Origin of the sequence: Mesorhizobium sp. C372A, from assembly GCF_030323245.1 — a bacterium.
Lineage (GTDB): Bacteria > Pseudomonadota > Alphaproteobacteria > Rhizobiales > Rhizobiaceae > Mesorhizobium.
Map to the genome: position 1 here is coordinate 6398624 of NZ_CP100475.1, position 57671 is coordinate 6456294.

At 63.7% G+C, this 57671-nt stretch carries 47 protein-coding genes, 1 tRNA gene and 3 pseudogenes (1 of these 51 cut by a window edge); 22 read left to right on the forward strand and 29 right to left on the reverse strand.

Annotation, left to right across the window (positions count from 1 at the left end):
* Positions 1-159: 159 nt before the first annotated feature.
* Together NLY42_RS30875 and NLY42_RS30880 are read right to left on the reverse strand one after the other, a co-directional pair.
* Positions 160-1656: an FAD-linked oxidase C-terminal domain-containing protein gene (locus NLY42_RS30875; RefSeq protein WP_286488946.1), complete on the reverse strand. Its 1497-nt coding sequence runs from the start codon at positions 1654-1656 to the stop codon at positions 160-162.
* A gap of 259 nt (positions 1657-1915) precedes the next feature.
* A complete protein-coding gene (locus tag NLY42_RS30880; protein WP_023756342.1) occupies positions 1916-3238 on the reverse strand; it encodes a DUF3422 family protein in 1323 nt (440 codons plus the stop codon).
* A gap of 205 nt (positions 3239-3443) precedes the next feature.
* Here NLY42_RS30880 and NLY42_RS30885 point away from each other — a divergent pair, with 205 nt between their 5' ends.
* Genes NLY42_RS30885 through NLY42_RS30895 form a run of 3 tightly spaced genes read left to right on the forward strand, consistent with a single transcriptional unit; the run spans position 3444 to position 6213 of the window.
* Positions 3444-4241 (forward strand): FCD domain-containing protein, encoded by a 798-nt coding sequence (locus NLY42_RS30885; RefSeq protein ID WP_023695102.1) that lies wholly within the window; start codon positions 3444-3446, stop codon positions 4239-4241.
* A 12-nt stretch (positions 4242-4253) separates the two neighbouring features.
* Complete coding sequence (locus tag NLY42_RS30890) at positions 4254-5390, forward strand: alpha-hydroxy acid oxidase (protein ID WP_023681836.1); 1137 nt, start codon at positions 4254-4256, stop codon at positions 5388-5390.
* A 55-nt stretch (positions 5391-5445) separates the two neighbouring features.
* On the forward strand, positions 5446-6213 hold the full coding sequence (locus tag NLY42_RS30895) for a metallophosphoesterase family protein (protein ID WP_023681837.1): 768 nt from the start codon (positions 5446-5448) through the stop codon (positions 6211-6213).
* On the opposite strand, the gene NLY42_RS30900 is transcribed toward NLY42_RS30895, so the two are convergent.
* Positions 6210-6350 (reverse strand): hypothetical protein, encoded by a 141-nt coding sequence (locus NLY42_RS30900; RefSeq protein WP_006206855.1) that lies wholly within the window; start codon positions 6348-6350, stop codon positions 6210-6212. The genes NLY42_RS30895 and NLY42_RS30900 overlap by 4 nt on opposite strands.
* A gap of 371 nt (positions 6351-6721) precedes the next feature.
* Positions 6722-7420, reverse strand: coding sequence for a type 1 glutamine amidotransferase (locus tag NLY42_RS30905; protein ID WP_023681838.1), 699 nt, complete (start codon positions 7418-7420; stop codon positions 6722-6724).
* A gap of 86 nt (positions 7421-7506) precedes the next feature.
* Between NLY42_RS30905 and NLY42_RS30910 the strand changes: the two genes are divergently transcribed.
* The 4 genes from NLY42_RS30910 to NLY42_RS30925 all read left to right on the forward strand — a co-directional run bounded on the left by NLY42_RS30910 (position 7507) and on the right by NLY42_RS30925 (position 11562).
* Positions 7507-8154: a hypothetical protein gene (locus tag NLY42_RS30910; RefSeq protein WP_023681839.1), complete on the forward strand. Its 648-nt coding sequence runs from the start codon at positions 7507-7509 to the stop codon at positions 8152-8154.
* A 31-nt stretch (positions 8155-8185) separates the two neighbouring features.
* Positions 8186-8920, forward strand: a complete 735-nt coding sequence (locus NLY42_RS30915; protein WP_023681840.1) for a 16S rRNA (uracil(1498)-N(3))-methyltransferase — start codon at positions 8186-8188, stop codon at positions 8918-8920.
* Positions 8921-9033: 113 nt separating this feature from the next.
* The gene (locus NLY42_RS30920; protein WP_023681841.1) at positions 9034-10407 is read left to right on the forward strand and encodes a glutamate--cysteine ligase; all 1374 of its coding nucleotides are present in this window, start codon (positions 9034-9036) and stop codon (positions 10405-10407) included.
* Positions 10408-10497: 90 nt separating this feature from the next.
* Positions 10498-11562, forward strand: a complete 1065-nt coding sequence (locus NLY42_RS30925; protein WP_023753910.1) for a DUF937 domain-containing protein — start codon at positions 10498-10500, stop codon at positions 11560-11562.
* Between the two features lie 233 nt (positions 11563-11795).
* Here the strand turns inward: NLY42_RS30925 and NLY42_RS30930 are convergent, their stop codons facing one another.
* Positions 11796-12086, reverse strand: coding sequence for a DUF1127 domain-containing protein (locus NLY42_RS30930; RefSeq protein WP_023753909.1), 291 nt, complete (start codon positions 12084-12086; stop codon positions 11796-11798).
* Between the two features lie 178 nt (positions 12087-12264).
* Here NLY42_RS30930 and NLY42_RS30935 point away from each other — a divergent pair, with 178 nt between their 5' ends.
* Positions 12265-13221 carry a LysR substrate-binding domain-containing protein gene (locus NLY42_RS30935; protein WP_023695095.1) on the forward strand — a complete coding sequence of 319 codons (957 nt, stop codon included), beginning with the start codon at positions 12265-12267 and terminating at the stop codon, positions 13219-13221.
* 6 nt (positions 13222-13227) lie between these two features.
* Here NLY42_RS30935 and NLY42_RS30940 read toward each other — a convergent pair whose 3' ends face one another.
* A complete protein-coding gene (locus NLY42_RS30940; RefSeq protein WP_050591079.1) occupies positions 13228-15426 on the reverse strand; it encodes a bifunctional diguanylate cyclase/phosphodiesterase in 2199 nt (732 codons plus the stop codon).
* Between the two features lie 91 nt (positions 15427-15517).
* On the opposite strand from NLY42_RS30940, the gene xseA reads away from it, so the two are divergent.
* Positions 15518-17191 carry an exodeoxyribonuclease VII large subunit gene (xseA, locus tag NLY42_RS30945; protein WP_023715633.1) on the forward strand — a complete coding sequence of 558 codons (1674 nt, stop codon included), beginning with the start codon at positions 15518-15520 and terminating at the stop codon, positions 17189-17191.
* 8 nt (positions 17192-17199) lie between these two features.
* Positions 17200-18318 (forward strand): DmpA family aminopeptidase, encoded by a 1119-nt coding sequence (locus NLY42_RS30950; RefSeq protein WP_023715632.1) that lies wholly within the window; start codon positions 17200-17202, stop codon positions 18316-18318.
* Positions 18319-18351: 33 nt separating this feature from the next.
* On the opposite strand, the gene NLY42_RS30955 is transcribed toward NLY42_RS30950, so the two are convergent.
* The 7 genes from NLY42_RS30955 to NLY42_RS30985 form a co-directional block, all read right to left on the reverse strand.
* Positions 18352-18594 carry a DUF768 domain-containing protein gene (locus NLY42_RS30955; protein ID WP_023670565.1) on the reverse strand — a complete coding sequence of 81 codons (243 nt, stop codon included), beginning with the start codon at positions 18592-18594 and terminating at the stop codon, positions 18352-18354.
* Between the two features lie 621 nt (positions 18595-19215).
* Positions 19216-20109, reverse strand: coding sequence for a sugar phosphate isomerase/epimerase family protein (locus NLY42_RS30960; protein WP_023681847.1), 894 nt, complete (start codon positions 20107-20109; stop codon positions 19216-19218).
* A 66-nt stretch (positions 20110-20175) separates the two neighbouring features.
* Complete coding sequence (locus tag NLY42_RS30965) at positions 20176-21114, reverse strand: ABC transporter substrate-binding protein (RefSeq protein ID WP_023753907.1); 939 nt, start codon at positions 21112-21114, stop codon at positions 20176-20178.
* Positions 21115-21190: 76 nt separating this feature from the next.
* Positions 21191-22183 carry an ABC transporter permease subunit gene (locus NLY42_RS30970; RefSeq protein WP_023753906.1) on the reverse strand — a complete coding sequence of 331 codons (993 nt, stop codon included), beginning with the start codon at positions 22181-22183 and terminating at the stop codon, positions 21191-21193.
* The gene (locus NLY42_RS30975; protein ID WP_050591085.1) at positions 22180-23676 is read right to left on the reverse strand and encodes a sugar ABC transporter ATP-binding protein; all 1497 of its coding nucleotides are present in this window, start codon (positions 23674-23676) and stop codon (positions 22180-22182) included. The genes NLY42_RS30970 and NLY42_RS30975 overlap by 4 nt, the downstream gene beginning before the upstream one ends.
* Positions 23677-23720: 44 nt before the next feature.
* On the reverse strand, positions 23721-25100 hold the full coding sequence (locus NLY42_RS30980) for an FGGY-family carbohydrate kinase (RefSeq protein WP_023695088.1): 1380 nt from the start codon (positions 25098-25100) through the stop codon (positions 23721-23723).
* Positions 25097-25879 carry a DeoR/GlpR family DNA-binding transcription regulator gene (locus tag NLY42_RS30985; protein WP_023686810.1) on the reverse strand — a complete coding sequence of 261 codons (783 nt, stop codon included), beginning with the start codon at positions 25877-25879 and terminating at the stop codon, positions 25097-25099. Before NLY42_RS30985 ends, NLY42_RS30980 begins: the two co-directional genes overlap by 4 nt.
* Before the next feature lie 192 nt (positions 25880-26071).
* Between NLY42_RS30985 and NLY42_RS30990 the strand changes: the two genes are divergently transcribed.
* The 3 genes from NLY42_RS30990 to NLY42_RS31000 are packed head-to-tail and all read left to right on the forward strand — an operon-like array spanning position 26072 to position 29236.
* Positions 26072-27115 (forward strand): class II aldolase/adducin family protein, encoded by a 1044-nt coding sequence (locus NLY42_RS30990; RefSeq protein WP_023738259.1) that lies wholly within the window; start codon positions 26072-26074, stop codon positions 27113-27115.
* Positions 27099-28388, forward strand: a complete 1290-nt coding sequence (locus NLY42_RS30995) for an FGGY-family carbohydrate kinase (protein ID WP_031196702.1) — start codon at positions 27099-27101, stop codon at positions 28386-28388. The genes NLY42_RS30990 and NLY42_RS30995 overlap by 17 nt, the downstream gene beginning before the upstream one ends.
* Positions 28385-29236: a TIGR01459 family HAD-type hydrolase gene (locus NLY42_RS31000; protein ID WP_023753903.1), complete on the forward strand. Its 852-nt coding sequence runs from the start codon at positions 28385-28387 to the stop codon at positions 29234-29236. Before NLY42_RS30995 ends, NLY42_RS31000 begins: the two co-directional genes overlap by 4 nt.
* A gap of 74 nt (positions 29237-29310) precedes the next feature.
* On the opposite strand, the gene NLY42_RS31005 is transcribed toward NLY42_RS31000, so the two are convergent.
* From NLY42_RS31005 to NLY42_RS31020, 4 genes are read right to left on the reverse strand one after another with little or no spacing between them, the layout of a single operon-like run.
* Positions 29311-30492 carry a hypothetical protein gene (locus NLY42_RS31005; RefSeq protein ID WP_031196700.1) on the reverse strand — a complete coding sequence of 394 codons (1182 nt, stop codon included), beginning with the start codon at positions 30490-30492 and terminating at the stop codon, positions 29311-29313.
* Positions 30493-30513: 21 nt separating this feature from the next.
* Positions 30514-31524, reverse strand: coding sequence for a succinylglutamate desuccinylase/aspartoacylase family protein (locus NLY42_RS31010; protein WP_023753901.1), 1011 nt, complete (start codon positions 31522-31524; stop codon positions 30514-30516).
* 2 nt (positions 31525-31526) lie between these two features.
* Positions 31527-31871 carry a RidA family protein gene (locus NLY42_RS31015; RefSeq protein WP_023753900.1) on the reverse strand — a complete coding sequence of 115 codons (345 nt, stop codon included), beginning with the start codon at positions 31869-31871 and terminating at the stop codon, positions 31527-31529.
* A gap of 38 nt (positions 31872-31909) precedes the next feature.
* The gene (locus tag NLY42_RS31020) at positions 31910-33235 is read right to left on the reverse strand and encodes an alanine racemase (RefSeq protein ID WP_031244433.1); all 1326 of its coding nucleotides are present in this window, start codon (positions 33233-33235) and stop codon (positions 31910-31912) included.
* A gap of 68 nt (positions 33236-33303) precedes the next feature.
* On the opposite strand from NLY42_RS31020, the gene NLY42_RS31025 reads away from it, so the two are divergent.
* Entirely contained in the window at positions 33304-34245 is a 942-nt protein-coding gene (locus NLY42_RS31025) for an amidohydrolase family protein (RefSeq protein WP_023753898.1), read from the forward strand.
* Here NLY42_RS31025 and NLY42_RS31030 read toward each other — a convergent pair.
* From NLY42_RS31030 to NLY42_RS31045, 4 genes are read right to left on the reverse strand one after another with little or no spacing between them, the layout of a single operon-like run.
* Complete coding sequence (locus NLY42_RS31030; protein WP_023748645.1) at positions 34219-35190, reverse strand: ABC transporter permease; 972 nt, start codon at positions 35188-35190, stop codon at positions 34219-34221. The genes NLY42_RS31025 and NLY42_RS31030 overlap by 27 nt on opposite strands.
* Positions 35187-36152: an ABC transporter permease gene (locus tag NLY42_RS31035; protein ID WP_023753897.1), complete on the reverse strand. Its 966-nt coding sequence runs from the start codon at positions 36150-36152 to the stop codon at positions 35187-35189. Before NLY42_RS31035 ends, NLY42_RS31030 begins: the two co-directional genes overlap by 4 nt.
* Positions 36149-37648: a sugar ABC transporter ATP-binding protein gene (locus tag NLY42_RS31040; RefSeq protein WP_196813807.1), complete on the reverse strand. Its 1500-nt coding sequence runs from the start codon at positions 37646-37648 to the stop codon at positions 36149-36151. The genes NLY42_RS31035 and NLY42_RS31040 overlap by 4 nt, the downstream gene beginning before the upstream one ends.
* Before the next feature lie 27 nt (positions 37649-37675).
* Positions 37676-38728, reverse strand: a complete 1053-nt coding sequence (locus NLY42_RS31045) for an ABC transporter substrate-binding protein (RefSeq protein ID WP_023723360.1) — start codon at positions 38726-38728, stop codon at positions 37676-37678.
* Positions 38729-39053: 325 nt separating this feature from the next.
* On the opposite strand from NLY42_RS31045, the gene NLY42_RS31050 reads away from it, so the two are divergent.
* The 6 genes and pseudogenes from NLY42_RS31050 to NLY42_RS32055 form a co-directional block, all read left to right on the forward strand.
* The gene (locus NLY42_RS31050; protein ID WP_245261323.1) at positions 39054-39764 is read left to right on the forward strand and encodes an IclR family transcriptional regulator; all 711 of its coding nucleotides are present in this window, start codon (positions 39054-39056) and stop codon (positions 39762-39764) included.
* Positions 39765-40011: 247 nt separating this feature from the next.
* On the forward strand, positions 40012-40293 hold the full coding sequence (locus tag NLY42_RS31055) for a hypothetical protein (RefSeq protein ID WP_023686798.1): 282 nt from the start codon (positions 40012-40014) through the stop codon (positions 40291-40293).
* Positions 40294-41191: 898 nt separating this feature from the next.
* A complete protein-coding gene (locus tag NLY42_RS31060) occupies positions 41192-41569 on the forward strand; it encodes a hypothetical protein (RefSeq protein WP_502882127.1) in 378 nt (125 codons plus the stop codon).
* A 68-nt stretch (positions 41570-41637) separates the two neighbouring features.
* A pseudogene (locus tag NLY42_RS31065) lies at positions 41638-41751 on the forward strand (SDR family NAD(P)-dependent oxidoreductase); the annotation flags it as partial.
* A gap of 81 nt (positions 41752-41832) precedes the next feature.
* Positions 41833-41913, forward strand: a pseudogene (locus NLY42_RS31880) (alcohol dehydrogenase catalytic domain-containing protein); the annotation flags it as partial.
* A gap of 4 nt (positions 41914-41917) precedes the next feature.
* Positions 41918-42051: pseudogene (locus tag NLY42_RS32055) on the forward strand (glutathione-dependent formaldehyde dehydrogenase); the annotation flags it as partial.
* A gap of 467 nt (positions 42052-42518) precedes the next feature.
* Here NLY42_RS32055 and NLY42_RS31075 read toward each other — a convergent pair.
* Both NLY42_RS31075 and NLY42_RS31080 read right to left on the reverse strand, forming a co-directional pair.
* A tRNA-His gene (locus tag NLY42_RS31075) sits at positions 42519-42595 on the reverse strand.
* 346 nt (positions 42596-42941) lie between these two features.
* A complete protein-coding gene (locus NLY42_RS31080) occupies positions 42942-43400 on the reverse strand; it encodes a phasin (protein ID WP_023669330.1) in 459 nt (152 codons plus the stop codon).
* A gap of 324 nt (positions 43401-43724) precedes the next feature.
* On the opposite strand from NLY42_RS31080, the gene NLY42_RS31085 reads away from it, so the two are divergent.
* Entirely contained in the window at positions 43725-47729 is a 4005-nt protein-coding gene (locus tag NLY42_RS31085) for a PAS domain S-box protein (protein ID WP_023753892.1), read from the forward strand.
* 264 nt (positions 47730-47993) lie between these two features.
* Here the strand turns inward: NLY42_RS31085 and NLY42_RS31090 are convergent, their stop codons facing one another.
* Positions 47994-49958, reverse strand: a complete 1965-nt coding sequence (locus NLY42_RS31090; protein WP_023753891.1) for an acetoacetate--CoA ligase — start codon at positions 49956-49958, stop codon at positions 47994-47996.
* 367 nt (positions 49959-50325) lie between these two features.
* Between NLY42_RS31090 and NLY42_RS31095 the strand changes: the two genes are divergently transcribed.
* On the forward strand, positions 50326-52179 hold the full coding sequence (locus tag NLY42_RS31095; RefSeq protein ID WP_023753890.1) for an AsmA family protein: 1854 nt from the start codon (positions 50326-50328) through the stop codon (positions 52177-52179).
* 42 nt (positions 52180-52221) lie between these two features.
* On the opposite strand, the gene NLY42_RS31100 is transcribed toward NLY42_RS31095, so the two are convergent.
* The 5 genes from NLY42_RS31100 to NLY42_RS31120 form a co-directional block, all read right to left on the reverse strand.
* Complete coding sequence (locus NLY42_RS31100) at positions 52222-53040, reverse strand: ABC transporter permease (RefSeq protein WP_023669326.1); 819 nt, start codon at positions 53038-53040, stop codon at positions 52222-52224.
* Positions 53037-54002, reverse strand: a complete 966-nt coding sequence (locus tag NLY42_RS31105; protein ID WP_031196135.1) for an ABC transporter permease subunit — start codon at positions 54000-54002, stop codon at positions 53037-53039. Before NLY42_RS31105 ends, NLY42_RS31100 begins: the two co-directional genes overlap by 4 nt.
* Positions 54003-54011: 9 nt before the next feature.
* Positions 54012-55151, reverse strand: coding sequence for an ABC transporter ATP-binding protein (locus tag NLY42_RS31110; RefSeq protein ID WP_023697298.1), 1140 nt, complete (start codon positions 55149-55151; stop codon positions 54012-54014).
* An 83-nt stretch (positions 55152-55234) separates the two neighbouring features.
* Complete coding sequence (locus NLY42_RS31115; protein ID WP_023753889.1) at positions 55235-56332, reverse strand: polyamine ABC transporter substrate-binding protein; 1098 nt, start codon at positions 56330-56332, stop codon at positions 55235-55237.
* Positions 56333-56757: 425 nt separating this feature from the next.
* Positions 56758-57671: the 3' portion of a DMT family transporter gene (locus tag NLY42_RS31120; RefSeq protein WP_023729069.1), read on the reverse strand. 40 nt of this gene lie beyond the right edge of the window; the window shows 914 of its 954 coding nt (coding positions 41-954); the start codon falls outside the window, past its right edge; it ends in the stop codon at positions 56758-56760.

Consider the following 57671-nt stretch of genomic DNA (forward strand, 5'->3'; position numbering starts at 1 on the left):
CTTGGGGGGAGATTAGCAGCTTTGGCGACCGCGCTTCTCTAGCAACGTCGAAGATTGGCGAAGGCAGAGATGACTGGTGATCTCCCCCCTTGTGGGGGAGATGTCCGGCAGGACAGAGGGGGGCGCGAAGGATCGCCGACGTGAGACATTCCGCCCCCATCAAAACCTCGGAATGTCCGGAAACGCCAGCTGGCCGCGATGCACGTGCATGCGCCCAAGCTCCGCGCAGCGGCGCAGTTGTGGAAACACCTTGCCGGGGTTGAGCAAATGATTGGGGTCGAAGGCGCATTTGACGCGCATTTGCTGATCGAGGTCGATCTGGTCGAACATTTCAGGCATCAAGTCGCGCTTCTCGACGCCGACGCCGTGCTCGCCGGTCAAGACGCCGCCGACCTTGACGCAGAGCCGCAAGATGTCGGCGCCAAAACTTTCCGCCTTGTCGAGTTCGCCCGGCACGTTGGCGTCGTAGAGGATCAGCGGATGCAGATTGCCGTCGCCGGCGTGGAAGACATTGGCGACGCCAAGGCCGTATTTCTCCGACAGTTCGCGCATGCCGGCGAGCACACGCGGCAATTCCTTGCGCGGGATGGTGCCATCCATGCAGTAATAGTCGGGCGAGATGCGGCCGACCGCCGGGAAGGCCGCCTTGCGGCCGGCCCAGAAACTCAGCCGCTCCTGTTCGGATTGCGAGATGCGACAGGTGGTGGAGCCGTTCCTATAGGCGATCGCTTCGACGAGACCGATCAGGTGATCGACCTCGACGCCCGGCCCGTCGAGTTCGACGATCAGCAGCGCCTCGACATCAAGGGGGTAGCCGGCATGGACGAAATCTTCCGCGGCATGGATCGCCGGCCGGTCCATCATCTCCATGCCGCCAGGGATAATGCCGGCGCCGATGATGTCGGCGACGCATTGGCCGCCCTGCTCGCTGGTCGGAAAGCCGATCAGCAGAGCGCGGGCCGTCTCCGGCTTTTTCAGGATGCGCACGGTGACCTCGGTGACGACGCCGAGCAGGCCTTCGGACCCCGTCATGACGCCGAGGAGATCATAGCCTTCCGAGTCCAGATGATTGCCGCCCAGGCGCACCACCTCGCCGTTCATCAGCACCATCTCGATGCCGAGCACATTGTTGGCGGTCAGGCCGTATTTCAGGCAGTGCACGCCGCCGGAATTTTCCGCGACATTGCCGCCGATCGAGCACGCGATCTGGGAGGATGGGTCAGGGGCGTAGTAAAAGCCCTCCTGCTCGACGGCAATGGTGATGCCAAGATTGGTAACGCCTGGCTGAGCGACGACGATGCGGTCGGGATAGTCGATGGCAAGGATGCGGTTGAAGCGGCTCATGACCAGCAGCACGGCATCCTCGAGCGGCAGCGCGCCGCCCGACAACGAGGTTCCGGAGCCGCGCGGCACGACACGGATGTTGCGGTCGTTGCAGTATTTCAGCACCCGCGACACCTGCGCCACCGTTTCCGGCAGCACCACGACCAGCGGCAATTGCCGGTAGGCGGTGAGACCGTCGCTTTCGAAGGCGCGCATTTCGTTGGTGGCGTCGACGACGCCCTCGCCCGGCACGATGATGCGCATATCGGCGACGATCTCCGCCCGCCTTCGCATCGTGGCGTCGTCTGGCTTGGGCATGACAAGGCCGGACATCGGCGGCGTCCTCCACTTGGCTGGTAAAAATCTTTTACCAGTTACATTCGGATGTTGCAAACACCGCGTCGGGCAAAGAGCGTACTGCCAGCCTTCCGCAGCGGCAATCTGCCGCTATTCACCCTCCCCCTTGTGGGGAGGGTCGCGAACGCAGTGAGCGGGGTGGGGGTCCGCGCGACGAAAGCTCTTTACGAGCACCCCCACCCCGATCCGCTATGCGGATCGACCCTCCCCACAAGGGGGAGGGTAAAGTGCGCTCCTACTCCCCCGGATGTTTCGCCGGCTCGGAGTGCATCCGCCTCACTCGCCGCACCCCCCACCAGACCAGCACGATGGCGACCGGCACCGAGGCGGCGGTGACGACTTCGGGCGCAATGGCATGGCCGAAGATCGATGCGCCCTTGGCGAGATAGGAGATCAGGCCGACGACATAGTAGGACACTGCTGCCACCGACAGGCCTTCCACCGTCTGCTGCAACCGCAGTTGCAGCCGGGCGCGGTTGTTCATCGACGCCAGCAGATCGCGGTTCTGCTTCTCGACCTCGACATCGACCCACGTGCGCAGCAGCGTGGTGGCGCGGGTCAGTTTTCGCGACAGGTTGGCCTGGCGCTCCTCGACCGAACGGCAGGTGCGCATGGCGGGTGCCACCCGCCGCTGCAGGAAGCCGCCCCAAGTGTCGTAGCCGGGCACGGCTTCTTCGTCCAGCGCTTCCAGCCGCTCGACAACGATGCCGTCATAGGCGCGGCTGGCGCCGAAGCGATAGAGGCTGGAGGCGGCATCAGCCTCGAGTTCAGCGGCAAGCTCGGTCAGGTCGGCGAGCAGCGTCTGGCTGTCGCGGGTTTCAGCGACCTTCATTTCCAGCGTGGTCTGCGCCAGCCGGTCCTCGATGCGGCGGGCGCGGCCCGACAGGGTCAGCGCCAGCGGCAGGCCGAGCATGGCAAGCGTGCGATACGTCTCGACGTCGATCAGCCGCTGCGACAGCGCGCCGGTCCGCGCCGGCGTCAGGCCGCGATCAAGCACCAGGATGCGGGTCAGGCCGTCGCCGTCCTGGCGGAAATCGGTGACTATGGCCGCATTGCCGCGCTCGACCAGCGAATAGCAGAGGCTCGTCGGGTCGAAGGCCGCAATCAGCTTCTCGCTTACCGGCGTCCATTTGCGGATCTCCAGCCTTATACCTGAGATCACCGTTCCCGGCGGCGAGAAGCCGTTGCCGAAAGGAGAATCCTCCTGCGCCCTGCTGCTTTCGGCCAGCGGCCCTTCCCACAGATAGGTCGAAAATTCCGTATGCCGCTCCCAGCGCAGCGTGCCCTTGCCCCACTTCATGGCGTGGTGGCGGGCATGACGGTCGGGCGCCGCGATGCCGAGGCGCCGCGACAGTTCGGAGAGCACGGCCATGTCGACGCCGGAGCCGCCCTCGGTCATGAAGGCGAGTTGCACAAGCACGCGCGGCTTCTCGATCAGCGGATGCGGCCGGGCATGGACCTCGCCAAGCGCGCCAGGCCGTCCCTCATGCGCGGGAAAGCCCATCACGCTGCCCTGGGCGCGCGGCTGGAATTCGAGGTTGGACGTCTCGTCCGACACGGTGGTCCCCCTGTTCTCGACCCTTCGTGTGATGGCGTCCTCTAAAGGCAATCCATGAGGCGCGTAAACACCAAAGTCTAGCATCGTAGGTCCTGCCGGCGCGACGCGCAGACCGACCCGATTGGGCAAATTGGATAAATAATTTGACCAGTTGGCGACGCTGGCTTTATCTTGCGCGACGCCGGTTCAATTTCCCAGGCCCCCGTTGAGCGATATTTTCTCCAGGATCGAGCATTCGCGCACCGCCGACGAGGTGGTGCAGCAGATCGAAAGCCTGATCCTTGAAGGCGTGCTGCGCACCGGCGACCGGCTGCCGGGCGAGCGCGAGCTGGCGCGCCAGTTCGACGTGTCGCGGCCGATCCTGCGCGATGCGCTGAAGGCGCTGGAAGGGCGCGGGCTGCTGATCACCAAGGCCGGCGGCGGCACCCATGTCGCCGACGTCATCGGCCAGTTGTTCACCAAGCCGGTGACCGACCTTATCTCGATGCACCGCAAGGCGGTGACCGACTATCTGGAATACCGCCGCGAGATCGAAGGTGTTGCGGCCGAATATGCGGCGCGGCGCGCGACAGCGGACGACATTGCGCTGCTCGACCGCATCATGGCGCGCATGGACGAGGCGCACCGCACCGGCGATTTCGACGACGAGGCGGAAATCGACGTCGAGTTCCACCATGCTGTGTGCGAATGCGCGCACAACATCATCCTCTTGCACACGCTGCGCTCCTGCTACCGGCTGCTGTCTGAAGGCGTGTTCCAGAACCGGCTTCTGGTGTTCAGCGTGCCCGGAGCGCGCGAGGCGCTGCTGGCCCAGCACGGCGCGATCTACAAAGCCGTGAAGGCCGGCGATCCCTCAGCTGCCCGCCAGGCGGCGATGGACCATATCTCCTATGTCGAGCGCTCGATGCTCGAGGCCGAACGCAGCGGCGACTGGCAGCGCGTGTCGCGGCTCAGGCTTAAGCAGCGCTCCGACGCCGACGACGGCTTCAAGACGACTGGCTAACGAGGAACCACCATGAGCGACATCCTCACCATTGCCGATCTCAAGGACCTGGCGCGCCGGCGGGTGCCGAAGATGTTCTTCGACTATGCCGATTCCGGCGCCTGGACCGAAAGCACCTACCGCGCCAACGAAGAGGACTTCCAGAAGATAAAATTCCGTCAGCGCGTACTGGTCGACATGAGCAACCGCTCGCTGGAATCGACCATGATCGGCGAGAAAGTGGCGATGCCGGTGGCGCTTGCCCCAACTGGAATGACCGGCATGCAGCATGCCGATGGCGAGATGCTGGCCGCGCAGGCGGCAGAGGAATTCGGCGTGCCGTTCACGCTGTCGACGATGAGCATCTGCTCGATCGAGGATGTCGCGTCGGTGACCAAGAAGCCGTTCTGGTTCCAGCTCTACGTGCTTCGCGACAAGGATTTCGTGCTCGACCTGATCGACAGGGCGAAGGCTGCAAAATGCTCGGCGCTGGTGTTGACGCTCGACCTGCAGATCTTGGGGCAGCGCCACAAGGATGTCCGCAACGGGCTGTCGGCGCCGCCCAAGATGACGCTGGCCAACATTGCCAACATCGCCATGCGGCCACGCTGGCTGATGGGCATTGCCGGCACCAAGCGCCGCACCTTCCGCAACATTGTCGGCCATGCCAAGGGCGTCGGCGACGTCGCTTCGCTGGCATCGTGGACGACGGAGCAGTTCGACCCGCATCTGTCGTGGAAGGATGTCGCCTGGATCAAGGAACGTTGGGGCGGCAAGCTGATCCTGAAAGGCATTCTCGACAAGGAGGACGCGCTGATGGCGGTCGAGACCGGCGCCGACGCCATCATCGTTTCCAACCATGGCGGGCGCCAGCTCGACGGCGCATCGTCGTCAATCATGGCGCTGGAAGAGATCGCCGATGCCGTCGGCGACAGGATCGAGGTGCATATGGACGGCGGCATCCGCTCGGGCCAGGACGTGCTGAAGGCGCTTTGCCTCGGCGCCAAGGGCACCTATATCGGCCGCCCGTTCCTGTACGGATTGGGCGCCATGGGCAAGCAAGGCGTGACCCTGGCGCTGGACATCATCCGCAAGGAGATGGACATCACGCTGGCACTGTGCGGCAAGCGGCTGGTGACCGACATGGGCAAGGACCAGTTGCGGCGCTAGGGTCTTGTTCACCGATTAGACCCTAGCCTCGCTGGATCACGGAGACGAAGCCGCCTTGACCGAGACCGGCATCCACTACCTCGACGCGCGCGCACCCGATGGCATGCGCCTCTATGCGATCGGCGACGTGCATGGCCGGCTCGATCTGCTCGCCGCCATGCATCGCCGCATCGAGAGCGAACTCGAATACAAGCCGACCAGCGATTGGCGCGTCATCCACCTCGGCGACTATGTCGACCGCGGACCAGAGTCCAAGGGCGTCATAGACTTCCTGATCGAGGCACAGAAACGCGATCCGCGGCATCTGATGCTCGCCGGCAACCACGATATCGGCTTCCTCGACTTTCTCGACGAGCCTGACCCGGAAGGGCTGTTCATCCGTTATGGCGGCGTGCAGACGGCACAATCCTATGGTGTCGACTTAGCGGGACACGCAAGCTGGTTCGGCAAGGCCGAGGCGTTACGGCGGGGACACCAGGCACTGGTCAATGCTGTACCGCAAGCCCATGTCGACTTCCTGCGGTCGCTGCAATTGTCACTGATATCAGGTGATTTCTTCTTATGCCATGCCGGCGTCAGGCCTGACGTGCCGCTGGCGAGCCAGAGCCCGCAGGATCTGGTCTGGATCCGCGACGTCTTCCACAACCATCCAGGGCTTTACCCGAAGGTGATCGTGCACGGCCACACACCGGTGCCGCAGGCGGAGGTGATGCCGAACCGCGTCAATGTCGACACACTCGCCTGGCAGTCAGGCATGCTCAGCGCGCTCGCCGTGGACGGCGCGGACAAGCGTATCCTGACTGTGCAGGGAAAAGCGTTTTAGCGAAGCGCGGCGGTGACGCCGTAGCCGTCGACGGCCTGATGGTTGTTGGCTGCATCGGCGGAATAAATGCCGAGACCGCACAAAACGATGGCAGACAGCATGACAAAGGACAGAAGCGCTGCTTTCACGGACGTCATCTCTAGTTGAGCTTCCTGCATCTGGGCACGAGGCGGTTACCAATGGGTTGAAACCGAGAATTCGTCTCAAAGTTTCGACGATTTCGCGTTTGTAGGTCGATTCTGTATCGGCGGTGTGTCGCGCGGATCACACAGAAGGTTCATCGCGGTTGCATTGCCGTTGCATAGCGCGCGCCTTGTAGGATAGCGTTCGGCCACAAACCAAGGACGAAAGAAGTTGTCCCCGGCAGATTCCCCGCCGCGTGCCAATTATGCAACGGATAGAGCGGTTCGCCGCTACGGCGAACCGCTCTATCTTTTTATCTGACGCAATTCCGGACGGAAAACCGCTTCACACTTTTCCTGGAATTGCTGACTGCGCGCGGCCAGTCTCAGATCGTCGCCACCCAGGCGCGGGCAATGGCCAAGCCCGCGGCGTCGGCCTCGGGGCCGTTGCGTGCCATTTCGCTGTCGAGGCGATCCTGCCAGTCGGGATGGCGATCGGCAATCAGCGGCGCGAAGGATGTGCTCCAGTCCCTCACCATCGGCTGGTCGGCCTCGAAATGGAACTGGAAGCCGTAGACGGCGCGGCCGATACGGAACGCCTGGTTCTCGGCAATTTCGCTGCCGGCAAGCCGCACCGCATTTGACGGCAGCGCGAAAGTGTCGTCGTGCCATTCGAAGATGGGGAAATCCTGGGGAAGTGCGCCAAGCACCGGATCGGTTCTGGCGTCCGGCGTCAGCGATACCTTGTGCCAGCCGAATTCCGAGGCGCCGCCGATCTGGTTCTCACCGCCGAAAGAGCGGGCAACCAACTGGCTGCCCAGGCAGATACCGAGAACCGAGCGATCCTTGGCGGCGAAATCGCGGGTCAGTTCGAGCAGCACCGGGAAATACGGGTAGTCATCGTCGGCCAGCGCATTCTGGCCGCCGCCCAGCATCACCATGGCATCGTGTCCGGTCGCGTCGTCCGGCAGCGCATCGCCCTTGTAGGGCCGGCGCAGGTCGAGATCGGCGCCGGCTTCGGCGAGCGCGGCACCAACCTGGCCAAGGCCGGTGTTGTCGTAGTTCTGGACCACCAGCACCCGCATCGCAAAACCCTGCTGACATGAAATGACGCGACGAGCGATATCATGTCGCCAGCATTGCAGCCAAGATGCGTATTCGGGAGAGAGCTATGCCACTGCAGAACCGGGTCGATCCGTTCGGCGCCATCCATGCCATATCCGAGCGCGGCCTGTTCACCGGCAATCGCGGCATCATCCACGATCCTGAGACCAAGACGCTGCTGAAAAAGCGTTGGGCCTTGCCGGCCTGGATCATCTGCGTCCGCCAATTCCGCAATGTGCGGCGCGAGCCGATGGGCAGGAATCGGCCGGGCGGCAGGGCCGGCTGGACCGAGTTGTTCTTCCTCGACGAGGTGACGGCGCTGGCCGCCGGGCACCGTCCCTGTTTCTATTGCCGGCGTGAGCGAGCCACGGATTTTGTCGGGCGTTTCGGCAAAGTCTTCGGTGTAAACGAACCGCGCGCGCCAATGGTGGACAAGCGGCTGCACAAGGAGCGGCTGGCTTCCGGCGGCAAGCCACCTGATGTCACCATGGGAGAGCTTGCCGAATTGCCGGACGGAGCGATGATCGCGGATGGCGGCTCGGCCTATGCGCTGCGCGGCGGCAACGCGCTGCCCTGGTCGTTCGCAGGCTATGGCGATGCGGCGGCCTTCGACAGCCTTGCCGGCCGGTCGCTGCGCCTGCTCACACCGGCCACGACCGTTTCGGTGCTGCGGCACGGTTTTGAACCGGTGTGGCATCGTTCCGCCGAGACTTGACGCCAGGCACCGCCTCGCCCATTCCTCGGCGATGCGCGCCAATTACAAGATGCAGCGGCTGTTCGTGCCGGACGACCTCGCGGCAGGCATCGAATTCGATGCCGGCCAGCAGCAGAGCCATTACCTCATGCATGTGCTGCGGCTCGGCGAAGGCGCCGAGATTCTGGTCTTCAACGGCCGCGACGGCGAGTGGTCGGCGGCGATCGCTTCGAAGTCGAAGAAGGCGGTGCGGCTGAGAGTGCTCAGCCAACAGCGGCCGCAACCGCCTTTGCCCGATCTAGTTTATTGCTTCGCGCCGCTGAAGCAGGGGCGGCTCGACTATCTCGTGCAGAAGGCGGTGGAGATGGGCGCCGGCATCCTGCAGCCGGTGATCACCCAGCACACGCAATTGGCAAAACCCTCCATCGACCGGCTGCGCGCCAATGTCGTCGAGGCGGCCGAGCAATGCGGCATACTGGCGGTGCCGGAAGTGCGAGAAGCCGAGAAATTCGAGCGTCTGCTCTCCGGCTGGGACAAGGAGCGGCGACTGATCTTCTGCGACGAGGACGCCTCGACCAACAACCCGCTGCCGGCATTGCAGGCGGTGCCGGAGAAGAAGCTGGCGCTGCTGGTCGGACCGGAAGGCGGCTTTTCCGACGACGAACGCAAGATGCTGCGGGCGCTCCCCTTCGTCACTGCCATCCCGCTCGGACCGCGCATCCTGCGCGCTGACACAGCAGCTGTAGCGGCGCTTGCGGTGATGCAGGCGACGGTCGGAGACTGGTAAGAAGCGTAAAGATCAATTCCTGTGACCTGTGGCTCAGGATTTTTCGCTTGATCGGCTGCTGACATTTCGTCCATTTAGCGCCGGCGGGCTCCGAGAGCCGCAGAGGGGGCCCCATGGCGCGCGACACAACCGATTTCCGGCCAATCGAAGACATCGACGAACTGGTCGAGCATCTGGCCGAAGGCAACAAGCCGCGCGACAAGTGGCGCATCGGGACCGAGCACGAGAAGTTCCCCTTCTATGTCGACGGCAACGCGCCGGTGCCTTATGGCGGCGAGCGCGGCATCCGCGCCATCCTCGAAGGCATGCAGCAAAAGCTCGGCTGGGACCCGATCATCGATGACGGCCGCATCATCGGCCTGGTCGAGCCGACCGGCCAGGGCGCGATCTCGCTCGAGCCGGGCGGCCAGTTCGAGCTGTCGGGCGCGCCGCTGGAAACGATCCACCAGACCTGTCGCGAGGGCAATGCGCATCTGGCGCAGGTACGCGAGATCGCCGAGCCGATGGGCATCCGCTTTCTCGGCCTCGGCGGCAGCCCGAAATGGTCGCTGGCCGAGACGCCGAAAATGCCGAAATCGCGCTACGAAATCATGACCCGCTACATGCCCAAGGTCGGCACCAAGGGTCTCGACATGATGTATCGCACCTGCACCATCCAGGTGAACCTCGACTTCGAAAGCGAAGCCGACATGCGCCGCAAGATGCAGGTGTCGCTGAAGCTGCAGCCACTGTCGACGGCGCTGTTTGCCAACTCGCCCTTCACCGACAGCCGGCCGAACGGACTGCAGAGCTGGCGCGGCGACATCTGGCGCGACACCGACAACCAGCGCTCGGGCCTGCTCGAATTCTGCTTCTCGCCCGAGTTCGGCTTTGCCGACTATGTCGAATGGGCGCTCGACGTGCCGATGTATTTCGTCATCCGCGACGGCCACTATCACGACATGACGCACATCACCTTCCGCCAGTTCATGGCCGGCGTTGCCCGCAATGAAGTACCGGACGGACTGCCCACCATGGGCGACTGGGCGAACCATCTGTCGACCCTGTTCCCTGACGTCAGGCTGAAGCGCTTCCTCGAAATGCGCGGCGCCGATGGCGGGCCGTGGCGCCGCATCTGCGCGCTGCCGGCCTTCTGGGTCGGGCTGCTCTATGACGAGGCCGCGCTCGACGCCGCCGAGGCGCTGACTTCGAGCTGGACCTATGAAGAAACGCTGGCGATGCGCAATGCGGTGCCGGAACAAGGCATTTCCGCGCCGTTCCGCAACACGACGCTGCGTGAGATCGGCCGCGATGTAATGACGATTTCGCGCCTTGGGCTGAAAAATCGCGGCAGGAAGAACCGCGACGGCTATGACGAGACCTCGTTCCTCAACACGCTGGACGAAGTCGTGGCGCGCGGTACCACCAGTGCCGAGGAAATGCTGTCGGCCTACCACACGCGCTGGGGCGGCTCGATCGAGCCGGTGTTCATGGAATATGCGTATTAGCGTCGCGCCTTGAGCAGCGGCAAAAGCCGCTTCAATCGAACATCGAAACGAACTAGGTTCTCCCTCGAGGATTTCCCGGAGGAGAAACCGATGCCTACCTTGTTCGACATATTGGCGCAGGCGCAGAACGGCAACGGCATGCAGGCGCTTGCCCAGCAGTACGGGCTTTCCATGCAGCAGACGCAGGCGGCTGTCGCCGCTCTGCTGCCGGCCTTCTCGCAAGGGCTGCAACGCAACACCGCCGATCCCTATGGGCTAGGCGCCTTCATGACGGCGATGGCGAGCGGCCAGCACGCCAAATACTTCGAGGACGCGACCAGGGCTTTCTCACCGCAAGGCGTCAATGAGGGCAATGGCATTCTGGGTCATCTGTTCGGCTCGAAGGAGCTGTCGCGCGCGGTGGCCAGCCAGGCCGCGCAGGCGACCGGCGTCAGCCAGCAGATCCTGCAGCAGATGCTGCCGGCCATCGCTTCGATGGTGATGGGCGGATTGTTCAAGCAGACGACAAACCAGTTGACCGGGGGTCAGATGCAGGCCGCCGGTGGCTTCGGCGGCGGCGGCAGCAATCCGCTCGGCGAGATCATCGAACAGATGATGCGGCAGGCGGGCGGCGGGGCACAGCCTGCGCCGCAGCCAGCACCCAATCCTTACGGTGAGAACCCGCTGGGCAAAGTGCTGCAGGACATGTTCGGCGGCGGCGCCCAACAGCCGCAAAGCCAGCCGCAACAGGCGCCCAACCCATATGGCGACAATCCGCTGGGCAAGGTGCTGCAGGATATGTTCGGCGGTGGCGCGGCACAGCAACCGCAGGGCCGGCCGCAGCAGCCAACACAGCCGCAACAGACGCAGAGCCCTTACGGCGACAACCCGCTGGGCAAGATTTTTGAAGAGATGATGCGGCAAGGCGGTGGTGGCGGCTTCGGCCTGCCCGGTGGGCAGCCGGCGCCGCAGCAGCCGCAAGCACCCCAGCCGCGACAGGCACCGCAGGAGCGCCAGGCGCCGCAACCGCAGGCCAATCCGAGCGGCAGGCCACGCAATCCGTTCGACGATATTTTCGGCAAGATGTTCGAGACCGGCGCCCAGCAGCGCGACGACTATCAGAAGGGCGTGGAAACGATCTTCGACCAGTTCAAGCGGGACATGGACCGGCGGTAGTTGGCGGTAGTTGGGCGCTGACCTTCGCGGCTTCGGAGCAAGGAACGAAGCGACGCGGCGCAGACCGCACGATGACGACGGAGCTTTAAAAGAAAAGCCCGGTCCTGGAGGAGGACCGGGCCAGTGTGCAGGCTGGCCGGCGGGGAACCGGCAGGGAGTGGGGAGCCTGCTATACTCGTTGGTCGTAGCGAGCCTGAGAAAGGTTCACGGCAACCGAAACAATGCGCCCGATATCACGCTATCTGGCGGGCGAGATCTTCGATTGTATCGGCGCGATCGCTCGCAATCGCACGCAGCTTCACGGTCGGATCGGCGCCGAACGGCACATCGATGGCGACATGGAGATCCGCGCGCGTCAGGCCGATATCGGCGAGTTCGGCGTCCGACATCTCGCCGAGGCGATAGAAGGCCCGGCGATTTTTCCAGGCCTGGTAGGCATTGAGAAGGGTGTTGGCCACGCGCGTCGCAACGGCCGGACGCGAGGTGATGCGCGAGGTCGCGGTGGCGAAATCAAACGTGGTCATGTCGGTCTCCTTCAGACTCGAACTGGACAAGACCAGGCGATCGGCGCTGGGGACAGCGGCCGTTCCGGTCTCGATTCACATGCCTTCATGTGGACAATGTGAATTTGCCACGCACCGATTGATTAATCCAACGAATGTTTCTAATCTTTAGCATCAACGCTACTGATGGATTGGACCGATGAAAGCGCCACTCGATCTCGACCAGTTGCAGACCTTCATCTCGATTGCCGATACCGGCAGCTTTACCCGCGCGGCCGAGGAAGTGCTGCGCACGCAATCGGCGGTGTCGATGCAGATGCGCCGGCTGGAAGAGCGGATCGGCAAGCCGCTGTTCGAAAAGGACGGCCGCACCAACAGGCTGACCGAGGAAGGCGACAAGCTGCTCTCCTACGCGCGCCGCCTGCTCTATCTCAACCGCGAAACGCTGGCCGCCTTCGATGACCAGCGGCTCGAAGGCACCATCCGCATCGGCACCCCCGACGACTATGCCGACCGGTTCCTGCCCGAAATCATGGCACGCTTCACACGGTCAAACCCGCGCGTCGAACTGACCGTCATCTGCGAGCCTACGCCAGGCTTGGTCGAGCATATCAAGCGCGGCAATCTCGATCTTGCGCTGGTGACGCACAACGATACGCGCGGCCAGTCGGAAGTGGTGCGGCGCGAGCCGCTGCTATGGGTGACCTCGGCCAACCATGCCACGCACGAACAGGAAGTGCTGCCGATGGCCTTCGGCCGGCCGAACTGCATCTGGCGGCGCGCCGCCGTCGATGTGCTCGACCGGCAAAACCGCGACTATCGAATCCTGTTCACCAGCTTCTCGGCCACCGTCATCACCGCCGCGGTGCTGTCGGGGCTGGCGATCTCGGTGCTGCCGGAATGCGCGCTGCGGCCCGGCATGCGAGTGCTGGGCGAAGCCGACGGTTTTGGCGCCCTGCCCGACTGCCGCATCGGCATCATGCGCGGCCAGACCTCGCGTCCCGAAATCGTCGACGCTCTGGCCCGACACATCTCGGAAAGCCTCGACAATATTTCCGTGCCGCTCGGCGAAGAAACGGGAAGCTTCGATTTCGCCTCGCTCGCCTTCGCCAAGATGAAGCGGAGCAAGCCGAACCAGATCCTGCCTGGCTGGTAGGAACGATCAGGCCGACGCTGCCGCCTCCGTCGTTGCGTTGGCCGACGACAGGCCGGGCAGCGCCACCAATTGCGCCGGCTCCAGCGGCGGCGACAAGAGGTAGCCCTGCAGCTGCTGGCAGCCCATGGCGACCAGCAGCGCCTTTTGCACCTCGGTCTCTACGCCCTCGGCGGTGACCTCGACCTTGAGCGCGCCGGCGAGATCGATCAGCGCCTTGACGATGGCGCCCGAATTGCCGTCGCCGTCGAGAAGCCGCACGAAGGAGCGGTCGATCTTGAGCTTGTCGATGGCATGGCGGCGCAGATAGCTCAGCGACGAATAGCCGGTGCCGAAATCGTCGAGCACAATGCCGACGCCCGACTGGCGCAAGGCTGCCAGAGCCGCTCTGGTGGTGTCGTTGTTTTCCAGGAGAACGTTTTCGGTGATTTCGAGCTGCAGGCGCTTCGGCGCCAGTCCGGTTTCGGCGAGGATCGAGGCAACCTCTTCGGCAAAGCCGGCGTCGCGCAATTGCAGCGGCGAGACATTGACGGCGAGCCACGGCAGTTTGGTCTTCACGGCGAAGCGGCAGGCTTCCAGCAGGGCCCATGCGCCGAGCTGCCCGATCATGCCGCGTTCCTCGGCGATGGCGATGAACTGCGCCGCCGGCAGTGCGCCATGGACCTCATGCGCCCAGCGGATCAGCGCCTCGGCGCCGACAATGGTCTTGCCGTCGCTGGCAAAGACCGGCTGGTAGGCGAGCTTGATACCGGTGCCGCCATTCAGCGCGCTGCGCAGCTCGCTCTCGACCTTGCGCTTGCGCAGCAAAAGGTCGTCCATGTCGCCGGCGAAGACCTGGTAGCGGCCACGGCCGTTCTTCTTGGCTTCGTAGAGCGCGATGTCGGCCTTGCGCAGCAGATCGTCTGCGTCGGCATCAGGGCCTGTCGACAAGGCTATGCCGATGCTGGCGCTGATAAAGACCTGATCGTCCATCAGCTTGAACGGCTCCTGCAGTTTCTGCAGCACCCTCTCGGAAATATCCTCGGCGTTCCTTACGTCGCGGACATCGATCAGGATCACCGCGAATTCGTCGCCACCCAGTCTTGCCACCGTGTCGACGTCGCGAACCGTATGCTGAAGCCTGGCCGCCGTCTGGCGCACGAGTTCGTCGCCTGCCGGGTGACCAAGCGTGTCGTTGACATGCTTGAAGCGATCTAGATCGAGATAAAGCAGCGCGACCTTGCTTTCATTGCCGGAGGTAAGCAAGGCACGCCGCAGCCTGTCCTCGAACAGTGCCCGGTTGGGCAGGCCGGTGAGCGTGTCGTGAAAGGCGAGATATTGCGCCTGGGCCTGGCTGGTCTGCAGCGCCGATGACGCACGGCGCAGACGCCGGAGCAGAAAGGCGAGCACGCTCGCCGCAACCAGCGCGGCCAGAGCCAGGGCCGGGCTGGCCTTGCCCACCAGCGTCAGGCCGGGCCGTTCCTGGTCCCAGGCAATATAGCCGAGGATGACACCCTGTTTGTCGATAAGCGGAATGGCAGCCGAGCCAAGCGGCTGAGCCATCGGCAGGAGATGCGCCCCCGCCAGCAGATATTTCTGCGCGATCTTGCCGATCACCGCGTCGTTGATGAACACTATGGAGACATGCAGATATTCGCTGCCGGATGCCTGGGTGACGCGATCCGAACTCGGCACCAGAGGCATGACGCTGAGTATGGCAGGCTGACCGCCAAGCGAGACCAGATCGTCGGCAACGAATTTTGCGCCGGCCTGGCTTGCGTCCTTGCTCATCATCTGGCGCAACCTGGCGATGGTCGGCCGCAAAGCGGGTTCGTCCTCGCCAAAGACGGCAGGCGACACGACCTTGCCTTCGCGCATGGCGTGGACCGGCCGGTTGGCGTTGTCCAGCACATAGACCCGGTTGTGGCCGTAATACGAGTACATCCAGACGCTGAAATTCTCGGCCATCCAGGTCTGGTTGCCGGCCTTGGCGTTTATAACGGAATCATCCCAGACGGCGACGCTTTCCTGCTCGCGCTTTACCGCGGCGATCTGGTCCTGCAGGCCGTTGGCAAGGAAAACCTTCTCCCGCTCGAGCGAGACCCGGTCGGCCTGCATGGTGGCGTAAAGGCCGAAGCCGACAACGATGGCCAGTGCAAAAACGGCAAGCGTCAGCACCGTCAGGGTGACCTGGAACGTCAACGGGCTGCGTTGTTTGCGGGCGCTCATGCGTCCTCCTTGGCCCAGAGTCAATCAGGCCAGGCTTAAGATCAAGTTATGGAATCTTGACGCGGAGCGACAACAGCCGCTCAATCGGCCGATGAGCGACGCAGAATCCGAATCACGAACCAATGCCACCGAATACACGGTGAGCGAGATTTCCGGCGCGCTGAAGCGCACGGTCGAGGATGTCTTCGGCCATGTGCGGGTGCGCGGCGAAATTTCCGGCTATCGCGGGCCGCACTCTTCCGGCCATGCCTATTTCACCCTGAAGGACGACCGCGCGCGGCTCGATGCCGTGGTCTGGAAAGGCACGATGAGCCGGCTGAAATTCCGTCCCGAAGAGGGGATGGAGGTGATCGCCACCGGCAAACTCACCACCTATCCCGGCAAATCCAACTACCAGATCGTCATCGACAATCTAGAACCCGCCGGCGCCGGGGCGCTGATGGCGCTTTTGGAAGAGCGCAAGCGGCGACTGCAGGCCGAAGGACTTTTCGATGCCGGCCGCAAGCGGCGGCTGCCGTTCATGCCGCGCACCATCGGCGTCGTCACCTCGCCGACCGGATCGGTGATCCGTGACATCATCCATCGCATCAAGGACCGCTTTCCTCTGCATGTGCTGGTCTGGCCGGTAAGAGTCCAGGGCGAGACGGCGGGGGCGGAAGTGACGGCCGCCGTCAACGGCTTCAACGCGCTGGCCTGGGATGGCGCGATTGCCCAGCCCGACCTTCTGATCGTGGCGCGCGGCGGCGGCAGCCTCGAGGACCTCTGGGGGTTCAACGATGAAGGGCTGGCGCGCGCCGTCGCCGCCTCGCGCATTCCGGTGATTTCGGCCGTCGGGCACGAGACCGACTGGACCTTGATCGACCTCGTCGCCGACATGCGCGCACCGACGCCGACAGGTGCGGCGGAGATCGCGGTGCCGGTGAAAGCGGACCTCGAAGCGACACTAGCCAGTCTTGGCGCACGTCTCAAAGCAGCCACCTTGCGCAATTTCGAACGCAAGCGGCAGGCCTCGCGTGCGGCGGCCCGGGCACTGCCCTCACCCGACCAGTTGCTGGCGCTGCCGCGACGGCGGCTGGACGAGGCGGCCAGCCGGCTTAGCCGGGGGCTGATGGTCTCCACCGAAAGAAAGCGAGCTCGGTTCTTCGCCGTGAAGCTCACTCCGGCAACGCTGTCGCGGCGGATTGCCGAGGCGCGACGAACCAACGACCGCAACCTTTTGCGCGCCCAGGGGGCGCTGCGCGCATTGGCGAGAGCCCGGCGCGCGGAACTCAATCGCGCAGCGGATCAACTGCCAAAATGCGCAAAAGCATCCCTGCAACGGCACAGGCAGCAACTGGCTTTGCTGCAAGGCCGCATTACGATCGAGCCAACGGCACGGCGGCAAACCGTGCAGAGGGATCTGCTGACAGCTTTGACGAGACGCGGCACGCAAGCGGTACTGCTCAGGCTGGAGCGACTGCGCGGCCGCATTGTCCAATCCGAGAGGCTGATGGCAACGCTGTCGCACAAGGCTGTGCTGGCCCGCGGCTTCGCGCTGGTCAAGGATGCCGACGGCGCGGTGATCAAACTGGCAGTTGATGTGACGCCGGGCGCTGGCCTGCAGCTGGAGTTCGCCGACGGCATCGTAAATGCGGTCGCGACCGGCGACGCCGAGCGGGTGCAGGCCGTTGCCAAACCAGCGGCCACGCCGCCCGCCAGCAAACCCGCCGCAAAGCCGGCGGCCAGCAAACCGAAAGAACCGGGCAATCAGGGCTCGCTTTTTTAGAGGACCGCATGACCGGACATGACCCGCATCTTCAAACGCCGGCGGGCAAGCCGCGCGCCCGTGCTTTCGGCATTGCCTTCGAGGGCACGCCGGGCGGCTTCAACGCCATCACCGATGTGCCCGGCGTATCGGTCGGCTATGCGACGCTGATTTCCGGCGAGGGTCTGCTCGAGGTTGGCACGGGGCCGGTGCGCACCGGCGTCACCGCCATCCTGCCGCGGCCGTTGGCTGAGCTCGCCACGCCGGTGTTTGCCGGTGTCTTCAGCCAGAACGGCAATGGCGAGTTGACGGGGTCGCACATTATCGAGGAAGTCGGCGCCTTCAACCTGCCGGTCACGATCACCAACACGCATTCCTGCGGCGTTACCCGCGACGGCACGCTGCGTTGGATGCAACGCGTGCTGCCGCCGGCGCTCGACAGCGGCTGGGGCCTGCCGGTTGCGGCGGAGACCTATGATGGTTTCCTCAACGACATCAACGGTCATCACGTCGGCTTCGAAGATGTCGAAGCCGCGCTCGACGGTGCCGCCGGTGGAGCGATCGAGGAAGGCAGTGTCGGCGGCGGCACCGGCATGATTGCCTTTGGCTTCAAGGCCGGCTCGGGCACGGCATCGCGCATCGTCGAGTGGCAGGGCATCAGGCATACGGTCGGCGTATTCGTGCAGGCGAATTTCGGCAAGCGGCGCAATTTCACACTGCGCGGCGCCCGCGTCGGGCCTGATCTGGTAGAGCCGGCGATGCGCGAAGGCACGCCGCGTGCCGAAAAGGGCTCGATCATCGCCATCGTCGCCACCGATGCGCCATTTCTGCCGCACCAGATGAAGCGGCTGGCAAAGCGCGTGCCGCTCGGCATCGCCATGACAGGCGGCTTCGGCTACCACAGTTCGGGCGACATTTTTCTGGCCTTCACCACCGCCAATCCGCAAGCAGCACTTGCACCATCGGGACGAACCGCAAACGTCGCTTACATCCCGGACGTCGATATCGATCCGTTCTTCGATGCGGTGGCGCAAGGCGTAGAGGAGGCGATTCTCAATGCAATGGTCGCCAATGAGGATATGAGCGGACGCGACGGCAATTTCGTGCCGGCGCTGCCGAAGGCCTGGCTGAAAGATCGATTTGGATAGAGGACAAGGCCTGGCGGCGCCAGGCCTGTTGCGTCACGGCTTGGCCGCGTTGCTCTGGTCGGCCTCGGCCGCCTCTTCGAGCCGCGATGCGATCAGTTCCTGGATGTCGCCGACTTCTTCCTGGATATCTTCCAGCGGAATGCCGACCTCAGCGGCCTTGGCCGCGCACTCCTTGGCGAGGGTCTCGGCCTGCTTCTCGATCTTTACCGGCGAGTGCTGGCAGTGGACCTTTTCACCGATCCATCCGCGCAAGAACTCGATCGCATGTTCACTCATACTGCTTTTCCCTGGCGGCTATGCCGGTTGGTAACCGTAAACGTCCGCACCCGGTAAAGGATGCATGCTGCCATTCGAACCGAGTCGGCTTCGCCCGGCAAGTTGATCTTGTCGGAGGTCCGAAGAGCCGAATGAAGGGAAGGGTTCAATGAGCACGTTCTGATTGTTTGATAGAGTGGTACGTTGGCCGGGATCGGCTTCGGCTCTATGCTGTTGTTCTTACGATCTTTTCCTGCTGTCGACGGCCGATTTGTATCACAATAGGGATCACAACGCGTAACACATTTTCTGCTGCTTCGTGGTACACAGCCACAGCTACACGGTCGAAGCCGCCGCTATATAGTGACATCATTATGCGATGTCGACTCTATCAGCCATCCTGCTTCCTTCCGCCGCGCTGTGTCAAACGTCATCCCCGTCCAGTATGGAGATCGGATGGCCCCGGAGGGCGTATGAAGATGTTGATTTTATTGCGTTTCGTGAGCCAAAATCAGAAAGCTCTCGTCAGCGTCACCCCGCTCGACTGCCTCCGCCACACTCAGCGCCTCCGACGTCGATTCCTTGCACGTAACGCGCGGGCCGGATGAACGACAACATTGGCGCTTTGGCAGCGCGCTCCTGCTAAGGACGATGTCTCGATGCGACAAGCTCTGCCTTGCGCTGCGCCGTCTCCAGCCCGATTGAGATGAAGGCGCGCGCATGCCGGGCCAGTTCCATATTGTCGGCCCACAGATTGCGCCAGATCGCGGTCTTCCGTGAGAGGTTCTCGTCGACGATCTTCGACGAGAAGGATTCAAAGCTGAGGTCGTCCCTATAGCCGATTGCGGTCAGCGCATCGAAGATGGCGGCAAAGTCGATATTGCCGGTGCCGAGGAAACCGCGATGGCTCTCGCCGATATGGACATAGCCGATCTTGTCAGCGGCATGGCGGATAGCCAGTCCGACATCGGCCTCCTCGATGTTCATGTGGAAGGTATCGAGATGCAGGAAGATGTTGTCGGAGCCGGTGTCCGCGATGAAGGCCAGGCCTTGTGAAGCGGTGTTGAGCAGATTGCTTTCGAAGCGGTTGACGATCTCCAGATTGAGCGTGACGCCGGCGGCCTTGGCCGTCTCCGCAACCTTCGCAAGTGTCCCCGCGCTGCGGTTCCACTGATCGCGCGTCGGCGCCTGCGTCTGCAAGCCGTGGCTGGTGCTGAGGATGCCGCCAATCTTCTGGCCGCCGAGATCGCGGGTGAGCGCGATCGTCTCGTTGAGGATCTCGACGCCGCGCGCGGCAACCGCCTTGTCGGCACTCGAAATGTCGCCGTCGGCCGGCAGGCCGATGCTGATCGCGACGCCGAGCTTGAGGTCGGCGATGCGCCTGGCCAACCCGCCAACGTCGACATTGGCCGGGTCAAGATAGGAGAACTCGATCAGGTCGAAGCCGGCCTCTCTGGTGTTGGCCAGCGTGCGTTCGAGGTCGCCTTGCGCCGAGCTCGCCGACCAGACGAAGGAATGAATACCGATGCGCGACATGATCGTCTCCCGTTTCTGGAATTGAGATGCGGCCGGGTTGCCCCGGCCGCATCGGCCTTGGGAGGCTTAGCGGGCTGCGGTCCAGCCCTTGTAGTCTTTCAGGTTCTCGGCCGTGATCAGCTTCGGGTCGAGCAGCACGGTCGGCTCCGCCGGCTTCTTGCCGGCAAGCAGCTCAGCCGCCATCGTCAGCGACTGGCCAGCCATCACGTAGGGATCCTGCGAAGCCGAGGCCTTGATCAACGAGGTGCCGGAAGCGAGTTCCTTCTCGATATCGGGAGCGCCATCCACTGCGGTGAAGATGAACTCCGAGCGATTGAGCTGCTTGGCCGCAAGCTGGGCGCCGATCGCCGTCGGATCGTTGATGGCAAACACCGCATCGATCTTGTCGAAGCGGGTGAGCAGCGACTGGAAGACCTTCAGGCCGCCGTCGCGCGAGCCTTCGGCATTCTGGTCGTCGGAGAGGATCTTGATGTCGGGGTGTTTTGCAAGGACGTCCTTGCAGCCCTTCACCCGCTCCAGGATCGACGACGACGCCGGGCCGTTGAGGATAACGTAGTCGCCCTTGCCGCCGGTGTGGTCGACCAGATACTGGCAGGCCTCTTCGCCGGCCTTGACGTTGTTGGTCATGACGGTGACGTCGGCGCCTGGCGCCGAAACGTCGAAGGCGGCAACGACGATGCCCGCTGCTTGCGCCTTCTTCACCGCCGGGCCGATCGCCTTGGCGTCGACCGCATTGAGCATGATGACGTCGACGCCGGCGGCGATGAAGGAATCGACCTGAGAGACCTGCTTGTTGAGGTCGTAGTCGGCCGACACTGACGTCACCTCGACCTTCGGGTTGATCTTCTTGGCCGCGTCCTCGATGCCCTTGATGGTGGCGACGAAGAAGGGGTTGCCGAGCAGGCCGACCGAGATGCCGACCTTGTTGAGGTCCTTGGCCGATGCGGGCGCGATGGCGGCAGCCGCGAGTGCGACGCCGCAGAGCAGTTTAGCGATGGTCTTCATTGCTTTCCTCCAATTGCCCCGCGCCTCTCACGGTGCGTTACACAAACCGGTCGTTTACGCCGGCGACCAAGGTCAATCACGTTCTCGCTCCTGCCTGGAGCCTGTAGCGGTCGAGGGCGACTGCCACGATGATGACCAATCCCTTGATGATGTACTGCCAGATGTCCGAGACACCGGCCAAGATAAGCCCATTGGAGAGCACCGCTATGATCAGGCCGCCGATCAGCGTGCCCCAGATCGAGCCGACGCCGCCGACGAAGCTGGTGCCGCCGAGAATGACCGCGGCGATGGCATCCAACTCGTAGGACTGGCCGAGTTGCAGCCCGTTGGCCGCATAAAGCCGGGCCGCTGACATGGCGCCGCCAAGGCCGGCCAGCAGGCCGGAAACGCCATAGACAAAGAGCAGCACCAGCGGCACCTTGATGCCGGTCAGCCGCGCCGCTTCGGCATTGCCGCCGACGGCATAGATCCAGGTGCCGAGCACGGTGCGCTTGAGCACCAGCCAGGACAGCACCACGACCGACAAGGCGATGATGACCAGCCAGGGAACGCCGAACAGCGTACCGTTGCCGATGAAGTCGAACGGCAGGTCCGAGTTGAACACCGTGGTGTCCTGGCCGAGCAGGCGGGCGACGCCGCGCACAGCGGTCAGCGACCCCAGCGTGACGATGAAGGGCGGCAGTCTGATATAGGCGATCAGCAGCCCGTTGATGACGCCGAAGCCGAGGCCGACGAGAATGGCCGCCGGCACGCCCAGCAGTCCCCAATCAGGCACCAGCGACACCATCACCGCCACCATCGCCGAGGCGGCAAGTATCGAGCCAACGGACAGGTCGATCCCGCCGGTCAGGATGACGAAGGTCATGCCCGCTGCCAGCACGATGTTGATCGACGATTGCTGCATGACGATCAGCAAATTGGTCTGGGTGAAGAAGCGCGCGTTCATCAACTGAAAGCCGACCGCCAGCAGGATCAGGATCGGCAGCATTCCAAGGGCGGCGAAGGCGGTGCGCAACCGCCGGCTCCTGCGGACAACCTGGCCACTGATCTCGGTCGCCTTGTCGGTCATCCCTTGGCCGCTCCCGTTGCAAGTTCCATGATTGCTTCCTGGCGCAGCGGCTGGTCTTTGGACGCCGTAACCTCGCCGGCAATCGTGCCGTCGCGCATTACCAGCACGCGGTCGGCAACGCCGATCACCTCCGGCAGTTCGCTGGAGATCACCAGGATGGCGATGCCCTTTTTGGCGAGATTGTCGATCAGCCGGTAGATTTCCGACTTCGCTCCGACATCGACGCCGCGCGTCGGTTCATCCAGGATGACCACTTGCGGCTCGGTCTCGAGCAGGCGGGCAAGCAACACTTTCTGCTGGTTGCCGCCCGACAGCGAACCGGCATTGGCCTGCACCGACCTGGTGCGGATGGAGAGATCCGAAACGGCAGTGGCAGCACGTCTCTCGGCGGCTTTGAAATCGCGCAAGCCGCCGGGCCGCGCATCCCTGGCCAGCACGCCCATGCTGATGTTGTCGGAGATCGACATGTCGAGAAAGAGGCCGAGCTCCTTGCGGTCCTCGGTGAGATAGGCGATGCCGGCATTCAGTGCCTCGCTTGGCGAGCCGATGGTTACGGGCTTGCCGTCGAGTTCCAGCGTGCCGGCGATGCGTCTGTCGGCACCGAAGATCAGTCGCGCGAGTTCGGTGCGGCCCGAGCCGACAAGGCCAGCCAGAGCCAGCACCTCGCCCTTGTACAGTTCGAAGGAGCAGTTCTTCAGGAGATTGCCGTCCGCCATGCCGCGCACCGACAAGGCGACCGCGCGCTTGTTGTCCGGCGGGCGATGATCCTTCCTGTAAAAAGCGGACAGGTCGCGGCCAACCATCATCGAGACGAGGCGCGAGGCGTTCAGCTCGGCACGCTCGAGTGTGCCGACATAGCCGCTGTCGCGCAGCACGCTGACACGGTCGGCCAACTGGTAGACCTCTTCCATGCGGTGGCTGATGTAGATGATGGCGATGCCTTGCGACTTCAGCGTCGCGATGACCTCGAAGAGACGGTCGGTCTCGCGCGAGGTCAGCGAGGTGGTTGGCTCGTCCATGACGATGATGCGCGCGCTGGTCGAAAGCGCGCGGGCGATTTCGACCAGCTGACGCTCGCCGAGCGACAGGCTGGAAACCTGAGCCCGTGCGGAGAAGGACACGCCGAGACGCTTGATGATCTCATTGCTGCGCCGGTAGCATTGGTCGCGGTCGACGATGCCGAAACGCCTCGGCTCATTGCCGAGGAAGATGTTCTGCGCGACCGTCAGGTTGGGCGCCAGCGACAGTTCCTGATAGATAACCGCAATGCCGTGAGCCCGCGCCTTGATCGGGTCGCCGGTGGCGACCGGCACGCCGTCGATCAGTATCTCGCCGCCGGCATCAGGCCGATAGGCGCCGGACAGCACCTTCATCAAAGTCGACTTGCCAGCACCGTTTTCACCCATCAGCGCATGGACTTCGCCGGCATGGACGGTCAGCGACACGTCCTGCAAGGCGCGGACTGGCCCGAACGTCTTCGAGATGTGCCGCATTTCCAGCACTGGCTGGCGCGTGACTTCGGCCTGAGCAGCGACAATCACCGTGCGCCTCCCGCTGCCGCGCGGGGGATGCCCTGCTCGCCGATGAGGCCACGCCATGTGTCGCGATATCGGGCAAGTCCGGTGAAGCTTGCGGCACGCACGGGCTCCGGCACTTCCGCGGCAAATTCGCGGCCGACGGTCTCGAAGGCCAGCGCCGCCGCCCCGGTGGCGCTGCCCTCCAGTGTGGCCCCTTGCAGGAAGGCCTGGCTGGGACGCAGTTGCGCCACTAGCCCGGCGAGCAGGCCGCCAGCGTTCAGTCCGCCATCGACGATCACGGTGTTGTCCGAATGGATCTGGTCGAGGCAGAGGTCGACCATCAGCGCGACGTAGAGCAGCGCCACGGCTGCGCGTTCCTCGGCGCTTGGCATGCGGCCGACCAATTTGCCGGCGCGGCCGGGCATTGGGCCGCCCGGCGCGAAGCTCGGCAGCGCCATGCTGCCGGCGTTGATCACCCGCTGCACTGTCGCCGGCGCGATCGCGCCTTGCCAGCCGTCGCTGATCGTGGCGAATTCGCGCCCGCCCATAAAGCGGATGGTCGGCACAGGGCCGCCGTCGACATCGACATTGACCAGCATGTCGCGCTGGCCATCGAGCGCGTCGAGCAGGCAATCCGGATTAAGCACGACCACCCAGGTGCCGGTCGAGACGACGGTGACCGGGCCAAGCTCCTGCCGGCGATAGGCATGGAGCGCGGCATTGCTGTCATGGACACCATTGTGGATGGCGATCCGCCGCTTCGTATCGCCGAGGCGTTGCTCGCCGACAACCGAGCCCGCCCGCTCGAAAGCGGGCATCCGGTCGCGCCAGCCCTCAATGTCGACCAGCGAACTGAAGTCGCGCTTGCGCGGCGCCCATAAATGCGAGTGGCAGCCGAGATAGGACACTTCCGAGACCGCCCGGCCGCCAAACCGCCAGCTCCAGTATTGTGGATAGCCGAGGATCGATTTCGCGGCCGTGAATGCACCGGGTTGCACCGCCTGTAGCCACAGCATGTGGCGACCGTAGTTGAAGCCGAGCGGCAATCGCGGCGAGAAGGTCTCGGTGAAATCCGGAACGAGGCGATCAATTTGCGCGGCAATATCAGCCGGCGGCTCTTGCTCGTAATCGAGTATCGGATGCGTCAGCGCCGCCTCGTCGACCAGGGCAAAGGTGCAGCCATGGCCCGACACCATCACGCCCTCTACGCCATGGATGTCGGCGGCCTCGCTTACGGCGCGAACCGCCCAATCGTGAAGTGCTGCCTCATCAAGCACGCTGAAGCCATCTTTGCGCATCCAGTTCGGCCGGGTCCGGCGCTCGTCGACGATGCGCCCGTCCTGAGCGAAGACGAACAGCTTCGAATTGGTCTTGCCGAAATCGAGGACGGCCATCTTCACTGGATGGCTCCCGAAGCCGAGGCGACGCGCACCATGACGCCCGCGTCTTCCAGCATGCGCGCGTCGACGTCGGACAGGCCGTCATCGGTCACCAGCGTGCCGATGCGCGACAAGGGCAGCGCGATGTTACGGGCGTGGATCGACAGTTTGCGGCTGTCGGCCAGCACCACGATCTGGTCGGCACACAGGCTGAGATCGGCGATGGAGCGGACCAGCAGCGGGTGCGATTCCAGCACGCCCTCCTGGCCAAGGCCTTGCGCGCCGAGAAAGAACTTCGATGCGTAGAACGGCTCCGCCTGGGTCGGTGAATGGATGATGCCCGGCTCACGATGCAGATCGCCGCCGGCAACGGTCAGGCTGCAATGGCCGTGGTCGCTCAGATAGGCCGCGAGCGGCATCGAATTGGTATAGAGACGGATGCTGCGCTCAGCCAGCTTGACCCCAAGGTGGAAGCAGGTCGAACCGCCATGCACGATGACCGCATCGCCGTCGCGCACCATCGTGGCCGCGAGAGCGGCGATCTGCCGCTTGGCCTCGACCGCGAGGTCGCGGTTCTCGTCATAGGGTCTGGCATAGGCAACACCCGCCTGTGAAGCGCCGTCGAGCGCCGAGATGCCGCCATAGACCTTCCGTGCTTCACCGGCCTCGTCGATCTTGTCGATGTCGCGCCGCACCGTCGCCGCCGACACGCCGAGCTGCTCCTGCAGTTCGCGCACCGACGCGAAGGGACGATCCCGCAGCAACTCGACGATCTGACGCTGGCGGCCGGAGTCGCTCAATCGTTTTCCTCCCGGAAGCCGTTTTTGCCACGGCATTTGACGTAACTTACTCAACATCTTTCCGATTGCAAGAACTTTTGATGACATTAGATCACTATTGACGTAAGTCGCTCGCATCTGCGATACACATCAACATCCCACGACGGGTATCCGAAGCTGCGAGGCTGGCGGGGCTGATAGAGGAAATGCGCCATGGCGACCTATGCGGATGCGCAGGAAATGGCTGCCTTGCGGGCGCTTTCGGCCAGCATCGGGCGCAGCCCAAACCTGACCCAGGCCGCCGGCGGCAACACCTCGCTGAAAGCCGGCGACACGCTGTGGATCAAGGCTTCCGGCACATGGCTGAAGGATGCGCTCTCCGAAGATATCATGGTGCCGGTGGCCATGGCGCCGCTGCTCAGGGCTGTCGAACAGCGCGACAGCGCCGCCGACCAGCCGCAGATCTTCGCCATCGAGACGCTCAACGCCCGGCGCCTGCGCCCTTCGATTGAAACCACCGTTCACGCGCTGATGCCGCAGCGCGTCGTCCTGCATGTCCATTGCGTCGAAACCATTTCGCTGGCGGTACAGGCCAATTGCGAGGTGGAAGCCGCCAGACGCCTTGATGGTCTCAAATGGGCGTATGTTCCTTATTTCCGGCCAGGCCTGCCGCTTGCCCAGGGTATTGCCGAGCGGCTTCAGGCTGGGGTCGACGTGCTGATCCTTGCCAATCACGGGCTGGTCGTCGCGGCCGATACCGTCGCCGAGGCCGAAGTGCTGCTGCGCCGCGTCACGCTGCTTCTGGCGCGGCCGGCGCGCCAAGTGGCGGAACCGGATGTTGCGGGATTGGCGGCGCTGGCCGGGAAAACCGGTTACAGGCTGCCGGCGGAAATCGAGGCGCACGCGGTCGCCATCGATCCCGAAAGCCGCCGCATGGCGTCCGGGGGCAGCCTCTACCCCGATCACGTCATCTTTCTGGGTCGGGGGTCGGTGGTGGCAAAGCCCGGTGAGGATGTGCCGCGCGTCATCGAGCGGTGCGGTGCAAACCCCGTGGCGATCCTGTTTCCCGGGCTGGGCGTGCTGATGCGCGGCGATGCCAGTGCGGGCGCCGACGCCATGCAACGCTGCCTTGCCGACGTGACGGCACGCATCGACATTGCAGCGCGGCTGAACTACCTCACCGCCGCGGAGAACGATGAACTGGTCAACTGGGACGCCGAGAAGTATCGCCAGAAACTCAATGCCGCCAGCCGCTGACACGCCGCTTGCCATAGGCATCGACATCGGCACGTCCGGCGCGCGCGCGGTCGCCATGCGTCCAGATTTTTCCATTGCCGCGCGTTCCGCCGTTTCGCTCGAGTTGTTTGGCCGGAATGCCCGCGACCCTGCAGTGTGGTGGTCAGCGGTCGGCGCAGCGCTGGCGGAACTGCTTTCGGGCATCGACCGAACAGCGGTCCGGTCGATCGCTGTTGACGGCACTTCAGGTACGTTGCTGCCGGTCGACGGCGCCGGGCGGCCGCTGGCCGAGCCGCTGATGTACAACGATACGGTCGCCGACAACGCCATTCTGGTCGCGATCGCTCGCGAAGCCCCAGCGACCAGTGCCGCACTTGGGGCGACGTCCGGTCTCGCCAAGGCGCTCTGGTTCCAGCGCACGCCCGGTGTTGCCGCGGTGCTGCATCAGGCGGACTGGATCGCGGGACAATTCTCCGGTCGCTTCGATGTCAGCGACGAGAACAATGCCTTGAAAACCGGTTACGACATCACGGCCCGCTGCTGGCCGGACTGGATTGCGGCCACCGAAATGCGCATGGAGTTGCTGCCCGGTATCGCCAGGCCGGGCGATGTCGTCGGCAAGCTCACCGCGGATGCCGCGGATATGTTCGGCTTACCGCGCGAAATCGCCGTCGTCGCCGGAACGACCGATGGCTGCGCCTCGTTCCTGGCGACAGGTGCCGCGGCAATAGGCGACGGCGTCACCGCGCTGGGGTCGTCGTTGACCGTCAAGATCCTGTCCGACCGGCCTATCTCGGCGCCACGCTTCGGCATCTACAGCCATCGGCTTGGAGATGTCTGGCTGGCGGGCGGCGCATCGAACTCCGGCGGCAAGGTGCTGACACAGCATTTCCCTCTGGCGCGCATCGTCGAGCTGAGCATGGCGATCGACCCGATGACCGAGACCGGCCTCGACTACTATCCTCTTGCCACTGCAGGCGAACGCTTTCCGATCGCCGATCCGGCACTGCCGCCGCGTCTTGTGCCGCGACCGGTGGAGGACGCCGACTATCTGAAAGCCATGTTGGAGGGTATCGCCGCGATCGAGGCGCTCGGCTATGACAGGCTCGCCGAGCTCGGCGCTCCGCAGCTGACGTCGGTCAGAAGCGTCGGCGGCGGTGCGGCGAATGCCGCCTGGACGGCGATCCGGCAGCGCAGACTTGGTGTTGATTTCCTGCCGGCACTTTCGGACGAAGCCGCCGCCGGCACAGCGCGGCTGGCGCTGACGGGCGCAAGCGCGGCGGGGCTTCTATGAGCGCGAAAACAGTCGAACACCTCAACGGCGTCAACCAGCTGGCCGAGCGCTATGATGTTTTCCTGCTCGATCAGTTCGGCGTGCTGCATGACGGCACCAGCCCCTATCCAGGGGCGGTGGAAGCACTGTCGGCGCTGAAGCGCGCCGGCAAGACCATTGTGCTGATCTCGAACTCCGGCAAGCGGGCGGGGCCCAACGAGAGCCGGCTGCTAAAGCTCGGCTTCGAACCGGGAAGCTGGGACCATTTTGTTTCTTCCGGCGAGGTCGCGTGGGAGTTCTTCCACGACATGGCGGTATCCGGAAAGCTACTGCCAAACACGAAATGCCTGTTGATAAGCCGCGACGATGACCGCTCGGCGATCGAAGGTCTGCCGTTCGCATTGACCAAGGACGGTGACGATGCCGGGCTGGTGCTGATTTCGGCCAGCGAGGGCGACCGCTACGATCTTGAGCACTATCGCCGGCTTCTTGCGCCGGCTGCGGTGCGGCAGGTGCCATGCTTTTGCACCAACCCTGACAAGATCATGCTAACGGCAGTGGGGCCGCGCTTCGGCGCCGGCCGGCTGGCGGATCTCTACGAGGACCTCGGTGGTAGCGTCACGCGTATCGGCAAGCCTTACCCCACTATATTCGGCGCTGCGCTAGCGGTGGCAGGCAATCCAGACCGCAGCACTGTGGTCTGCGTCGGCGACAGCGTCGAACACGACATCGCCGGCGGACTTGCTGCCGGCGTGGCCACGGTGCTGGTTCTGTCAGGAATATTGGCGGACACACCTGACCTGTTCGACCTATTAGACACGATGGACGCCTACCCGGATTACACCATGGATGGCTTCAGGTTTCGCTGATTTGATTAACCCGGCAGCGCTCGCGCCCGAATCCGGCCTCAACGCCTCGTGGCCACGAGCATTGGCCGGCTGGCTCAAGACTGCCGAACAGCGCGGATCCAGTCGAGCCGCGCGGCTGGAATGAGGCCGTAATTGTAGAAATTGACGCCGTCCACACCGGGCGCCAGCGCCGGCTTCACCTTGGCCGCGAGGATGTCGGGGCGGGCCATTTCCGGATAGAACAGCCGGTAGCCGGCGCCGAGGAATTTGTCCGCGCCCAGTGCCACACGGCCGGCCGCCATCAGGCTGGCGACATCGCCGGCCTGCATGTCGTAGGCGCACAGGATCGCCCCGTCGCAGACCTTGCCCAGCGCTGCCAGATCGCAACCGCCAAGCCAGCCGTCTTTCAGATCGATAATGACGACCCGCGTCGTGGGATCGGCTACCTCGCGCAGTTCGGCGACCAGGCTGGTCACTGGCTCGAATCGCCACAAGAGATAGGCATGGAGCTCCGGCCACGGCGCAAAGGCGTCGAGGCCGCAGGCGGGGAAATCGGGAAAGCGCCGCTCAGGCACCGCACGCTCGCAGGTCTCGACGATCCATTGCCTGGTGAGCTTACGCGCCGCCTCGGCATCGATGCCGGCTTTTGCCGCACGGGCGACGCAGGACGGACAGAAGCACAGAGACAAAAGAAAATCGTCTTCCGGCGTCAGCCCGACACCGTCCTTCTCGTGATGGTATTCATGGGCAAAGCCCATGAAGGACGGGCTTTCAAGTTCTATCCGGTCCGGCCGATAGCTGTGCGAGATGTCGGCGATCAGCGCGCGGACATAGGCGCGCGCATCGGGATGGGACGGGCAGAGATTGTAGTAGTTGGCGTCGCCGAAGGCGTTGCGGGTGACGGCCTGCGGATGCAGCATGCCCAGGCGGGTGTTGTGCAGGCAGACCGTCCAGCACGAAACGCCTAGCCCGCCCGCGTCGCGACGGCGGATGAGCTGACCGAGCACATCGCCGCCCTCGGTGATCACGTCAGCCACCTTGGGTTGGATGGCTAGACTTCCCCAGCGCGCAGCGGTCGGCTTGAAATAGATGGTGCCGTCCTCAGGGAAATAGGCCTTGCGGCGCGGACTGCGCGGCTGCAGGAAGCGCCCGGCATGATAGGATGTCGCCAGGCTGATCATGTTGAGCCCGGCGCGCCCGACAAGATCACGTTCGACCGTCTCCAGGCCGAGATCCTGGATGTCCCAGGGATAGGTCCACATGGACAGTTGCTGCATGGAATATCCTCTGCCTTTGGCTCAGCCGTCGACCGGCTCTGCGACCTGCATTAGGCAGTCGCCCGCCTCACACATCGTGTGCAGCCGGCGCGACAGCACCAAGCCGCTTTCGGCGAAATGCAGGGCCTCCTCGGCAACATCGAGCCGCTCGAGATCGTGGTACCAGCCGGCCAATTGTCCTGAAGTGACACTGTCGCCGAGCCTGGCGGCGGGCTCGAACCAGCCGCGGCGGGTGGCATAGAGGCCCTGGCTGTGCCTGGACAGGGACAGCAGCCTTGTCGGCGCTGAAGGCTTTTCGCCAGCGCCAAGAACCGGCGCGCCGACCACACCCATTGCTATCATCAGACGGTCGAGTGCGCGGGCCGTGATCGCCATCGAATCGACCGTTGCGGTGCCACCGCCGCCGAACTCACCGCTGACGCCGACGGCGCCGGCGCGGCGCGCTGCGCCCATCGAGGTTGGCGAGGCCTGGCCGTTATCAGCGATAAAGCCGTAGGGCATGCCGAGCTTGCGCATCAGCTCGACGCCACGCCGGTGGCGCTCGGGATCGGCGTTGCGTTCGACCAGCGCGGTCGGCAGATGCTCCATCGACGTGCCGCCCGAATGGATATCGAAGACGACGTCGTGACGGGGGAACAGCTCCGTCTCAAGGAAATTGGCGAGCCGGCTTGTCGGCGTTCCCGAGGGATCGCCGGGAAAGGCTCGGTTGAGATTGCCGCCGTCGAGCGGCGAGCAGCGCTTGGCGGCCATCACCGCAGGGGCGTTGGCCATCGGCATGATGGTGATGCGGCCCTTGATGCGCTTCGGATCGAGCCGGCGCACCAGTTTTGCCAGCGACAGCTCGCCCTCATATTCGTCGCCGTGATTGCCGGCCATCAAAAGCAGTGTGGGGCCGTCGCCGTTGCGGATTAGGCAGATCGGCACCTTGACCTGAAAGTAGGGCGAGCGATCGATCGAGAACGGAATGCTTAGATGGCTGAGCGTCTTGCCGTCGCGGTCGAAATCGAGCGTGTGGGCGAGGCCGGTGTGCATGGTCAGACCGCCGCGACCGCGGTGATTTCGATGCGCAGATCAGGGTCGGCAAGGCGCGCCTCGACGCAGGCCCGCGCCGGCAGGCGGGCAGGATCGATCCAGGCATCGTAGATGCTGTTCATGGCCTCGAAATCACCGATCTGCGGCAGGAAGATGCTGACCGCCACCAGCTTCGACTTGCTGCTGCCGGCCTCGACCAGCAGCGCCTCGACTTTGGCCAGCACGTCGCTGGTCTGGCCTTCGATGCCGGCCTTGCGATCGTTGGCCACCTGGCCGGCTATGTGAACGAGGCCGCCATAGACGACTGCCTGCGACATGCGCGAGCCGGACTGAAAATACTTGATCATATCGGATCCTTTCGAGGTTCTCTTTTTGGGGGATCTGGTCAGCCGAACCAGGTGGGGAAAGCGTGGCGGACGTGGCCGGTCGCGTCGACGCCGAAGATCACGCGATAACGGTCGAGGCAGGTGCAGGGATGCGAGATGCCGAATTCGACGACGTCGCCGACGGCCACGTCGTCGCTGGGTGCAATCGACAGGAAGGAATGCTGGTCGTTGAGCTTGACCACCTCGGCGCGCGCCGCCGGCATCGGCAGCGGCTTGCAGGCACGAAAGACGGTGAGCGGCGTTGGAAAGCCCTGGTCGAACGACACGTCGCGCATGCCCATGCCGCAGATGACAAGGCCCGGCTCCGGACGCGACAGCACTTCGGCCCAAAGGCGTAGCGCAGGGCGAAAGGAATGCCGCGCCGAAGCGCTGATGCCGCCTATGGCAAAACCCTTGCGGGTATCGAGGGCGCCGAGCGAACGGTCATAGGTGCCGTGGTCGTGGAAGAAGATGGCGCCGCTGCGCAGCACCAGCGTTGCGTTGCCGTCGCTGGAAACGAGGGGTGCAAGCGCCGCGACCACCTGGTCGAAGAAGGCGGAGCCGCCGGCTGTGACGATCAGCGGTGCGTCGCCGCCGACGCGGGCACGCAGCCGCAGGAACATGTCGGCGGTCATTGCCAGCAGGCCGGATATCACCTCATCGGTGCGACCGGGCTCGGGTTGCGCCGCCGCCCCTTCATAGGTCGCAACGCCGGCGATCAGCAGCCGCCCGCCGGCAGCCGTGATCGCATCGGCGATGGCCTCGGCTTGCGCGGTGGTGCGGGCGCCCGCCCTGCCCGCACCAAGTTCGACCAGCACATGCAAAGGCGGCAGTGCCGCATTGGCGCGCCAAGCCTCGGAAAGCGCGTTCACGGCGTCGACCGAGTCGGCAAAGACATAGAGCTCGGCATCCGGCCAGGCACCAGCAAGCACGGCCAGCCGGTTGGCGCCGCCGGCTCCGCCAACCTCATTGGCGATGATCAGCCGTGTCAAGCCGGCCTTCAGCATCACTGTCGCTTGCCTGATGTCGGCGACCGTCGTGCCCCATGCGCCGGCCTCGACCAGCGACCGGGCAAGGTCGGGCGCCATCGGCGTCTTGGCATGCGGAGCGATCTCAACATTGTGTTCGCGCGCATAGCGCAGGAACAGGTCGCGATTGGCGGAGAAGGCCGCCTCGTCGAGGGTCAGCACCGGAAGCGCCATGCGTCCATCCGCGGGATGCCAGCGCTCGGCCGCGACAAGGCTGCTGTCAAGCCCGGTTGTGCCGGGAGGCACGCCGCGGATGCGGTCGTCGAGCCGAAAATTTTCGTGCACCGAAAGGGCTGGAACCGGTGAGTTTTCAGTCATCCGATGCTAACCCTTTCACCGTCGCAACGAAGCCAGATCGATCGCCGGTCACAGCCTGAGAGAGATACGTGCCAGAACCTTACGCCGGACCGATCATCGACGCCCATCATCATCTTTGGGATCTCAGCCTGGGACGGCATCCCTGGCTCGCCGCCACGGCCGGCGAGCGCGGCGGCCTGGGCGAGCTTGGCCCCTTGCGGCGGAACTATCTGCCTGGGGATTATGCGCGCGATGCCATAGGGCATAAAGTCCTCGCCACCATCCATGTCGAAGCCGGCTGGGCGAGTGGCGACTGCATCGGAGAAACGCGCTGGCTTGAAACACTCGACAAATCGCGCGGCGTCGCCGCTCGCTATGTCGTTCACGTGCCGCTCGCCGATCGCCAGGCGCCGGCGCTGATCGAAGCGCAAGCCGCGTTCGAGCGTGTCGTCGGCGTGCGCGACATATTGAGCTGGGATCCCGACCCTGCCCGCCGTTTTGCGACCCGTGACGGCATCATGGAGGAGCCGGCCTGGCGTGCCGGGCTTGCCTTGCTTGGCCAGCATCGGCTGGCCTTCGACCTGATGGTGTTTCCGCGCCAGCTCGCCGGCGCGGCTCGCCTTGCGGCTGCCTTCCCCGATCAGCAATTCGTGCTCAACCATTGCGGCAGTCCGATCGACCGCGACGCCGACGGCATGCAGAGATGGCGCGACGGGCTGCGGCTTCTGTCGCAATGCGACAACGTCGCCATCAAAATATCGGATCTGGTCGCCTACGATCATGACTGGACGCTCGACAGCCTGAAGCCCGTCGTCCTGCATTGCATCGATTGTTTCGGCACCGGTCGCGCCATGTTCGGCAGCGACTTTCCGGTCGCCGGCCTGCATGCCTCGTTCGATGACATATATGACGGCTTCAAAACCATCACAGCGGACTTTTCCGCCGACGAGCAGACGGCGCTGTTCTTCGGCAACGCAAGGCGCATCTATCGGCTCGACGATGTGTCATCGGCGCGCCTGCTCCCGGCCTGAGAGCAGCAGCAGGCCGAGGATCAGCGAGCCGAACAGGATGCTGCGCCAGCCGGGCGATGCGTTGACGACGGTGATCAGCGCGGTGATGGTGACCAGCAGGATGGCGCCGGGGATGGTGCCGGCATAGGTGCCAAGCCCGCCGAGGATCGAGGTGCCTCCGAGGACCACAGCGGCAATCGAGGCGAGCAGATAGGGATCGCCGATGCCGACATAGCCCTGTCCGTTCATGCCCAACACGAGCACGCCGGCAAGTCCCGAGCAGAAGCCGCTGATGCCGTAGACCGCAAGCGTCGTGGACGTGACCGGAACACCGGACAATGCCGCGGCAAGTGGGTTGGCGCCCATGGCGAAAATCCGGGCGCCGAGCGATGTCGCATGCATCGTGGTCAGCACGATCACCGAGACGACCACCCACAACAATACGCCAGCGGGAATGCCGGCCGGCCGGCCATTGCCGAGCCAGTGGACCAGCGGGTTCTCGGCGGTCACGGCGCTGCCGCCGGCGATGATGATCAACAGACCCTGCAAGAATGTCGCCATGGCCAATGTCATGATCATCGGGTGGACGCGCAGCAAAGCGACGCCGAGCCCGTTGACCAGGCCGATTGCCGTGGTCAGCACCAGAACGGCAAGAATGGCGGTGATGCCGGTCGGATCCACCTGCCACGACAGCAGCGGCAGGCTGACGGCGCTGACCGTGACGATGGCCGCGACGGAAAGGTCGATGCCGCCGGCGATCACCACAAAAGTCTGGCCCGCGGCAACCAGGCCGATGACGGCGCCGAGCTCCACCAGATAGCGCAGATGGCCATAAGCGCCGAAGCCGCGCGAAACGAAGCTCGCCACGATCCAGACCGCGGCAACGATGGCAACGGTGAGAAACGGCCGGCTGCGCAGGACCGTCAGGGCGCGTTTGCCGCCCGCGCTGTCATTCCATGCTGTCATTGCTGTGCCTTGCGGAATTGCGGGATGGCGACCGCGCCGATGATGATCAGGCCCTGGGCCACATATTGTGCGACCGGCGTGAAGCCGAGGAAGAACATGACGCTGATCATCAGGCTGAGCAGCAGGCTGCCGGCAAGCGCGCCGCGCATCGTGCCCTGGCCGCCGAGGAAGCCGATGCCGCCGAGCACCGCAGCGGCAATCGAGTTCAGGGTAAAGGCGGCGCCGATGACCGGGTCGCCCGAACCGGTCTGTGCGGCGACGAACAAGCCGCCGCCAGTGGAGAGCAGACCGCTGATCGCATAGGCCGCAATGCGCGCGCCGTCGACCGGCACGCCGGAGCGATAGGCGCCGACCGGATTCTCGCCGGCGGCATAGAGGCTCAAGCCAAGCGGCGTGGCGAGATAGAGCTTCCACAGGAGAATGATGACCACCAGCAGCACGAATGCCGCCGGTGTGTTGCCGGCAAGCAGGTCGGACAGCCACGCCGGGATTGCGCCGCCGGGCCGCGGCAGGGTCAGCAGTGCGGCGCCGCCGATGATGAACGACCCGGCAAGCGTCACCACGATCGCCGGCAGGCGAAGCCGTACCACGATGAAGCCGGTCGCCGCCCCGATGCCGAGGCCCGTCAGCGCCACTGCGGCAGTGCCCCCGGCGACGCCCAGCGGCCCGGCCATCGTCGTCGCGGCGATGACCGCGCCCAAGCTGACCGTCGCGCCGATGGCTAGGCTGATGCCGCCGGTGAGCATCAGGATCGCCTGCGCCATGGCGACCAGCGCCAATGGAAACCAGCTCTGCGTGAATTTGGCGAAGCCGGACGCCGTGAACAGGCCCGGAAAGAGGACGCCATAGGCGATGAGAAACACCAGGACGACGGCAAACAGGCTGCGCACGCCGACATTGCGACGCATCTGCACCGGCCAGTAGAGCGCATCGGTCTGCCGGGCGGAGGAAGATCCTTTCATGCCGCAACCTTCCGCTGTTCGGCGCCCATCGCCGCGGAGACGATGGCTTCCTCGCTCAGCGCTCCACGCGCCAGCATGGCGACGATGCGGCCTTCGCGGACGATGGCTACACGGTCGCAAAGGTGCACGAGTTCGGGCGTGTCGGAACTGAGCAGCACGACCGCCTTGCCGGCGGCGGCGAAATTGCGAAGCATCATGTAGATCTCACGTTTTGTTTCGACGTCGACGCCGCGCGTCGGATCGTTGAGCAGAAGCACCAGCGGGTCGTGCGGCATCCATTTCGCCAGCGCCACCTTCTGCTGGTTGCCGCCCGATAGAGCCTGCGCCGCCCGCCCGAGGTGACCCTTGATGCCGAGTTGGGCGGCAAGGCTTTTGGCCGTCTCGCGCTCTGCGCGGCGGCTGCGCAGCTTCAGCGCCGGCAGCCTGGCAAAGGCGGGCAGCATCATGTTGGTGATGATGGGATGGATCAGGTGCAGGCCCTCGCGCTTGCGATCCGCGGGCACATAGGCCAGCCCCAGCGCGTTGGCTTTCGGCACGCCGCCGGGCAGGCCGGAGGCGCCGTTGACGGTCGCCGACGCCGTCCGTGCCGGAATGGCGCCGTAGAGACCGAGCAGCAGATCTTCCTGCCCTTGCCCGACCAGGCCGCCAATGCCAAGCACTTCGCCCGTTTTGATATCCAGATCGACGTCGCGCATCAGGCCGGCCGAAAGATTTCGGACAGAGATAGCGTCGGCAGGCAAACTGGAAGGCTGCCATTGCGGAAAAAGATCACCGGGATCGCGGCCGACCATCAGCCGAACCAACCCGGCGGCGTCGGTGCCTTCCAGGGTGCGGTCGGCCGTGCAGGTGCCGTCCTTCAGAACGGTGACGTGCTGGCACAGCGCCATGACTTCGTTCAGTCGGTGCGAGATGTAGAGAATGGCGATGCCTTCGCCGCGCAACCGCTGCAGCAGATCGGTGAGGATTTTGGTTTCGGTTGCCGATAGCGACGATGTCGGTTCGTCGAGAATGAGCACGCGCGGCCGGCGGTAGAGCGCCTTGGCGATCTCCACCATTTGGCGGCGGCCGAGCGACAGATGCCCGACCGGCGTCGACAGCGGCTCGTGCAGCCCGACAAGTTCGCATGCGGTCCTCGCCCGCGCAGCGAGTTCGCGGTAGTCAATCAGGCCGAACCGTTTGGGATAGGCGCCGAGACCAATATTTTCGGCGATGGAAAGACTGGCCGTCAGGCTGAGTTCCTGCTGGACGACGGCGATGCCGGCCTGCCGCGCAACAGCCGGCGTCATGCGTGAGACCGCGCGTCCATCGACCTCGATCGTCCCGCCATCCGGTCTCAAGGCGCCGGACAAAAGGTTGATCAAGGTCGACTTTCCGGCGCCGTTCTCGCCGAGCAGCGCATGCACGCGGCCCGGCTGGAGAGCGATTGAAACGTCGCGCAGGACGGGGTTGCCGAAGAAGGACTTCGACACACCCCGCGCCGCGAGCAGCGGAGCCATGGTTGTCAACGCTACAACCCTTCAGGCTTATTTCTGAGCCAGCAGCTTCTTGAACAGCTCCTCATCGTAAGGAGAAAAGATGTAGCCGTCAGCCGGGAAGTCCTTGGCCCGGGCGAGGTATTCGTCGATGTTGGAATTGTCGATTACCGGCAGCGGAATCTTGACGAAAGCCGGCACATCCTTGCCTTCCAGCGCCTGGACGGCAGTGTAGGTGGCGAAGGCGCCGAGCCAGTTCGGCTGCATCGTCGCCCAGCTCTTCAAGCCCTTTTCTTTCCAGAGTTCCAAAAACTGCCGGGCGTTCTCACCGGTGATCGGCACCTGTTCACGGCCCTGCTTGTCGAGGGCCAGCACGGCGCCTGCCGACAGAGCGCCGCCGAGCGACAGGATGCCGTCGATCTCGGGGTTGGCGAAGAGGAGGCTGGTGACGGCTTCCTGTGCCGGCGCGACGTTGTAGGGCGTGTTGGTCTCGGCAAGCACCGTCACGTCGGGATGGGCCTTGAGCTCAGCGTCGGCGCCTTTGCGCCTATCATCGCTGACCGAAACCCCGGCCGGGCCGTTGAGGATGAGAATCTTGCCCTTGCCGCCGATAGCGTCGATCAGGAACTTGGCCGCCTGGTCGCCCCACTGCGAAGAATCGGTATTGACCTTGGCGGTGACCTTGTCGGTATCGACGAGGCTGTCGAAGTTGATGATGGCGATGCCCTTGGCGCAGGCATCGGCCAGAACGCGTGCAGGTGCGGTCGACGAACCGGCGATCAGGATGATGGCGTCGACATCGGAATCGATCATCGACTGGATCTGCTGGATCTGGACGTTGGCATCGCCCTGAGCGTCGGTGACGACGAGCTTGTCGACCAGTCCCTGCTTCTTCAGGGTCTCGACTTCGGCTTCGATCGTGCCTTGGGTCTGCTTCATCCAGGTCGGCACGGAATAGATGTTGGCCCAGCCGATCGTGTACGGCGCCTTGCGGTCGCCCTTGATGCAGTTGGCGGCGGCATTGGCTGCCGAGCCGGCGCCAAAGCTCAGCACGAGACCGAGGCAAAGCGCGCTGGCGGATGCGAAAAACGGTGATTTCATCATGACTGTTCCCTTCAGAGGTTGTGGCCTCGACGTGCAGAACAAGGGCGAGGAAACCCGTCGGTCGCCGGATCTTGGAAACCGTGTGTCGCCTCGGGATTTGTCTGCGTCAGGCTCGTTAGTTTGTCTGGTATTTCAGACAATGTGTCTGTATATCGGACAAACTGGATGCTAGTCCGAGCCTTGACATCTTTCAAGCGCCCTGAGACGAGAACCGAAATGATTTTGGCGGAGGGTCATGAGCGAGGGCACTAACGATGCGATCGGGAAGGAAGCCGGCGCGGAGCCGCGCAACGGCGAACGACGACGCGGCATTGACCGCGTCATCATGCTGCTCGAGGCGTTGCTGCGGCACCGCGCGCCAATGCGCGTCGGCGACATCGCCAAAATGATCGGCGCGCCGCGTTCGACCACCTACGAGATCGTCAACAGCCTGCTCGACGCCGAAATGCTCGAAAACGTCGGCGGTGAAGGTTACGTCTATTTCGGACGCGCCATGCATCTGTTCGGCTGGGCCTACTCACATCACAATGCCCATTACCGTCGCATCATCGAGACCTTGGATAAGTTGGCCGCCGAGACAGGCGAGACGGTCCAGCTATGCGGCCTGCGTGGCAACAAATACGTCGTTCTTGACTGCCGAGATTCCCCAGGCCCGTTCCGGATCTCAAGCGATGTTGGGGTTGAGGTGCCGATCCCATGGACGGCATCCGGACGGCTGCTCCTCGGCCATATGAACGAGCAAGAGTTGAGGGATTTCATCCCATCTGGCGACTACAGGCTTCCCGACGGCCGCATCATTGCACCAGCCGAATTCTTTGCCGATGTTGCCTTGGCCCACCGGCAGGGTTTCAGCGAGACCACAGCCTTGGCCGACCGTTTCACCTGGTGCATGGCGGCCCCCATCCGTGACGGCCACGGCGCCATCAAAAGGACCTTGTGTTTGGTGTTACCCGTCGACACGCCGGAGCCACGGCGCGACGAACTGCTTGCGTTGCTGCGCGAGCGCGCCCGTGGACTGTCTCTGGCGGGAGGCTGACGATCAGCCGTCGTGCCCTCAGGTTGAAGCCTCTTAAAGGCACATGGATTCCGCTCTTCCCCATGGGTTCCATTTAGGTTCCGGACCTTAGTCCCACAGTCGGTGGATAAGGTCCGAACCAGGGAACACGCAACCGGAAGCCACATTAGGAGAAGACCGTCGATCAAAGTCCCTTCATCGCCGGTTGAGGATCCCGCCGCTCTTACTGTCGAGAGCGCGGCGGGATCCTTACGCGCGGAGCGAGCACATGAGATTTGTCGAAATTTTCACAGATGTGCTTACTGCCCTGCTTCTCGCTTTATTCGTGTGCGGGATATTCGCTGTTTTCGGAGGCCATCTGGTTCCTCCACGCTACGCAAAGATGGTGTTGCTGCCGGACCTCGATAAGATGACGACTGCATCATCTACACCCAGCTTGCCTGATTCCATCGACTTGCAAGTTCAAAAGCGCCCAGAGGTGCAAAGGTCTGCCGGCGTGACACAGCGCGCAGTCGGTCTGGAGCCGCCAGTGCCATCCAGCAAGCGGTAAGAATCAGCGGAGGTTTTGTGGCTCCCCAGCTATCAGAGAGCGCCGGCGATTATTGACAGACCCGGCTCTTGAAATTGGCTGAAATCGCCGCTCCACATTTCCGCATCTGTTTGAATTGTGTTTATCAACTAGTGCGAACGCTATGGCGAAGCAGGTTGAGTTGGCGGCGTTCCTGGCTGATCCCCGCCAGTGCTTGATCGCGGCGTGGGATCCTTGTCGAGCTTGGGATTTCGGTCCACCGGTTCGCCATTCACATCATCGGCCTTGGAGTTTGCAGGGTCCGTTTGGCCAGGATTTGGGCTGTAAGTATCTGGCGATGGAACCCGGCTGTTTTGTTGTGTCGCCGGTGTCTTAGCCTGCTCGCCATAGATTTCAGCGATCCCCCAGGCAACGAGCGCCAAGACAAGGCCTGCCAAGAGCACGCCAAGGACCGGTCGCCCCAAGCCACCCTGCCTGGCCCGCTTTTCCGGAATGTTTCTGCTCATGATCGCAACCTTGGGCTAAGAGGAGTGGCCCGCGCTCCAGGAGCGAAGACGCGGGCAGTCAAGAGCTCCGGATGTTGGCCATGCGGCGAACAGGGAACTCGCTGCACATACCGAACTCGCTGGCGCTGTTGATGTTCCCACGGAATACAAACAGCGCGCCGCCGCGATCCGGACGGGCAATTTGGTTTGGAGTGGCTGGAACGAGCCAGTTCAAGGTCAACCAGCGGCGGTGTGCGTAAGCGAGCATTGCGAGCCAGACTGGAACTTTGCCGAATTTGCCGCGTCGCCGACCATGGCCGGCTACAACGAGACCACCAATCCGGTGCTGACCGGTTGCAAGGCCCGCGTTGCCACCAGGGACATCTGTTTGAAGGCTATCTGAATTTGCTCCTCGTTGTCGGCGATTCCGCCCGATGGAACATCCTGATCCGCTCGCGGTTGGGGAAGCCCGGGCCAGCGGCAGGAGCATCATCATGAACGTCGAACGTAACCCGGCCGAAGACAGAGGCGATATCCAGTCTGGGGTGACAGAGGACAAGACGCCGGGATTCGACCCGGCGGCGGCGCCTATGGAAACCGATGCCGAAGCAGCAGACACCTGCGCCGTGCCGGTTCCCGCAGCGACGGGCACGCCGGCTTTCGCTAATCAAGCAAGCTTCGCCAATGCGATGCGGCGGCCGGACGACGAGCGAGCCCCGGCCCCGAGTAAAAACGGCCCGGTGCTGGCCATTGTCGCGCTTGTCGTCGTTGCCGCCGTCGTGTTCGTTGTCGCCGCGATGCTGGCGCGATAGCAGATCCTGCGCTTGCGCCAAACCTCTGCCCTGCGAAGCGATCAGGGATGCGGTCGTGGCAGCAGGCGATCAGCGGCTGGAAAAACAAGCTGCAGGTTGCAGCGGCGCATGGCACGCCGGCCGGCACCCTGGCCGAGCAGCATTGCGGCATGGCCGAACCCGGCTCGGCCGCCAAGGGTTGAGGCCGGATGCTCGTTGGAAGCGGGAACATTTCACATCAAGCCAAGTTCGGGCTCGCAGGGCTTGTCGTCAAGGAACAGCACATGAAGGCCCTCACATGGCACGGCAAAGGCGACATACGTTGCGAACAGGTGGCCGATCCGACGATCCAGGATGAACGCGACATCGCTGCAGAAAGTTCAGAACGGCGATATCGACCCGTCATTCCATCGCGCTGGCCTCAAGGCCGGGCCCGAACTTACAAAACCTTCCGCGACAAGGAGGACGGCTGCATCAAAGTCGTGATGCGCCCGCACGGCTGACCGTTCTGTCCAATGGCCCGACTTTGTTGTCCGGCCGTCTGCATGCTGAAAAGGCGAGAGTTGAAAATGGCCAAGGACAAACCCGTATCGACAAACCCGGCCGCGACACCTCCGGTCAGATCGCCTGAGGCCGCCGGTTTGCCACATCCCCGTCGCGATGCTGAAGACAGCGATTCCGGCGCCAAGCCGACGGCACCCAAGACCGCTGGCGCCCAGCAAGCGTCCAGATCGCCACTCGACAGCCGCATTGCAAATCGCAATGCCGGCCGTCCTCGTCAGGCAGGCACGACGCCTCGGCCGACCGACGAACCGCTGGAGTAAAATGAAACCTAAGCTGCGGCGCGGGTATCCGCACCGCGGTGTGTGTGCGCAGTCAGGGTCTTCCTGCCCTGCCGACAGGGCCATACAGGTCTTGATCTCTCGTGGATCGTCGGGATCGGCAATCAATACTTTAGCGGGAAATTCGGTGGTACCGTTGGCTGGGATCGAACCAGCGACCTCCGGATCCACAATCCGGCGCTCTAACCATCTGAGCTACAACGGCACGTTCGCCTGAGCCAGATCGTGGTGAAAATTCATTCTCCGAGATCCGCTCTGTCGTTCGGCGATGCGTCCAATACGGTCTATCAGAGACTAATTCAAGGCCTTTGATAAGGCAAAGCCGGTTCCGCCAACAGGCGCCGGTTTCTTCGGCAAAAGAAAAAGGCCGGCGGGAGGAGGTGCCGGCCTTTTCCTGTTACGAGCCAGCGGGAGGAGGTGCTGGCTGGTCACCCCGGAGAGCAGAGGGAGGAGGTTCCACTCGCCGGGTATTCATTTGGACAACTCTATCGCACACCTATTTGTCTGACGAAATGCGACGTTTTGATGCATCGCAGAGTTGTGCGCAATTATTAGGCGGCCTTGATGTCCTTCAGGGCCTTCTCGAAAGCGGTCTTGACCGGCTTGGAGACGTCTTCGGCAGCCTTCGAAGCAACAGCCTGGAAGTCCTTGGCCTGCTCGACCGTGGTCTCGACGCGCTTGCGCAGGAAGGCGGTCTGCAGTTCGACCACTTCCGACAGCGACTTGGCGCCGATGAGGGCCTCGAGATGCGAGAAGCCGGCTTCGGCATTGGCGCGCAGAGCGGCGATGGTCTTGAGCGACAGGTCGCTGGAAACGGTCTTGGCAGTCTCGAAGGTCGATTCCAGGACTTTCTGGGTCTCTTCGGCGCCGGTCTTCAGCTTGGAGTAGGCTTCCTTCGACTGCTCGACGCCCTTTTCGGCGAAAGCGCGGATCTGGTCGGTTGCCTTGGAAGCGTCGAAGCTCGGGAATTCGACGTTTTCGATGGTCTCAGCGGTCTTGGCCTTGGTCATTTTCCATCCTTTCGGGGTAGCGGCTTTGACAAAAAGCCGTCTCGTTCATGTATGATGGCAATATAGCGGTTTTTTTGTGCGATGCAATATCTTTGTTGCAGTGCACCATAATTTCTTCCCATGCGTTACCCCAAGAGGTTACCCAAGGGCATTCCGAGGGGCTGTTAACCAAGTGGCCAGAGATTCCACCTGCTTCCCGCCATGGCTTGTGGACCTTCGCCGCGCGGGCTTTTATTAACAAAGCGTTAACTGCAAATTGCCCGCCTTGTAGGTTCGCCAAGAGGGGTTCGCCAAGAGGTTTCACCGAAAGGGTCCGCCAAGCGCATGCCTTCCGAGAACTACTCTTTCCTCGATGTCGCCGTGCTCGATGCGGTTCGCCAGCGCTTCGCCGCCGGCGACGCGATCGCGATTCTGTCGGCCGACCTCGAACAGGTGATCTGGGCGAACGGCCCGGGCGCTGCGGTGTTCGGCTATCCCGATATCGAGGCCATCATCGGCGCCTCGGCACAGCTGCCGCTGATCGCCAGGCGTCAGATCATGGCGACCGCGGGCTTCCCGCAGATCGGCAGCGACCGCGCCATTACGGTACGGCTGGCGACCGGCATCACCAGCCGCGCCGTCGGCTTCCTGGCCAGTGCGGTGACTATGCCGGACGGCGAAAGCGCCATTATGCTGGTGGTGCCGGCAGCGCAGGCCGGCTCGCGCAGTGCTGCCGACATTGCGGCCCGCGCCATCAGCGGCTTTACCGAAGACGGCCATTTCATCGCCTTTGTCGACGCCGCCGGCACTGTCGAGGCGGCTTCGGATGGCTTTGGCGCGCTCGCCATCCGGCCTGAGACGCTGGCCGCGCTTGTCGCCGACGTGGCGAGCCAGGACGACCGCATCGTCAAGCGGCTGGTCCCCGGCGGCGCCACGTCCTATCCGGCCGGCTTCGCGCGCCTGACCGAGTCCAGGCATCTGCTGGTGGTCATCGACGAGGATCAGCTCGGCGAGGAAAATCCTGTCGGCGAGCTGGATGCCGAACCTGCTGCAGCGCAGGTCGACGATGGCCCGGCGCAAGCCGCCGCGGAGAACGCGGTAACGGTGGATGCGGTGGCTGACCACCCCACCGCAAGCGGGAATCAGGGCGCTCCACTCGCGGCCGCGCCTGATGTCGGGGAGACAGGTCCGGCTGCCACCGAGCATGATGCTTCGGCGTCAACCGATACAAAGGCGGACCATCGCGAGCAGACGACCGGCCGCGAGCAGGCGGCGAATGACAGCGCGCCGGCGCAACATGATCATTGGTACTTCCATGCCGGTGAAGAGCCGCAGGCGGGCGAGCCGGACAGCCCGGCGCAGGCCGAGCCGGACTCTGTTTCCCCGGCCGAGAGTGCGCAGTTGGACAGCAGTGCCGCTGCGCCCGCCCTGCCGTCTGACGCAGCCCCACCGGCTACGCCTCCCGCCAAACGTGAGGTCGACCGCTCGGCGCCGCCGCTGCGCTTCGTCTGGCGCACCGACGCCGACGGCAAGTTCAGCGCGCTGTCGCCGGAATTCGGCGACATTGTCGGCAAAGCCGCCGCCGACGTGATCGGCCGCCGCTTCAAGGACGTCGCGACAATTTTCGGCCTCGACGCCTCGGGCGAGATCGCGGGCCTGCTTGAACGGCGCGACACCTGGTCGGGCCGCTCGGTACTGTGGCCGGTTGCCGGCTCCGACCTGAAGATACCGGTCGATCTGGCAGCACTGCCTGTCTATGGCCGCAGCCGCGCCTTCGAAGGTTTTCGTGGTTTCGGCGTCGCCCGCGCCGGCGATGCGGTGGTCGATCCGGAAGCAATCGGCATGGCGCTGGTCCCCAATGGCGCGCCACCGGCAGCAGCCGAGCCGGCCCCGGAACAGCCCGTGGCGGAAGCTCCCAAGGCGGCCGATCCGTTCGAGGGCGAAGTGCCGGCACTGACCATCGTGCCGAAGCAGGAACGTCGTTTTGCCGACAAGGTCATCCGGCTGGCCGAGCATCGGCAGCCCGCCAACGACAAGCAGCCGACAAGCGAGAGGGGCCTGTCGACGCTGGAGCGCAGCGCTTTCCGCGAAATCGGCGAGCGGCTGAAGAAGGACAATCCCCCGCCGGAGCAGCCGGAGACTGCCAAGCAGGCCGAACCGGCCAATCCGGATCAGGTAACGCCAGACCAGGCCAAGGCAGATGAGCCCAAGCCGGATCATGTCGAGGCGGACCAGCCTGAAACAGCCGCGCCAGCCCGACAACCCGCCGAGGTCTCGAGTCCGGACGAAGCCGGCCCGGCTGCCGTGGCTGAACCATCGGCAGCCGCACCCGAAAGCGAAACGGCTGAGGCCGAACCGCCGGAAAGCGATGCCGAGGACGAAAAGGACCTGACGCGGCTTGACGGCGAGCAGCCGGACGACGGCCTTGCGGACAGCGAAGCAGGCGAGGCGAAGGCGCCGACAGTGTCGCGCTCCCTGCTCGACTATGCCGATCCCGAACCAGGCTCCGTCACCGAAGACAGTACGGAAGCAACGTCGTCCAACGACGAACTTGCGCCGGCTTCCGAACCGGATGATACGCAAGCCCAAGAGATCGTCGAGGCCGCAGAGCCACAGCCGGTTGTTGCCGAGACGCCGGCCAATGCCGGTGAAGACGACAGCATGACGTCGGCCGACTTCCGCGATGCCGAGGACAATGAGGATTGGGCGCCGTCCGACGAGGCGACCGATTCCGCCGTGGAAGACGGGGACAAGGCCGGCGATGCGGACACAGTGCCGGCAGAACCACAGCGCCTGAAAGTGCCGCCGCTCAAGCTTGAGGGGTTCATGCCTTCGGCATTCTCGGCCGGAGATGAACACAAGGCCCCTGACACGTCGATCCTCGGCAAGCTGCCGGTGCCGCTGCTCATCCATTCGGGCGACGAGCTTCATTACGCCAATGAGGAATTCCTCGGCCTGACCGGCTATGACACGCTTGAGGACCTGAGCGACGCCGGCGGGCTCGACGCGCTGTTTGCCGATCCCTATTCAGAAATGGCCGGCGAAAGCGACCACACACTCAAACTGAAGACGCGCGAGGGCCAGGAATTTCCGATCGAAGCCATTTTGCGTTCGGTGCCGTGGCGCGCCGGCAAGGCGCTGATGCTGGTGGTGCGACGTACCGGCGATAACGAGCCGCCGATGGTTGCGCATCTCGCAGCCGAGGAGCAGACGCAGCCCGATGTCTCCGAACTCAAAGCGCGCATTGCCGAGATGCGCACCATCATCGACACCGCGACCGATGGTGTGGTGTTGATCGGCCGCGACGGCGACATCCGCTCGATCAGCCGGCCGGCCGAGGCGCTGTTCGGCTTCGACAGCGACGACGTCACCGGTAAACCGTTCGCCTCGCTGTTTGCCATCGAAAGCCAGCGCGCGGCGCGCGACTATCTGAACGGCCTGTCCGAGCCCGGCGTGGCGAGTGTGATGAACGATGGCCGCGAGGTGATCGGGCGCGAGGCGCAAGGGCGCTTCATCCCGCTGTTCATGACCATCGGCAGGCTGCCCAATGACAGCGGCTTCTGCGCCGTGGTGCGCGACATCACGCAGTGGAAGCGGGCCGAAGAGGATCTGACCCAGGCGCGCGCGGTGGCCGAGCGCGCCTCCTCGCAGAAGACCGATTTCCTCGCCCGCATCAGCCACGAGATCCGCACGCCGCTCAACGCCATTATCGGCTTTTCCGAGCTGATGGTGGACGAGAAGTTCGGCCCGGTAGCCAATGACCGCTACCGCGACTATCTCAGAGACATCAACCGCTCGGGCAACCATGTGCTCGATCTCGTCAATGACCTCCTCGACATTTCGAAGATCGAGGCCGGCCAGCAGGAAATGGACTACGAGGCGGTGTCGCTCAACGATACGCTGGCCGAGACGGTGGCGATGATGCAGCCGCAGGCCAACCGCGAGCGTGTCATCATTCGCTCCAGCTTCGCCTCGCGACTGCCGGAAGTCGTCGCCGACCTCAGAAGCGTGCGCCAGATCGCGCTCAACATCCTGTCCAATGCCATTCGCTATACGCAAGCCGGCGGACAGGTGATCGTGTCGACCGCCTATGAAACCTCCGGCGACGTTGTCATGCGGGTGCGCGATACCGGCATTGGCATGAGCCATGCCGAGATCGAGCAGGCGCTGAAGCCGTTCAAGCAGATCAATGCGCTGAAGCGCGGGCGTGGCGACGGCACCGGTCTCGGCCTGCCGCTGACCAAGGCGATGGTGGAAGCCAACCGCGCCCGCTTCACCATCACCTCGACGCCGGGCGAAGGGACGCTGGTCGAGGTCGCCTTCCCGTCGACGCGGGTGCTGGCCGAATAGGCCGGCGATTTCCGGGCGAGAATCCCGGACAAAGAAAAGGCGTCCAACAGGACGCCTTAAATGGGATTTGCTGTCACAACGGGGGCTTGAGCGAATCTGATCCTCAGGGGACGAGGAACGGGATTTCTCCCTCAAGTTACGTGCGACTATCGACGCCGGGCCTTAACAACTCCTTACCGGCCGTCCAAAAAATTTACGAATGTGTACCACTCATGAAATCTAGGTAAATTCGACCGACATATCTGGTTAACCATCCCGGCCGCGTCACTCAGCCAGCTGCGGCAGGTTCCTGAACAGCTCCAGCGCCTCTGGATTGGCCAACGCTTCCTTGTTCTTGATGGCGCGGCCATGCACCACGTCGCGCACTGCAAGCTCGGTGATCTTGCCCGATTTGGTGCGCGGAATGTCGCTGACGGCGACGATCCTTGCCGGCACGTGGCGCGGGCTGGCGCCGCTGCGGATCTTGGAACGAATGCGCTTTTCCAGATCCTCGTCCAGCGTCACGCCGGCGGCCAGCCGCACGAACAGCACGACGCGCACGTCATTGTCGAAATCCTGGCCGATGCACAGCGCCTCAAGGATTTCCGGCATCTGTTCGACCTGATTGTAGATCTCCGCCGTGCCGATGCGCACACCGCCCGGATTGAGCGTCGCGTCGGAACGGCCGTGGATGATCATGCCGCCATGCGCGGTCCATTCGGCGAAGTCGCCGTGGCACCAGACATTGTCGAAGCGCTCGAAATAGGCCGCATGGTATTTCTTGCCCTCAGGATCGTTCCAGAAGCCGATCGGCATCGACGGAAACGCCTTGGTGCAAACCAGCTCACCCTTTTGCTCGCGGATCGGCTTGCCGTCATCGTCCCATACATCGACAGCAAGGCCGAGGCCGGGACCCTGGATCTCGCCGGTCCAGACCGGTTGCGTCGGTACGCCGAGCACGAAACAGGAGACGATGTCGGTGCCGCCGGAAACCGAGGCCAGATGTACGTCCTTCTTGATGCCGTCAAAGACGAAGCGGAAATCCTCCGGCGACAACGGTGAGCCGGTCGAGGAAATCGCCCGCACACTCGACAGATCATGGCTGCGGATAGGCTTGAGCCCGGCCTTGCGCACGGAATCGATGAATTTGGCTGAGGTGCCGAAAAAGGTCATCTTCTCGGCATCGGCGAAGCTGAACAGCACATTGCCGTCGGGGTGGAAGGGTGAGCCGTCATAGAGCAGCAGCGTGGCGCCCGAGGCCAGGCCCGACACCAGCCAGTTCCACATCATCCAGCCGCAGGTGGTGAAGTAGAAGAAGCGGTCGCCTTCGACGAGCCCGGCATGCAGCCGGTGTTCCTTGACGTGCTGGACCAGCGTGCCGCCGGCCGAATGGACGATGCATTTGGGAATGCCGGTGGTACCTGACGAAAACAGGATGTAGAGCGGATGCGCGAACGGCAGCCGCTCGAACGTGACCGCTTTGGCGGTAAAGGGTAACAGCGCCTCTTCGAGCGCCACGGCCTTGTCGATGATCGCTGCGATATCGCGCGAGGTACCGAGATAGTCGACGATCACGACCTTGCGGACGGTTTCGAGCTTCGCCGCAACGGCAGCGATCTTGTCGGCTACCTCGATTGCCTTGCCATTGTACCAATAGCCGTCCGGCGCAATGAATATGACCGGCTCGATCTGGCCGAAACGGTCGAGCACGCCCTGCTCGCCGAAATCGGGGGAACAGGACGACCAGACCGCGCCGATGGAGGCGGCCGCCAGCATGGCGGCGACGGTTTCCGGCATGTTGGGCATCATCGCCGCGATGCGGTCGCCCTTTTTCACCTTGAGCGACAGGAAAAGCTGCTGAAAGCGCGAGGTCAGCTGGTGCAGTTCGCTCCACGACAGCCGCCGCTCGATCTTGTCCTCGCCGCGAAAGACGATCGCGTCACCGGAACCGGTCTTCTTCAGCAGGTTCTCGGCGAAGTTCAGCGTCGCATCGGGAAAGAACGATGCGCCGGGCATCTTGTCGCCATCGACGAGCACCGTCCCATCGGTCCCTTTGTCGCCGACAATGCCGCAAAAGTCCCACAGCAGGCTCCAGAAGCCTTCGCGATCCTCGACCGACCAGCGGTGCAGTTCGGCGTAGGAAGCGAAGGATGTGCCGCTTTTGGCCGCTGCTGCCTTCATGAACGCGGTCAGTGGTGCTGCGTCGATCTGGTCTTGCGTCGGGGTCCAGAGCGGTGCTTCGGCAGCCATGATCGATCCTCCTTGAAGCCCGTCGCGTCGCAAGATAGATATGCTTTTGTTTTGATGCACGTCGTTGTCCCGGAACCGCTGCACTCTTCCGGGCGACATGCACTAGCCTCAGCTTTACAGGCGCCGCTGCCCCAAAAACGCCGCGCCTCGTAGCAGGCTGAAGCTGCATCGCTTATGCCTACCACCGTGCGGCAGAGCAAGATTTTGTTCCGCTAAACTCGGCCATATGTGCGCAATTGCCATCGCCGGGCCATAAAGACTTGAAATGCCTCAGCCCTAAGTCGTAGTGACGACTGGAAGGCGTGGTGACAACTGACGGTTACACCCGTCAGGCGATTTTTATCGGAATGAAAGCAACCGGGGCAATATGCCATCACCTTTGATCCGGCGCGGAATATGGGCGATCGGCGTTGCCGTGCTCGTCATCGCGCTGGTCGTCGCCGCTCTGCCGCTGTTTGCCTCGACCCGGATCGTGCGCGATCGCATCGCCTGGGAAATGAGCGCGTGGAGCGGTTTCAGGGTCACCATCGCCGGTTCGCCGCGCATCGAGGTGTGGCCGAAGTTCCGCGCCATATTGAGCGACGTCACGCTGTCGCAGTGGACCGAGACCGACGCGCCGCCGGTGATCGAGGCCGAACGGGTCGAGGTCGACCTTTCGGCCATGGCGGCGCTGCAGGGCGATGTGGTGTTTTCGACGGCGCGGCTGGTGCGGCCGACGATCCGGGTCCAGCGCGCCGCAAACGGCATATTCCTGCCCGCCATACCAACGGGCGGACGCATCACCCGCTCCATCGACACGGCGCGCGGCGTGGTCAACGCCGATCCGACGAAGCCGGATCTGAGCAAGCTGCCCGCCGATCCGTTCGGCACCGTGGAATTCAGGGACGGCCGCATGGTCGCCTCCGTCGGCGGCAAGGACGTCGAATTGCTGACCAGCCTGTCCGGCCAGGCGAGCTGGGCAGCGATGAACAGCAACGCGACCTTGTCGGCGACCGGAATCTGGCGCGGCGAGAGCGTCACCGTCGATGCCGCCTCGCCCAAGCCGCTGGTGCTGTTTGCCGGCGGCGCCGCACCGGTCACGTTTTCGTTCAAGGCAGCGCCGGCCAGCTTCTCGTTCGACGGCACGGCCAGCATGTCGCAAAACGCCTATTTCGATGGCCAGGCGAAATTCGCCGCGCCCTCGCTGCGGCGCGTGCTGGAATGGTCGCAGGCCGGCATTGCTCCTGGTACGGCGATCGGTTCGGTCTCGATTTCGAGCAAGATCACGGCGACCGCCGGCCGCGTCAAATTCGAAAACACCGCGGTGACGCTCGACAACAACCCGGGAATGGGGGCGCTGGATTTTTCGTTCGGCGACGCCTTGCCGGTGATATCAGGCACACTCGCCTTCGATACGCTCGACCTCAGGTCGCTGTTTTCGGCCTTCACGCCGCTGGCGCCGACCGGCGAGACCGGTCCCGGCGAAATCGACACCAGCTTCGCCGACCGGATCAATCTCGATCTGAGGCTGTCAGCGGCGCATGCCTCGGCCGGCGCAATCCAGCTTGCCGACGTCGCCGCCACGGCGCAGGTGAAGAACGGGCTTGCCGTCTTCGATATCTCCGATGCGTCGGCCTTTGGCGGCAACGTGCAAAGTAGCCTGCGTTTCGACCGCAAACCGGAGGGCTCGCAGGTCGAGATCCGGCTGCTCGCCTCCGACATTGACGGCGCCGCTTTCGGCACCGCGGCCGGAATGACGCGGCTGGTGCCGGCCAGCACCGGCACTGTCTCGGTCATTCTCAAAGGGCCGGGCAAATCCTGGGACTCGATCTTCGAGAACGCGGACGGCTCGGTCTCTGCGACGTTCGGGCCTGGCGCGCTGAGCGGGCTCAATTTGCCGGCATTTCTGAAGCACACGGAACAGGGCGGCTTCTTCGCGCTCGACGACGTCTCGGACGGGACACTGCCGATGGACGGCGCCGAGCTCAAGGCCACCATCTCGAAGGGTGTGGCAAGGCTGGACAAGGCCGAGGCCAATTCGGCGAAATACAAGGTCTGGCTGTCCGGCATCGCCTCTTACGGCGGACGCGGGCTGGCGCTTTCGGGGGGTGTCACCCAGGCCGACCCGGCAGCGGCACCGGTCAATGGCCAGCAGGGATCCAACCAGTCGTCATTCTTCGTCGGCGGCACCTGGAGCACGCCGTTCATCTCGCCGATCAGCCGCGGCGTCTCAGGCGAATAGGCGGTCCCTTACCGGAACCGCCCTATCCCTCGTTTGACGCAATCAACCGCGCTGCGCGGCCTGTTCGTCGAGCTGGCGCTGCACCTCACGCCGCTTGTTGGCGACCGAAGCGATGATGACGCCTACCGCCACGACGGCGATCAGGATGGTGCAGGCGGCGTTGATTTCCGGCGTCACGCCGAGCCGCACCTGGCTGTAGATCTTCATCGGCAGCGTGGTGGCGCCAGGCCCGGAGGTGAAGGAGGCGATGACCAGATCGTCAAGCGACAGGGTGAAGGCCAGCATCCAGCCGGAGACGATGGCCGGCATGATGACCGGCAGCGTGATCTGAAAGAAGGTCTTTACCGGCGTTGCGCCGAGGTCCAAGGCAGCTTCTTCCAGCGAACGATCGAACGACACCAGGCGCGACTGCACGACGACGGCCACGAAGCACATGGTCAAGGTGATGTGAGCAAGCGTCACGGTCAGGAAGCCACGGTCGAGACCGACGGCAACGAACAGCAGCAGCAGCGACAGGCCGGTGATGACTTCCGGCATGACCAGCGGCGCAAACACCATGCCGGAAAACAGGATGCGGCCGCGGAAGCGGGTGTAGCGGGTCAAGGTCAGTGCCGCCAGCGTGCCGAGCACGGTTGCCACAGTGGCGGAGATGACACCCACACGCGCGGTCACCCAGGTGGCGTCCATCAGCCCCTGATTGTGGAACAGCGAGGCATACCATTTGGTCGAGAAGCCGCCCCAGACGGTGACCAGCTTCGACTCGTTGAAGGAGAAGACGATGAGCAGCACGATCGGCAGATAGAGAAAGGCAAAGCCCAGCACGACCGAGGTGACGTTGAAGCGGCTCCAGGTGGCGTTCATTTGTCCTGCTCCTGGGCGCGTGCCTGGGCCTGCTGGAAGAGCATGATCGGCACGATCAGGAGCAGCAGCAGGATGACAGCGACGGCCGACGACACCGGCCAGTCACGGTTGGCGAAGAATTCATTCCACAAGGTCTTGCCGATCATCAGCGTCTGCGAGCCGCCGAGCAGATCGGGAATGACGAACTCGCCAACCGCTGGAATGAACACCAGCAGGCAGCCGGCGATGACCCCGGGCAGCGACAGCGGGAAGGTGATCTTCCAGAAGGCTGATGTCGGCGGGCAGCCGAGATCCTTTGCCGCCTCGATCAGCGAATAATCCATCTTTTCCAGCGAGGAATAGAGCGGCAGCACCATGAATGGCAGGTAGGAATAGACGATGCCGATGAAGATCGCCGTGTAAGTGTTGAGGATGATCAGTGGCTGATTGATGATGTGCAGCGACAACAGCAGCTGATTGAGCAGACCCTCGGGCTTGAGGATGCCGATCCAGGCATAGACGCGGATCAGGAACGACGTCCAGAACGGCAGGATCACCAGCATCAGCAAGGTCGGACGGATCGTCGCCGGCGCGCGGGCCATGCCGTAGGCGATCGGGAAGCCGACGAGCAAGGTCAGGATCGTCGAGACTGCAGCGATGATAACGCTGGTCACGTAGGCTTTGAAGTAGAGCGCGTCCTGCGTTAGCCAGACATAATTGTCGAAGCTGAGTTCGCGGAAGCGGACAAAGAACCCGGACATGCCGTCCCTGAAATCGAGCGCCGGCGTGTAGGGCGGCATGGCGATCGCCGACTGCGACAGCGAAATCTTGAAGACGATGATGAACGGGATGAAGAAGAAGAACAGCAGCCAGAGATAAGGCACGATGATGACGAGCCGGCTGACGAAGCCGGCGCCGAGCCGTGTCAGAAACGGTTTGGCCGCTGTCGATGGGCCGGTGCCGGTGATGGCGATGTTGGACATGGCCGCCCCCTACCGTGTCAGCACGACGCCGGCATCCGGCCGGAAGGAGACCCAGGCGCGGTCGTTCCAGGTCAGCGGGTCCTCGGTGACTCGCGCCGCGTTGAGCGCGCTTGCCCTGATGATCTGGCCGTCATCCAGCCGGATGTGGTAGACGGTCATGTCGCCGAGATAGGCAACGTCGTAGACCTCGCCCTCAAGCGCATTGACTGCGTCGGCCGGTTTCTTCGACGACACCTTGATCTTCTCCGGCCTGATGGCGAAGACGATGTCGGAACCGGCCTTTGTATCGGTGCTGTTTTCGACGACGATCTGGGCCCCTGTCGCGCCGGTAATGCGCGTGGTGTTTGCCGCACGCTCGGCGACCTTGCCTTCGAACATGTTCACATTGCCGACGAAGTGGGCAACGAAGCGTGAGCTCGGCGCCTCATAGACTTCCGCCGGCGTCGCCACCTGCATCACCTCGCCCTTGTCGATGATGGCGATGCGGTCGGCCATGGTCATCGCCTCTTCCTGGTCGTGGGTGACGACGACGAAGGTAAGGCCGAGATTTTGCTGCAGGTCCATCAGCTCGAACTGCGTTTCCTCGCGCAGCTTCTTGTCGAGCGCGCCGAGCGGCTCATCGAGCAGCAAGACTTTTGGCCGCTTGGCAACCGAGCGGGCGAGCGCGACGCGCTGGCGCTGGCCGCCCGACAATTGGTGCGGCTTGCGCTTGGCGAACTGCTCTAGCTTCACCAGCTTCAGCATCTCGGCGACGCGCTTTTCGATATCCGGTCCCGGCATGCCTTCCTGCTTGAGGCCGAAGGCAATGTTCTTTTCCACGCTCATATGCGGGAACAGCGCATAGGACTGGAACATCATGTTGACCGGGCGGCGGTAGGGCGGGATGCCGCGCAAGTCCTGGCCGTCGAGAAGGATACGGCCGGCGGTGGGCTCCTCGAAGCCGGCAAGCATCCGCAGCAACGTCGACTTTCCGCAGCCCGACGCGCCGAGCAGGGCGAAGAACTCGCGCTCGAAAATGGTCAGCGACAGATTGTTGACGGCGGTGAAGTCACCGAACTTCTTGGTGACGTTCTCGAATTGGATATATGGCTTGGCGTTCGGGTCGTTCCATGGCGCGAAATCCCTGCGGATGCTGCCAAGCGATTTCATGTCCCACTCCGTCCTATTTTTTTGCTTCTTGCCCCAGAGAAGAATGGTCCCGGCAGGTGGCTGCCGGGACCATGTCGCATTGCTTACTGGCCGGTGACGATCTTGGTCCAGCTGCGCGTGATCAGGCGCTGGGTCTTGGGATCGTAGGGCTGGACCGTATAGAGCTTTTTCAAGGTCTCGGCGTCCGGATAGACCGCCGGATCATCCAGCAGCGCCTTGTCGACGAACTGCTGCGAAGCCTTGTTGCCGTTGGCATACAGCACATAGTTGGACGACTTGGCGATCACTTCCGGCTTCATCATGTAGTTGAGAAATTCGAGTGCCTCGGCGGCATGCGGCGCATCGGCGGGAATCGCCATCTGGTCGAACCACATCTGGGCGCCTTCCTTGGGCACGGAATAGCCGATCTCGACGCCTTGCTTGGCCTCGACCCCGCGGTTGCGTGCCTGGAAGACGTCACCCGACCAGCCGACCGCCAGGCAGATGTCGCCGTTGGCGAGCGCGTTGATGTATTCGGACGAATGGAATTTGCGGATATACGGCCGCACCTTCAGCAACGTCTCCTCGGCCTTTGCGATGTCGTCAGGTGAGGTGCTGTTCGGATCGAGGCCGAGATATTTGAGCGCCGCTGGGATGATGTCGGCCGGCGAGTCCAGCACATAGACGCCGCAATCCTTCAGCTTGGCCAGGCTGTCGGGATTGAAGAAAATATCCCAGCTGTCGATCTTGTCGGTGCCGAGTGCAGCCTGCACCTTCTTGATGTTGTAGCCGATGCCGACCGTGCCCCACATGTAGTTGATCGAATATTCGTTGCCCGGATCGTATTTGGCGGTGCGCTCCGAAACCGTGTCCCACATGTTGGAAATGTTGGGCAGCTTCGACTTGTCGAGCTTCTGGAACACGCCGGCCTGGATCTGGCGGGCCAGGAAGTTGCCGCTGGGCACGACGACGTCATAGCCGCTGCCGCCGGCAAGCAGCTTGGTTTCGAGGATTTCATTGGAATCGAAGGTGTCGTAGACGACCTTGATGCCGGTCTCCTTAGTGAAGTCGTCGATGATCGAACTGTCGATGTAATCCGACCAGTTGAAGACGTTGACGACGCGATCCTCGGCATGGCCGCCAACGGCGAAAAGCGTCAGAAATGCCGAGGTTGCCGAAAGCCAGAGCGCTTTGCGGATCATGCTGTTCTCCTTTGATGAGTGTTCCTTCGCCAAGTCGTCGCTGTTCGAGCGCGATTGGGCATTTGCTTCAGAGTATTGAGCTTTCCGGGCAGCCACAAGCATGAACTGCCAGCGCCGTCCGGGCGGTTCGACGAGCGGCAGATGATGGCTCTGTGTGCCCGCATGGCGGGCGCGCTGACGCCGTCAGAGGCTTTCGCCGCGGCGCTGGCAGGGATACGACGCTGTGGTCCGGTCTTGGTCCGACCGGCGGGGACACTTGGCAAGATAAGCCTGTCTTGTTGTTGCCGTGCCCCAGCCTGCCCGTGCCGCAGCAAGGTTGTCAATGGCCCGCGCGGGGAAGCTCGGTCAATAGGGCGTGCGGCTTCGCTAATTGGGGAAAGACGGGCGTAATTAGGGAAGACGGGCTCAACCAAGGGAAAGGCGGGTCAATTAGGGGATGGCAGGCCAGTGGTCCCCGGCCGTGCAGGCCTCGCCTGGCGCTTGAATTCAAGCGCGATATGGACGAGCAGCGCGGCGACCACCACCGCGCCGCCGATGATGGTGCGCACCGAGGGCACCTCGCCATGAACGAGCCAGACCCAGATCGGTCCGAGGATCGGCTCGAACGTGCCGAGGAGTGCTGCGATCGCCGCCGGAACCAGCCTCGCGCCGGTGGCGAAGAAGGCAAGGCCCAGGCCGAGATTGATGACGCCGAAGGCAAACAGGAAAGCCATGTCGTGGGTCGACGTGGCAAACTGCGTGGCTTGCGATGCGGCGAAAGCCGCTGCCAGCATCGTGCCGAGGCACGTCGCCGGCGTCATGCGCACATGGGCGAAGCGCCGGGTGATGACGGTGGCGATCGAGAACATGACGGCGATCAGCAGCGACAGCCCGTCGCCGATGGGCGATACGGCGCCGTCGAGCGATTCCGACACCATGATGGCGACGCCGGCGATGACGGCGGCGATCGCCACCCAGGTCGCGACGGCGACGCGTTCGCGAAACAGCACCCAGGCAAGCAATGCCGCCAGCAGCGGCACACCGGCCTGCATCAACAGGATATTGGCAACGGTGGTGTAGGCGAGCGCGACAACGAAGCACGTCGACGCCGTGGCGAAACAGACGGCCACGGCAAGGCCGGGCAGGCCCATGTCGCGAAACAGCCGCAACATGCCGCGCCAGCCGTCGCGCCAGGCCATGAAGCAAATCAGGAACACAGCCGCCCACAGCGAGCGCCAGAACACCACCGTCCAACTGTCAGCGGTGTCGATGAAGCGGGCGATGGTGCCGCCAAAGCTCCACATCAGCGCCGACAGGAACACCAGCAGCAAGCCGACCCGCTCTTCGCGCGGCGAGACGA

Bases quoted from the DNA above. Each gene is read 5' to 3' on its own strand.
- NLY42_RS30875 (WP_286488946.1), bottom strand. From the start codon at position 1,656: ATGTCCGGCCTTGTCATGCCCAAGCCAGACGACGCCACGATGCGAAGG.
- NLY42_RS30890 (WP_023681836.1), top strand. From the start codon at position 4,254: ATGAGCGACATCCTCACCATTGCCGATCTCAAGGACCTGGCGCGCCGG.
- NLY42_RS30900 (WP_006206855.1), bottom strand. From the start codon at position 6,350: ATGACGTCCGTGAAAGCAGCGCTTCTGTCCTTTGTCATGCTGTCTGCC.
- NLY42_RS30905 (WP_023681838.1), bottom strand. From the start codon at position 7,420: ATGCGGGTGCTGGTGGTCCAGAACTACGACAACACCGGCCTTGGCCAG.
- NLY42_RS30910 (WP_023681839.1), top strand. From the start codon at position 7,507: ATGCCACTGCAGAACCGGGTCGATCCGTTCGGCGCCATCCATGCCATA.
- NLY42_RS30915 (WP_023681840.1), top strand. From the start codon at position 8,186: ATGCGCGCCAATTACAAGATGCAGCGGCTGTTCGTGCCGGACGACCTC.
- NLY42_RS30920 (WP_023681841.1), top strand. From the start codon at position 9,034: ATGGCGCGCGACACAACCGATTTCCGGCCAATCGAAGACATCGACGAA.
- NLY42_RS30925 (WP_023753910.1), top strand. From the start codon at position 10,498: ATGCCTACCTTGTTCGACATATTGGCGCAGGCGCAGAACGGCAACGGC.
- NLY42_RS30930 (WP_023753909.1), bottom strand. From the start codon at position 12,086: ATGACCACGTTTGATTTCGCCACCGCGACCTCGCGCATCACCTCGCGT.
- NLY42_RS30935 (WP_023695095.1), top strand. From the start codon at position 12,265: ATGAAAGCGCCACTCGATCTCGACCAGTTGCAGACCTTCATCTCGATT.
- NLY42_RS30940 (WP_050591079.1), bottom strand. From the start codon at position 15,426: ATGAGCGCCCGCAAACAACGCAGCCCGTTGACGTTCCAGGTCACCCTG.
- xseA (WP_023715633.1), top strand. From the start codon at position 15,518: ATGAGCGACGCAGAATCCGAATCACGAACCAATGCCACCGAATACACG.
- NLY42_RS30950 (WP_023715632.1), top strand. From the start codon at position 17,200: ATGACCGGACATGACCCGCATCTTCAAACGCCGGCGGGCAAGCCGCGC.
- NLY42_RS30955 (WP_023670565.1), bottom strand. From the start codon at position 18,594: ATGAGTGAACATGCGATCGAGTTCTTGCGCGGATGGATCGGTGAAAAG.
- NLY42_RS30960 (WP_023681847.1), bottom strand. From the start codon at position 20,109: ATGTCGCGCATCGGTATTCATTCCTTCGTCTGGTCGGCGAGCTCGGCG.
- NLY42_RS30965 (WP_023753907.1), bottom strand. From the start codon at position 21,114: ATGAAGACCATCGCTAAACTGCTCTGCGGCGTCGCACTCGCGGCTGCC.
- NLY42_RS30970 (WP_023753906.1), bottom strand. From the start codon at position 22,183: ATGACCGACAAGGCGACCGAGATCAGTGGCCAGGTTGTCCGCAGGAGC.
- NLY42_RS30975 (WP_050591085.1), bottom strand. From the start codon at position 23,676: ATGCGGCACATCTCGAAGACGTTCGGGCCAGTCCGCGCCTTGCAGGAC.
- NLY42_RS30990 (WP_023738259.1), top strand. From the start codon at position 26,072: ATGGCGACCTATGCGGATGCGCAGGAAATGGCTGCCTTGCGGGCGCTT.
- NLY42_RS30995 (WP_031196702.1), top strand. From the start codon at position 27,099: ATGCCGCCAGCCGCTGACACGCCGCTTGCCATAGGCATCGACATCGGC.
- NLY42_RS31000 (WP_023753903.1), top strand. From the start codon at position 28,385: ATGAGCGCGAAAACAGTCGAACACCTCAACGGCGTCAACCAGCTGGCC.
- NLY42_RS31005 (WP_031196700.1), bottom strand. From the start codon at position 30,492: ATGCAGCAACTGTCCATGTGGACCTATCCCTGGGACATCCAGGATCTC.
- NLY42_RS31010 (WP_023753901.1), bottom strand. From the start codon at position 31,524: ATGCACACCGGCCTCGCCCACACGCTCGATTTCGACCGCGACGGCAAG.
- NLY42_RS31015 (WP_023753900.1), bottom strand. From the start codon at position 31,871: ATGATCAAGTATTTTCAGTCCGGCTCGCGCATGTCGCAGGCAGTCGTC.
- NLY42_RS31020 (WP_031244433.1), bottom strand. From the start codon at position 33,235: ATGACTGAAAACTCACCGGTTCCAGCCCTTTCGGTGCACGAAAATTTT.
- NLY42_RS31030 (WP_023748645.1), bottom strand. From the start codon at position 35,190: ATGACAGCATGGAATGACAGCGCGGGCGGCAAACGCGCCCTGACGGTC.
- NLY42_RS31035 (WP_023753897.1), bottom strand. From the start codon at position 36,152: ATGAAAGGATCTTCCTCCGCCCGGCAGACCGATGCGCTCTACTGGCCG.
- NLY42_RS31040 (WP_196813807.1), bottom strand. From the start codon at position 37,648: ATGGCTCCGCTGCTCGCGGCGCGGGGTGTGTCGAAGTCCTTCTTCGGC.
- NLY42_RS31045 (WP_023723360.1), bottom strand. From the start codon at position 38,728: ATGATGAAATCACCGTTTTTCGCATCCGCCAGCGCGCTTTGCCTCGGT.
- NLY42_RS31050 (WP_245261323.1), top strand. From the start codon at position 39,054: ATGCTGCTCGAGGCGTTGCTGCGGCACCGCGCGCCAATGCGCGTCGGC.
- NLY42_RS31055 (WP_023686798.1), top strand. From the start codon at position 40,012: ATGAGATTTGTCGAAATTTTCACAGATGTGCTTACTGCCCTGCTTCTC.
- NLY42_RS31060 (WP_502882127.1), top strand. From the start codon at position 41,192: ATGGAACATCCTGATCCGCTCGCGGTTGGGGAAGCCCGGGCCAGCGGC.
- NLY42_RS31080 (WP_023669330.1), bottom strand. From the start codon at position 43,400: ATGACCAAGGCCAAGACCGCTGAGACCATCGAAAACGTCGAATTCCCG.
- NLY42_RS31085 (WP_023753892.1), top strand. From the start codon at position 43,725: ATGCCTTCCGAGAACTACTCTTTCCTCGATGTCGCCGTGCTCGATGCG.
- NLY42_RS31090 (WP_023753891.1), bottom strand. From the start codon at position 49,958: ATGGCTGCCGAAGCACCGCTCTGGACCCCGACGCAAGACCAGATCGAC.
- NLY42_RS31095 (WP_023753890.1), top strand. From the start codon at position 50,326: ATGCCATCACCTTTGATCCGGCGCGGAATATGGGCGATCGGCGTTGCC.
- NLY42_RS31100 (WP_023669326.1), bottom strand. From the start codon at position 53,040: ATGAACGCCACCTGGAGCCGCTTCAACGTCACCTCGGTCGTGCTGGGC.
- NLY42_RS31105 (WP_031196135.1), bottom strand. From the start codon at position 54,002: ATGTCCAACATCGCCATCACCGGCACCGGCCCATCGACAGCGGCCAAA.
- NLY42_RS31110 (WP_023697298.1), bottom strand. From the start codon at position 55,151: ATGAAATCGCTTGGCAGCATCCGCAGGGATTTCGCGCCATGGAACGAC.
- NLY42_RS31115 (WP_023753889.1), bottom strand. From the start codon at position 56,332: ATGATCCGCAAAGCGCTCTGGCTTTCGGCAACCTCGGCATTTCTGACG.